Here is a 54555-nt window from a genome sequence, read left to right on the forward strand (position 1 = left end):
CCGGCCGCGCCAATCAGCAGCGGCACCATCACGCCGAAGCGGTCGGCCAGCCGGCCCATCAGCACGCCGCCTATCCCGAAGCCGATCATCGAGAGCGTGTAGGGCATGGAGGCGTCGGCGCGCGAGACGCCGAACTCGGCCTGCACCGCGGGCATCACCACGGCCACCACATACATGCCGCTGGCGCCCACGGTCATCAGCGCCAGCGTGACGAGCAGCCGCATCACGGCATAACGCGAGTCGGCGAGTGAAGAGGGATCCGGGGAGGCGGCAGGCGCCGTGGTGGAGGCGGGTGGGCTCATGGGCGCCAAGCGTACACCAGCGCCTTCTGCCTTGCCGATGCGGGCCGGGTTGAGGCCCGAAGGCCGGGAGAGAGCTTAAAGCGGCGAGGGCTGGGTCGACTCGTAGCCGACGGCCGGGCCGGCGTCGCCGCCTTTGCTGAGTTCCTGGTCGCGGATCCTGAACAGGCTTTCAAGGTCTTTCATCGCGTCGTTGTCGGGGGCCGCTGCAGCGCGGGGCGCGGCTGCGGCTTGCGCCGGCGCCTGCATTTGGCCCAGCGCCGCAATGATGGGCGCCGCTGCGGCGGCTGCCGTGGCGGCGCTCATGGGCGCGGGGGCCAGCGCTGCCTGGCGTGCGGTGAATGCTGCGGACGGGGCCATCGGCACAGGCGCAACCGGCGCGGCAGCCGGTGCGGCCATGGGCGACATCCGCGGCGCCACGGGCATAGTCCTGGCCGGGTCGGCCCAGAAGGTTTTCTCGGGCATGGTTTTGTAGGGGCAGGTGTCGGCCACTTCCAGCTGCCATGAAATGCCGTGCAGCCACAGGGAGGCCTGGGGCTCGAAGCGGGTGATTTCCACCATCAGCGCGGTCTGGAAGGCGTGGGCGTAATTCAGCAGCCGGTCGTCCCATTGGCGCACCACCAGCCGCACATACATGCCGGGGCCGCGGCTGCGGCTGGACACCACCATCATCTGGCAGTCGATCCAGCGCGGCGGAATGCCGTATTTGCGCAGCGCATCGCGCAGCAGCACCTGCACCAGCTGGCGGCGGGTGGCGTTGTCCGAGCCGTCTTCAATGGTCAGGGGGTTGTCCCGGCTCGAGACCGGAGGGCGTGTGGACACCGCCTGCCTGGCAGGCCCGCCGAACAGGCTGGCTATCAAATTTTTCATTTTGGGTGCGGGTTCTGACATTTCCTTTGGCCGCGCGCCTCTCAAACTGGGTTGTTTGACGAGGCTGAAGACCAAAAGCCAATGTGTTACTGAATGTTTTTTATCGTCGTTCAGGTCATCAGACAAGTCAAGGTCGTTTCTGCAAGTTCACCCGTTCGCGTCGCTCGCTTTCCACAATCAAAAGACTAAAGTGTGGATTTGTGCATAAAAAAGAGGCGTATGGCCCAAATCCCACCGACGTGCAGGCGGACGCCGCCAGACCCCTTCCGGACTGTGCTGGCAAGCCCCGGGGCGCCAGCGCAAAGCGCCGTGCTGTGATAACTTCCACGCCAATTCAAGACTCTGGGGGAATGACGATATGACCAAGTTGCAGGCGCCTGCGGGCCCGCTACAGGACCGCCTGAAAGCGCTCACCCCGGCCCGGCTCCAGGGCATGCGCCGCGGCATCGAGAAAGAAAGCCTGCGCGCCCAGCCCGGCGGCGGCCTGGCCCTCACGCCGCACCCGGCCGCCCTGGGTTCGGCCCTCACACACCCCAGCATCACCACCGACTTCAGCGAATCGCAGGTCGAGCTGGTGACCGGCGCGCACACCAGCCCCGAAGCCGCCCTGCAGGAGCTGACCGAGCTGCACCAGTTCACCTACAGCACCATGAAGGCGCTGGGCGACGAGATGCTCTGGGTCTCCAGCATGCCCTGCGGCCTGCCGACCGACGAAACCATTCCCATCGCCCGCTTCGGCTCGTCCAACGTCGGGCGCGCCAAGAGCGTCTACCGCATGGGCCTGTCGCACCGCTACGGCCGGCGCATGCAGACGATCTCGGGCATCCACTACAACTGGTCGCTGCCGGGCGTGACCAGCGAGCAGTACTTTGCGCTGATCCGCAATTTCCGCCGCCAGGCGTTTTTGCTGCTGTACCTCTTTGGCGCCTCGCCCGCCGTGTGTTCGTCCTTCGTCGCCGGCCGCCAGCACGAGCTGCAGACCCTGAACAGCGGCACCATGTATATGCCGCACGGCACCTCGCTGCGCATGGGGCGCCTGGGCTACCAGAGCGATGCGCAGGCCTCGCTCGCCGTGAGCTACAACAGCCTGGATGGCTACGGCGGCTCGCTGCAGGACGCGCTGACGCGCCCGTACCCGGCTTACGAGGCCGTCGGCATCCGCAACCCGGGGGGCGACTACAACCAGCTGGCCACCACCTTGCTGCAGATTGAAAACGAGTTCTACGGCACCATCCGCCCCAAACGCGTGATCTTCCCCGGCGAGCGCCCGCTGCATGCGCTGCGCGAGCGCGGTGTTGAATACATCGAAGTGCGCCTGATGGACCTGGACCCGTTCGAGACGGTCGGCATCAACGCGCAGACCATGCGTTTTCTCGATGTGTTTTTGCTGCACTGCCTGCTCAGCGACAGCCCCAGGGACACACCGCAGGAAATCGCCGAGCTCAAGCACAACCAGCACCAGACGGCCGCGCGCGGCCGCGAGCCGGGCCTGAAGCTCAAGCGCGGCGGGCAGGAAGTCACGCTGACCGGCTGGGGCGCCGAAGTCGTCGCCCAGTGCGCGCCCATCGCAGCCGCCCTGGACGCCGCGCACGGCGGCACGCTCTACAGCGACACCCTTACCGCGGCCAGCGCCGCGCTGCTGGATCCGTCGACCTTGCCCTCGGCCCGCGTGCTGGCGGCCATGGCCTCCGGGCACGACAACTCCTTCGTCGGCTTTGCCCGCGCGCAGTCCCTGAAAACGCAAGCCGTCCTGCAGGCCCAGCCGCTGGCGGCAGAGCAGCTTGCGCACTTTGCCACCCTGACGGAAACCTCCATCCAGGAGCAAAAAAAGATCGAAGCCTCGGACACCATGCCGTTTGAGGTCTACCGGCAACAGTACGTGTCGGCTGAGCGCCTGGGCATGCCCGGCCGCGAGGCTGTCGCGATCTGATTCACGACGGTGCGTCGGTTTTAAAAACGGCGCGCTGCTGGTGCGCAGGCGGGGCTAGCACCCACATCGTTGATGTTTGCCGTACACGTTTGGTGCACCGCCTGACGCCGGACTGACATCGGCCGCGCGCGCTGCGCCATGCAGCCAAAGATGAAACCCTGATGACAGAGTGCACACCCTAATTCCGGCGTGAGCGCACTGTTAGCCTTTCTTCAGAGCGCTCCTGCTCTGCACGTCAAAGGCATGTATGAAGCATCTTTCTTTCACCACGCTGGCCCTGTCATGTGCGCTGCCCCTTTTGTTTGCCTGCGCGCCCTTGCAGGCGGCAGAACCTGAACAGCCCGGCGTCGCGTGGCAGCCCACGCTGCAGGCCGGCGCGGCCACGCTGCAGCTCAACGGCGCGGGTGTCCGCACGCAGGGCGTGGGCGGGCTCTACGCCGCGGGCCTTTACCTCGACCAGAAACTCGCCACGCCCGACGCGGTGTGGCGCAATGGCGCTGCCAAACAGCTGCGTGTGGTCATGCTGCGTGATGCCGGCGCCGCCGAGATGGGCGACTTGCTGGCGCGCGGCATGGTAGCCAATGCCAGCGACGAAGAGCTTTCGCGGCTGGCGCCCATGCTGTTTCGCCTCGGCGAAATACTGGGCGGGCAACAACGGCTGGCCGCTGGCGACAGCTTCCAGATCGACTGGCAGCCCGGGCTGGGCACGGCCATCCGCATCAACGGCCAATTGCAGGGCGAGCCCTTTCGCGAACCCGAAGCTTTTGGTGTGATGCTGCGCCTGTGGCTGGGCCCGCAGCCGGCAGACGGCGTGCTGAAAAACGCCTTGCTTGGCCGAGCCGCCTGAGCGTCCATTCCGGTGTCGCGCCGGGCTTATGAATGAAATAGCCCGCCAGCAAAGTATCTGCCTGGGCTGGTAGCTATCAAATCAGGAGCAACCGCGATGCGGCCGGAGGCCTCAGGCAGGGTCTGGAGCCGCCTCGGCCTGCCTGGTCATCACGCCTCAGGTTCTTCCAGCGGTATCTTTGTTTCGAATTTGGAACAGTTCATGGCGAAGGTGCTCTTGAAATTGCGCACGTTGTTGCTGGAGGAAAACACCTCGCGCGTGAACGTGTGGTAGCGCTCCATCGACGCCGAGTTGACGATCAGCAGGAAGTCGAATTCTCCGGAGACTTCGTAGCAGGCCATCACATCGCCTTCGGCCGCCATCTTCTTTTCGAAGTTGCGCAGCAGCGCATCGTTCTGCTTGTCCAGCTCCACCGAGACGAATACCGTCAAAGGCCGGCCGACGCGAAGCCGGTCGACGATGGCCACCTCTTTGAGCAGCACCCCGCTGGCCTTGAGCTGGGCAATGCGCCGCTGGCAGGTGGCGGCTGAGGCGTGCACCTGTTCGGCCAGCGTGCGCAGCGGCACGGTCGCGTCCTGCTGCAGCAGGTTCAGGATCTGGGTGTCGAGCCGGTCCAGGGTCATGCGGGGCCTCACAAGCGAATGAAACAGGAAGGAAGTGGGAAATTATCCCGAAAGAGTTCTGGCGATGAGTCAAAGCATTCAAATGCTGCACCAAATCGATAAATTTTTTCAATCATGCTCCCTAAGATCAACCATTGGATCACCCCTCCACACCTACCGGAGCCCCTTCATGACTCTCTCTGATTTCGAGCCGCAACTGCTGCGCTGGCGCCACCACCTGCACCGCCATCCCGAAACCGGCTTCGAGGAAGTGCACACCGCCGACTACGTGGCCAGCGTGCTCAGTGCGTTGGGGCTGGAGGTGCACCGCGGCATCGGTGGCACCGGCTTGGTGGCCAACCTGACGGTGGGCGAGGGTAAAGGCGTGATCGGCCTGCGCGCCGAGATGGACGCCCTGGCCATTACCGAGGCGGCGGAAGGCCGGGCCTACGCATCGCAGACGCCGGGCCGCATGCACGCCTGCGGCCATGACGGCCACATGACCATGGTGCTGGGCGCGGCCCGGCTGTTGCGCGAACGGCGCAATTTCAATGGCACGGTGCGCTTTATCTTCCAGCCGGCCGAGGAGCACGGGCGGGGCGCCAAGGCCATGATGGACGACGGCCTGTTCGAACGCTTCCCGGTCGACGAAATCTATGGCGCGCACAACATGCCGGGCCTGCCCGCCGGCTGCTTTGCGACGCGCACCGGCGGCATCATGGCCAGCGAAGACAACTTCGTCATCCACGTGAAAGGGCGCGGCACCCACGCCGCCCGCCCGCACATGGGCGTAGACCCTATCGTGGTGGGCGCCGAGATCGTGCTGGCGCTGCAAACGATAGTTTCGCGCTCGGTGGACCCGAGTCTGCCGGCCGTCATTTCGTGCACCGAATTCATCACCGACGGCATCCGCAACGCCATACCGTCCAATGTGATCATCAAGGGCGACACGCGCAGTTACTCGCCCGATGTGCAGGCGCTGCTCGAAAAACGCATGCGCGAAGTCAGCATCGGCATCTGCAGCACCCACGGCGCCGAATGCGTGTTTGAGTACACCCATGAATTCGCGCCGACCGTCAACTGGGCCGAGTGTGTGCCCACCGCCCTGGCGGCGGCCACGGCCATTGCCGGGACCGACAAGGTGGACGGCAATGTGCAGCCCATGATGATTTCAGAAGATTTCGGCGCATTTCTTCGCGCTGTGCCGGGCGCTTTTGTATTCATCGGCAACGGCGAAACCTGCGCCCAGGGCGGCACGCCACTACACAACGCGCGCTATGACTTCAACGACAGCCTGCTGCCCATCGGCGCGCGCTACTTTGCCGAGATCGCGCGCATCCGCTTGCCGAATTGATTCCGCCACGAAAGGCCTTCTTATGCTGATCCACAATCGGTTTGCCCGGCGCAGCGCGTATGACGCGGCCCTGCAACAAGTCATGAACATAGCCCAGGCGCGCGAAAGCCGGCGCTGGCTTTCGCACTGGCCCGTCCTCAACCCAGGCGCCACACTCGTCTGGCAAATGCCGCACCTGGCGCAGCGCCTGCAGGTCGGGCGGGTTAGCGTCAAGGATGAATCAGCGCGGTCGCCGCTGGGCAGCTTCAAGGTGCTGGGTGCGCCGGTCGCCTTGCTGCGCCTCATCATGCGCCGCTGGCCCGGCAAGGACTTCAAACCAGAAGACCTGCTGGCCGGCCGCCATGCCCAGGACTTGAAGGATTTTGTGGTCATCAGCGCCACCGATGGCAACCATGGCCGCGCGCTGGCCGCCGCCGCCCAGAGCGTAGGCTGCCGCTGCGTGATCGTGCTGCACGCGCATGTCAGCCTTGAGCGCGAAGCGCCCATCACCGCCCTGGGCGCCGAGATCGTGCGTATCACTGGCAACTACGATGCGTCCGTGCAGGAAGCCGCCCGCCTGGCGGCGGCCAATGACTGGCAGGTGGTGTCCGACACCTCTTATGAAGGCTACGAAGAGATTCCGCGCGATGTGATGCAGGGGTATGCCGCCATGGTGGACGAACTGCTGGAGCCCGATCTTCCTTTAACTTTCACCCATGTGATCCTGCAAGGCGGCGTGGGCGGTCTGGCCGCAGGCGTGGTGAGCTACTTTTGGGAGCGTTACGGCGAGCAGCGGCCGGGCTTCATCGTGGTCGAACCGGAGCAGGCCGACTGCCTCTACCAGAGTGCGAAACTGGGCCGCCCGGCGACCGCCACCGGCTCGGTCGACTCGGTGATGGCTGGCCTGGCCTGCGGCGAAACCTCGCCGCTGGCGTGGCGCTTTCTTCAGCCAGCCGTGGATTTTTTCATCACCGTCTCTGACGAACAGGCGGTGGATGCCATGCGCACCCTGGCTTCGGGGGAGGGCGGCGACGTGCCGGTGCTCAGCGGTGAATCAGGCGCCGCAGGGCTGGCGGCCTTGAATACTCTGGCCGCTTCACCAGAGCTGCGCCGGCAAACCGGCTTGAACAGCGACTCACGCGTGCTGCTCATCAACACCGAGGGAGCCACGGCGCCTGCCGTGTATGCACAACTGGCGGGCCTTTCACCTCAGTCCGTGCTGGCGGCCCAAGCCGATTGGCTGGCGCGCCTTGAATACGCCCGCCCGACAGGTCAACGCTCCAGCTTCAGCAGCGCTTCCTCACGCCAGTAGTCGACTGCGCCCCACCAGCCTTCCCACACGCAGCCGTTGCAGCCTCGCCCGCAGCAGCTGTCGGGCTCGGCGGGCGGCGCGCGCAGGGTGATGCCGGCGGCAGCGGCGCGTTGCTGCAGGGCGCTGAACATCGCCAGCGCGGCGTCGCGGTCGGTGAGGCTTTCGGACATGGGCCTTGAGGAAAGCGGCGTTGCGCGTCAGGGCTTCGCGGCGACGGCCATGCGCCGGCGCACATAGAGGCCCACAAACGCCGCGCCCAGCACCACCGCAAACCAACCCACCAGCGCCGACCGCGCCACGATGGACTGCATGCCCGGCGAGGTGATGAAGTAGGGCGACACCAGCACGCCTGCGCCTATCAGCAGGCACAGCACGCCCTTGACGAGCAATTCGTTGTTGGCCTTCAGGGCCGAGGCGGCCAGCCGGCTGGCGGGGATATTGGGTCTTTGTTCGGGGGCAGGGGGTAGCGGCATAAGAGGCTCGTGTGGGGTGGTTTGCGGCGCGGTGGGCGGCTGGCGGTGTTCGCTGCCGAGTGCAGCGTAGCCGGTATGTGGCGCGCGAGGGACGCGGTGTTGTGATCCCCAATTGTCCTACATCGGGCTGCGGGCAGGCACGCCGCCTCTGTAAGGCTTCACGAACTGTAGGTGCCGGACGGCACGCTTAACGATTTCTTAATACCGCTAACAAGTCCTTAAATTCGCCCCGGCACCATTCGCTCCATTGCATGACAAAGCGGTTTTGTCATGCGTCTTTGCAGGCTGTTGAAAGGGCCGGAGATGCTGGATCGAAACATTGCGCAGGACTTGCCGGTGCCGCCGGCGCTGGTTGCCTGATGGCGGGGCTGCCCATGGTTGCCGCCCTGTCGCTGGTGCTCACGCTTGTGCTGGCCGGCAGCCTGGCGTTTTACTGGCTGCATGCGCCGGTGGGCGCGCCGCTCGATGCCGGGTTTGACACGGCAGCCTATACCTTGCCGGTAGGCGGGCAAGAGCGCTCCTACCTGGTCCACGCGCCCCAATACCTGCGGCCGGGCGCGCCGCTGGTGATCGTTCTGCACGGCTCGGGCCAGGACGCGCAGGCCATGCGCAAGGCCACCGGCTTTGCCTTTGAGCGCCTGGCCGGCCAGCGGCGCTTTGCCGTGGCCTACCCCAACGCTTTCGGCAAGCACTGGAACGACGGCCGCAAGGCGGCGCCCCACGCGGTGCGTGCACGCGGCATCGACGACAGCGCGTTCATGGCCGCCCTCATCGACAGCATGGTGGCCGGTTATGCGATAGACGCAGAGCGCGTGTTCGTCTTTGGTTACGCCGGCGGCGGCCACATGGCCTTTCGCCTGGCGCAAGAGGCGTCCGGGCGTGTTGCGGCTATCGCGGCAGTCGCCGCCAATATCCCTACACCTGAAGACGCCGTGGCCCTACCTCAGCGCCATGCGGTGCCCACCATGCTGGTGAATGGCACGGACGACCCCATCAACCCCTATGACGGCGGGCGCGTGACGCTGTTCGGTTTCGGCAACCGCGGCGAGGTGCAATCAGCCCGCGCCTCGGCCAACCACTTTGCCCGGCTCCATGGCGCCCACCTGGCCCAGACGCAGGAGCTGGGGCCCGGCGATTTCCCCGACCCCACACGCGTGGTCAAGCAGACCTGGACCGCGGGCCGCGAGCCCAAGGTCGTCCTGTACTCGGTGCTGGGCGGCGGCCACGTGATTCCGCACCCCCACGCCCGCGCGCCGCGCCTGCTGGGGCGCAAGACCACTGCACTGGACGCGCCCAAGGCGGCCTGCGAGTTTTTCGGGCTTTGATTTTTCCTTCACCCCTTCACCCCTTCATCCCTTCATCCCTTCATCCCTTCATCCCTTCATCCCTTCATCCCTTCATCCCTTCATCCCTTCAACCCTTTAACGCTCACCCTTTTTACTTTTTTAACCTGGAGAACCTGAATATGACCCCAAGCAAAGCACCGCGCCAAACCGTCAAATCCCGCTCACGCATCACCCCGCCGGCCGGCAAAGCCACCGGCAAGCCCGCGTCCACCGGCAAGCTTGCCCGCGCGCCGCTGCCGCTGTTCTCGCTGTTCCTGCTCGCGGCTTTTGCGCAGCAGCCGGCGCGCGCACAGGCTCCGTCGTCCACGGCCAGCGAGGAGTCCGCCTGGGGCCTGGGCCTGGCCGTGGGTGTCGAGAAGCAGCCCTACCGCGGCATCGACAACGAGACCAAGGCGCTCCCGCTGGTCACCTATGAAAACAAATGGGTCAGCATCTTCGGCCCCGGCATCGATGTGAAGCTGCCGTCCGCAGGCCCGGTGTCCTTCCGCTTGCGCGCCCGCTATTCGATGGACGGCTACGAAGCCGGCGACTCGCCCTTCCTGGCCGGCATGGACGAGCGCAAGGACGGCATCTGGCTGGGCGGCGCGGCCGTCTGGCGCAACGACATCGCCAACCTGTCGGCCGAGTTGCTGGGCGATGCCTCGGGCAACAGCAAGGGCACCAAATTCAGGGTGATGGTGGACCGCCGCTTCCAGGCCGGGTCGTTCGACATCACGCCCCGCCTGGCCGCCACCCGGCTGGACGACAAATATGTCTCGTACTACTACGGCGTGAATGCCGCCGAGGTGCGCGCAGGCCGGCCTTTCTACCAGGGCGGCGCCGCGGTGAATCTGGAAGCCGGCGTGCGCGTGGGCTATGCGATTGCGCCCAAGCAGACCATCTTCCTGGACCTGAGCACCACCCAGCTGGGCTCCAGCATCAAGGACAGCCCGCTGGTCGAGCGCTCCAGCCAGACCGGCGTGCGCGTGGGCTATCTCTACCGCTTTTAGTCACTTGTAAACATCTGTTTTTGAGGACGAAACAGGTGTGAATCTTGCGGGGCTGCTGCCGGATCGCAGCCCTGCACCGAAGTGGTGATCCGGCATCCTCAAGGAGTCATGAACCATGCAAACCGACCCGACTTACCTGGTGAAAAAATTCATCTGGCGCAGCTGGATACACGGCCTAAGCTGGCTACGCCGGCACCACCTCAGCCCCCATTGAGCTGGATGCCGGTGGCGGCAGCGGGAACAGGATACGCACGCTGAACCCCCGGCCATCGAGCCCCGGGCCCGTCTTGATGCTGGCCTCGTGCAACTGCGCGATGCCGGCCACCAGCGACAGGCCGATGCCGCTGCCGTGCCCGTTATTGCCGGCAACCCGGTGAAAGCGCCGGAAGATCGCCTCGTGCTCCGCCTCGGGAACGCCGGGGCCGTCGTCGGCCACTTCCAGGCACACGCGGTCTTTGCCATCGAGCTCCGTGTAGCCGCAGCTGATCTTCACGCGGCCGTCTTCGGGGGTGTAGCGCAGCGCGTTGTCCAGCAGGTTGCGCAAGAGGATGCCGATCTCGTCGACATCGCATTCGATGGGGCAGGGCGTGAGCGCCAGGATGATGCTGCGCCGCTGCTGCTGCGCCTGCATGTCGAACTCCTGGCTCACATGCATGACGAGCTCGCTCAGGTCGGCCAGGACTTTTTGCGGCGCGTTCACGCCCGCGTCCATGCGCGCCAGGTCCAGCAGCTGGTCTGACAGGCGGGTGCTGCGTTCGGCCACCGCCAGCAGCTTGACGAGTGCGGCGTCTTTTTCGGCCGGCGTGGTGGCGCGCAAGGCCACCTGCGCCTGCGCCTGCAGGGCCGACAGCGGCGTGCGCAACTCGTGCGCCGCGTCGCCGATAAAACGGCGTTCGCCTTGCATGGCCTGGTCCAGCTGGTCGAGCAGGTGGTTGAAAGACTCGACCAGCGGCCGGATTTCACTGGGCAGCTGCGTGACCGGCAGCGGCGTCAGGTCAAACTTGCGGCGGCTGCGCACCGCGGCCTCCAGCGCCGTCAGGGGGCGCAGCGACTTGCCCACCGCAAACCACATCAGCAAGCCCGCCACGGCCAGCAGCGTGGTCGTCAGGGCCAGGGCGCCAAAGGTCTTGCGCCGTATCTCTCCATCGATCACGTCATGCCGCATGGCCACCTGCACATTGACTTCGCCGGTGCTGTCGGCCACCGAGAACACCCGCCAGGGTATGCCGTCGATGGTGACACTGGAAAACCCGTCGGCAAATGTGGGCTGCAGCGCTGTCGGCGGCGAGTCAGGGGCGCCCACGATGAGGTTTTTGCGTTCCGTCCAGACCTGGAAGGTCAGGTTCGCATCACGCGGCACGGCTTCGTCGCGCAACTGCAGCCGCAGCCGCTGGCCGGAGGGCTGCAGGCTCTTGCCGCTGGGAATGGACATCAGGATCTTGGTGCCTATCGCCTGCAGCTTGCTGTCCCAGATGCTGTTCTGCCCGCGCAGGGTGTAGACCGTCAGCACGGTGAGCGCGCCGACCCAGCACAGCAGGATGGTGACGCCCAGCACGCACAGCACGCGCCCCTTGAGCGACCTGGCCGGAAAATTGAAGGGGAAGGGCTTCACGGTTTGGCCTCGCCGATCATGTAGCCCTGGCCGTGCACGGTGGTGATAAGGTGCTCGCCCAGCTTGCGGCGCAGCTGGTGGATAAAAACCGCAATCGTGTTGCTTTCAATCGCCGAGGTGGTGCCGTAGACCACATCTTCCAGGTGGTCGCGCGTAACGACATGGCCGGGCCGCTCCAGCAGGCACAGCAGCGTGCGGTACTCGTGTGCGCTCAGCGCCACACGCACGCCCGCGCGCGTCACGGCGCGTTTGCTGCGGTCCAGGCTGATGTCACCATAGGTGTGCACGGGCACCACCTTGCCCTGGCTGCGGCGTATCACGGCGCGCACCCGCGCCCACAATTCGTCGAGCTGGAAAGGTTTGACCAGGTAGTCGTCGGCCCCGGCGTCCAGCCCGGTGATGCGCTCACTCAACTGCCCGCGCGCGGTGAGGATCAGCACCGGCGTGACGTCATAACGGTTACGCAGCGTGCGCAGCACAGCCAGGCCCGAATCGCCGGGCAGGCCCAGGTCCAGCAGCACGGCCTCATAGACGTGATCGATCAGCGCCAGCTTGGCGGCCGCGGCGTCGCCGACGTGGTCCACCGTCCAGGCGATCTGGCGCGCCGCATCGCACACCGCTTCGGCCAGCATCGCGTCGTCTTCAACCAGGAGCAGGTGCACGGATTTGTCTCTTTCGGTCGCTTTGGGGTGGGCGGTGCCGTAGGTGGCCCAGCACTGATCGTGCCCGGGGCCGATTAATCACTTATTAATAAAAAAACGGGCTTGGGAAGCCGTGCATTTTGCGGCATGGAGGCGCCCGGAGCCGCAGCGGCGACAATTGGTGTATCGCAGGGGTCTTCGCCCCATGCCCCGAATACCCAACCCCAGAAAGAAAAGACCCAGATGGCCATCCAGTGGTTTCCCGGTCACATGCACCTGACCAAAAAAGCCATCAGCGAGCGCATCAAGGAAATTGATGTCGTCATTGAGCTGCTGGACGCGCGCCTGCCCGGCTCCAGCGCCAACCCCATGCTGGCCGAACTCACCAGCGGCAAGCCCGCGCTCAAGGTGCTCAACAAGCGCGACCTGGCCGATGCCACGCGCACGCCGCTCTGGCTTGAGTACTACAACAGCCTGCCCAACACCCGCGCCATCGAGCTCGACGCCAGCGAAACCACGCCCGCGCGCCGCCTCATCGACGCCTGCCACGCGCTGGCGCCGACGCGCGGCACCATGGTCAAGCCCATGCGCGTGCTGATCTGCGGCATCCCCAACGTCGGCAAGTCCACCCTCATCAACACCCTGACCGGCAAGCGTGCCACCAAAACCGGCGACGAAGCCGGCATCACCAAGGTCGAGCAGCGCCTGGTGCTGGCCGACGGCTTTTATTTGTGGGATACGCCCGGCATGCTGTGGCCGCGCATCATCGTCGCCAAAAGCGGCTACAACCTGGCCGCCAGCGGCGCGATTGGCCGCAATGCCTTCAACGAGGAAGAAGTCGCGCTGGAGCTGCTCGACTACCTCATCAAAAATTACCCCGGCCTGCTCGAGGCCCGCTACAAGGTCGAGGTCACGCCCGGTATCACCGACGAGCAGATGCTGGAAGAAATCGGCCGCAAGCGCGGCGCGGTGCTCACCAAAGGCCGCATCAACCTGCAAAAGGCCGCCGAGATCGTGATTTACGAATTCCGCTCCGCCACGCTGGGCCGCGTGACGCTGGAAACCCCGGCGGAGTACGCCGAATGGCTGGCCGCCGGCCGCCTGCTGGACGCCGAGCGGCAGGTCAAGAAAGACAAGATCGAGACCAACCGGCTGATCAAGTTCAAGAAGATTCCGCGCCCGCAGAAGGGCGCAGACCCTGAAGACGGCCAGTCCTGAAACCGCGCGGGGTGCGCGGCCTTAATGAGTCCCCGGCTCGCACGTCTTGATGCCGAGCAGCGTGTAAGCCGGGCACCAGCCCACCGCGCCCGTCACCAGCGGGACCAGCCCCAGCAATGTCCACCAGCGGTACGCCGGCTCCACGGAAAAATACAGGCTGAGGATGACAAGTCCCACCACAACACGCAACGCGCGGTCTGCGGCACCCACGTTCTTTTTCATGATGAACTCCTTCGTCAGACAGTTGAAGCTTCAGGTTGAAGCTTGAAATTGAAGTTTCAGCACATGCAGCGCTTCTAGTGCAGCACCAGCACCGGTTTCTGGGTGTGCGACAGCACCTTCTGGGTTTCGCTGCCCAGCAGAAAGCCGGCCATGCCCTTGCGGCCGTGCGAGGCCATCACGATCACGTCGCAACCCTTGCCTTGCGCCATTCTCACGATGGCTTCGTGCGGCAAGTCGCCGGTGACGCACACGGTGTCGCAGGGCACGCCTTCCTTGTCGGCCGCCTTTTTCAGCGCGGACAGGTAGGCATCCGCCTTGGTCTGGCAGTCCTTGATGAACTGGCCGCGCGTGTCTTCCAGTATCTCGATCTGGTAGGTCACCAGGTGGAACTCCGGCATCACGTGCAGGCCGGTTATCCGGGCCTGGGCGTCTTTGGCAAAGGCCACGGCCTGGGCGGTGGCGCGTTCGGAAGCGGGCGATCCGTCGGTCGGCAAAAGGATATGTTTGAACATGATGGTCTCCTGGTCATCTCCTGGTCGTCTCTGGGTGCGGTGGGAACGGCAAGCTCGTGGGAAAAGCGCCATACCACTCTAGGCTTGTGGCGGCCGGAGGGCTTTGATGTAAATCAAGTCATGGCCTGAAGACGGGGGCGGGCCGGCAGGCTCCCGGCGGCGGCGCCGATGAAAAATGTGCGGTGTTTGATCTTCGTCAAGTCCGCCGCGGCGCCTGCCTGCATTCTTGGTGTTCCCAAGCATCATTTGACGGAGGCTGCCATTCACAAACATGCCAGCGTGCGAATCATCCTCGACGAACACGCTTCCCTTTCCGCCATGCTGCGGTCCATGCAGATGATGGTTGCCCGCGGTCCGGGTGACCGCGCGCAGCGGTTTTTTGATGTCCTGCGGGCCATGCTGTTTTATATCGACGAGTTTCCCGAGCGCATGCACCACCCGAAAGAGTCGGACCTGCTGTTCCCGCGTGTGGTGCGGGCAGCGCCATCGGTCATGGCCACGGTGGAGCAACTTGAGCGGGACCACATGAACGGCGAGAAGGCTGTGAGGGAACTTCAGCACCTGCTGCTGGCCTGGGAACTTCTGGGTGAGCAGCGCAAGCCCGAATTTGAGGCTCAATGCCAGCGGTATATCCAGTTCTACCTGGAGCACATGCGGCTGGAGGAGACGGTCATCCTGCCGGAGGCAGCGAAAGTATTGACCGACGCCGACTGGAAGGTGCTGGACGCGGCCTTCCTGCAAAACCGTGACCCGCTCGCCGGCAGGCAAGCCGCCGACCCGGTGTATGACCGCCTGTTTACCCGCATCGTCCAGCAGGCGCCGGCACCCATTGGGCTGGGCGACGCCTGAGTGATTGCGGCGTGTGCGGGCTCGCGCCTCAGCCGTGGCCGCTGTCTTCCCTGGCCCGCATCTTGGCCGCGATGTATTCGCCGTGCGTCACATGCAGCAGCTCGGCCACCTTGCTGATGAGGTGGTTCTCATGCGCATCAAGGTGCGCGTCGGAATACGCCACCTGCCACATGTATTCGACGATGCGGATCTTTTGCGGCTGCGAGAAGTGCTCGTTCAGGACCGACGTGAAGCGGTGGTAGTCGTAGATCGCCCGGGCTTCCTGCTCGGCGAGGGTCACCAGTTGCTGCAGTTCGTCGTCGCCCAGGCTGAACTTCTCGCGCAGGGCGCCCAGCACCGCGCTTCGCTCCGGGGCATTCATGGCGGGGTCGGCGCGCATGACTTCCACCAGCAGCACGGCCGTGGCCAGTTGCAGCGTGTGTTCAAGTTGAGCCGGTGACGGCGCCCCGGCTGGCGCCGTAAAGCTGTCGAACAGGTCCTTGAGGGTTTTCAGCATGATCTTCCTGGCGGGTGGGGAGCCGGCAATCTATCACGCCCCGGTATTCCTTTAGTGCCAAAAGGGCTTCAAGCCCTTGAGGTACTTGCGCCGGTAGCTATCAAAAGCATAGCGCGATCGCTTGCCTGCGCCTGGGTGCGCTTGTGTGCGCTGACGCACACGCCAGGGCTGCCGGCGCGTACGCCGCTTGTAGTCGCGAGGTAAATACCGGGTAAATGTTCGATTCCCCTACAAGCCGCGGACAAACGCGGGCGAACAATGCAGTCACTGAATCACGCAACGCCCTTGAAAAGCAGCGGTTCAGCAAAGCAGCTCAATGAGCCGCTTGCCCACCCTGGGATGGCAACTCCGGCCACCGCAAGCAGCCCACCGGGCCGCTGGCCATTTCATTCCAAAAGCAGGAGAACCCCATGACATCGAAACTCTTTACCGCCTCATTGTTGGCAAGCGCCTTGCTGGCCGGCCTGGGCATCGCCCCGGCCATGGCACAAAACACCAACACCCCGGGCATCGACAACACGCAGCAGGCCATCAGCGCGCGCATCCAGCAAGGTGTGCAGGCCGGCCGCATCACGCCTCCCGAAGCGCAGGCGCTTTACACGCGTGAACGCGAAATTTCCGTCCGCGAGATGCGCATCAAGTCTGACGGCAGCGCCACCCAGCAGGAGCGCCAGCAACTGCGCACCGACCTGGCCGCGCTGAACGGCGACGTCGAACGCATGATCGCCAACAACGTCGTGGTGGCCCCTCCCGGCAGCCCCGGCGGTCCAGGCAACACGCGCGGCATCGACAACCAGGAATACAACATCGGCCAGCGCATCGACGAAGGCGTGCGCACCGGGCACATCAACCCTCGCCAAGCGCGCGACCTGCGCAGCCGCCAGCGCACCTATGAGCGCCACGAGGCGAGCTACAAGTCTGACGGTGTGGTGACGAAACAGGAGCGCCGCCAGCTGCGCGCCGAACTCACCACCTTGCGCGACCGGGTCGAACGCATGATGCGCAACAACCGCCGCGCACAGGGCTAAAGGCTAAGGGCCCGCAGCCCAGGCGATCCAGGTGCTTGCGCCGCAGTCGCCTGAAGCCCGGCACCCCGCTCCCGCAAGGGGGAGGGGCCGGGCTTTTTCACGGCTGTCAGGCGATGAACTTCGATTCGCGCAGCCAGGCGGCCAGGCGTTCGGCAAACACCTTGTAGCCCTCGGTGTTGGCGTGGATCTGGTCCGAGCGCAGCTCGCTGCGCGACAGCACATAAGACCAGCCGCCGGCAAACAGCGGCGTGCCGGTTTCCGCCGCTACATCGGCATACACCTCGTGGTCATTGAGCGAGCCAGTGGCCGCGGCCAGCAGCACGGGCTTGGGCTGTGCGATCAGCACCACCTGCGCGCTGGCGGCTGCCGTTTGCGCAATGCTTTTGAGCGCGGCGCGCGTGCGGTCCAGCGGCATGTTGCGTAAAAAGTCATTGCCGCCTATGGACACCAGCACCAGGCCGGGCGTGTTCTCCTGCAGCAGTGCGGGCAGCCGCGCAAATGCGCCGGCGGCCGTGTCGCCGTTGATGCCGGCGTTCTGCGTGACGTGGCCGGTGAGCTGCTCCAGCTGCTGCGGGTAGCTGCCGCCCGCCGCCGCACCGTAGCCATAGGTCAGCGAATCGCCCAGGCACAGCAGCGTGGCTTCTTTGGCCAGCGTAGTGCCTTTGGGCTTGGCCGATTTGAAGCAGCCCGTGGCCACCAGCATGGCGGAGGCAAGGCTGCCCAGTACGAGATGGCGGCGAAAGGTGTTGTCAGGTGCGTGCATGGCGGGTGGGTGTTGAAAGGGCAGGGGCCTGGCGGCGATTGACTTTAACGGCCCGGCAAAAGCCCGCGCCGGGATGGGTTTAATGCGGGTAAGCCTTCACGGAGGTGACCAACCGAGGCGCCAGGTTTCTTAAGAAAAAAGTGGCTGCAGCCCGCATGCACCATGAACCTTCTGCTCCTGAATCAATAGCAAACCAGTTTTACGCCTGCAGCGGCTGCCCGGCGGCTTTTTCCTCGGCGGCGTGCAATTGTTTGCGGACATAGTCCACATGCTGGCGCAGTGTGTACACCCGGTCAGAAAAATCCAGCGAGAACTTCATGTGGCTGACCTCGTACTCGATCTTGTCGAGCCGGGCCGTGGCCTCGGCCACTTCGGCAGGGCTCAGCGTGCGCGAAGTGATGTCACGCTCCATCTGCAGCAGCACGCCGTAGCGGCGGTACAGCCGGTTCTTTTCCTTGAACTCGAACAGCTTGGGCACGATGCGAAACACCGGGATCGCAATCGCGATGAGCGGCACCAGCACCAGCAACAGGCGCTGCAGCGCATTGGCCGCCCAGTAGGGCATGTATCGCTGCAGGAAAGGCCGGCCGTCCTTGTAATAGCGCGCCGCTTCTTCCGCCAGCGGGAACTCGGTCGCCCGCCCGTTCGGAAACTCGCCCGGGCGGTTCAGCAGTGTGGGGCCGCGGTGCACCTCGCGCGCGGCCTCCAGCAGCAGGTAGGCGAGCGCCGGGTGCAGGTCTTTGTGGATCACCAGGTTGGCGGTGGTGGCCAGCAGCGTGATGTCCTGGCGCGGGCGGTCTTGTGCCGGGTCGACAGAGCCGGCTTTCAGCGTCACCAGCGACAGATAAGGCAGCCGCCGCGTCAGGCCCTCGGCGTGCTCGATGGAGACCAGGTGCACCGCGTCCTGCTTGCCCAGCAGCGCCTGCACCACAGGCGTTTGCGGCGCGCCGATGACGATGAGCGCATCGAGCTTGCCCGCCAGCAGGGCATCGGCAGCAGCCTGCCCGCCTTCGGCCAGCAGCGTGGCGTTGGCGGCGGTTACGCCATAGGCCTGCAACAGCTCCAGCCCCACCTTGCGTGTGCCGCTGCCTTCCGCGCCGACGGCGACCTTCTTGCCCGCCAGCGGGCCCAGCCCTTTGCTCAATGTCCTGGCCAGCGCAGGCGAGGCAAACATCCAGACCGGCTCATAACCCACCACGCCGAGTGAGCGCAGCGGCGTGCTCGACTCGGGCTCCTGCGAATCCAGCTGCAGCAAACCCAGCCCGCCCTGCACAAAACCAATCGGCATGCCCGCGTTCAGCCGCTCCAGGTTTTGCACCGCGCCGGTCGAAGGCTTCAGGTCCAGCATCACGCCGTTGGCCTTGAGGTAGGCCTGGTACTTCAGTGCAAACTGGTGCGCTGCTCCCTCCGCGGCCCCGGTCGTCATCTCGACCCGCCCCGGCGGCGCCGGAAGAATCGAGCGCGAAAACATCGACAGCAAAAGCGCCAGGCCAGCAATGATGGCCACCGCAAGGAAGAAGGTCTGCTTGCGGCTCAGGGAGGGGATGATCAGCATGGGTGCAGTCTACCCACAGAGGGCGGGGCGCGAAAGCGGGGTGCGCGGATATGCTTGAAGGCTCGGAGAAAGAAAAGGGACAAGGCAAAACATGGACGCATCGACCGAAACGCGAATCGAAAGTCGAACAGAGACGTGGATCAAGTGGACCATCGTGGCGCTGCTCTGTGTGGTGCTGGTGTTGGGCGCCCTCAACTTCAACCGCATACCCACCTATCGCGCTTGGGTGACTGAAACGTCTCCCGAGGTGTCGATGCGCTACGCCCAGCTATCGGGGCAGATGGACGAGACCGCCCTGCGCAAACACTTTGAAGGCCTTGCGCTGCAGTGCTACAACGAGCCCGACCAGCCGGGCAGGGTGGCAGAGAGGATTTGCTGGGCAGGCATCGACAAGGCCGATGGCGGCGCTGCGCTGACGTTGGCCGCCTTTCTCAACAAGGGCCGGCTGACTTCTGTGGTGGTGCATGTGCCGTGGTGGGTGCACGGCACATGGCGTGGCCGCCTGGTGGCGCAATACGGCAAGGCCAACCGGGCGGGTTTTGTTTCAGTGTTGGGTGGGCCGGTATTGCGTTGGACTTTGCCCAACGGCACGCTGGAGTACAACCGCGACCAAAGCTGGAACCCGCTGGAGTGGAGTGCTGTTTTCTGGACGGCGCGCGCTGGCGACGCCAAAGCCGGTACGCCCTAGAGCCCTCAGGCGCGCGGACTCATCGCAAATTCGCCTGCACCCATCGCACGATATCGGCCGCCCCCATCGCGCCGGCCTGGCGCGCGACTTCGCGGCCGTTCTTGAACAGGGCCAGGGTCGGGATGCTGCGGATGTTGAAACGCGCGCCCAGGTTGGGTACGGCTTCGGTATCGACCTTGGCCACGCGCACATGCGGCTCAAGTTGTGCGGCGGCTTGCTCGTAGGCCGGGGCCATCTGGCGGCAGGGGCCGCACCATGGGGCCCAAAAGTCGACCAGCACCGGGATCTGGTTGCGGGTGATGTGTTTGTCGAATGCGGCTTCATCGAGTGCGGTGGAATGGGCGACGAAAAGCGCTTTCTTGCAGCTGCCGCAGGTCGGGTCGCTGCCGAGCTGGTCGGTGCGGACGCGGTTGGTGGTGTGGCAATGCGGGCAGACGATGTGGAGCGGGTCGGACATAAAAGGTATTTTGAGGGCGGAGGCGGGGTTTTCAAGCATTGGCGCTTTGGTAAAGGCCCTGCAAAGCCGGCGTAAAAGAAGCAGAACGGGTGCTTTGCCTACGTGTGTGGGCCTTTCGCGGGGGAACAATCGAGGCTCTCCACAACGAAAGGACCCCATGAAAACAAAAACATTGATGATGACCGCCCTGGCCGCGGTGTCGCTCGCCTTCGGCGGGCTGGCGATGGCCAAGGATCACGGTGATGACCACGGACATGGGCATAAACATAAAAAAGCCAAACACCACCGTCACGGCCCGCCGCCCCACGCGCAGGCCGGCGGCCGCGGTGCGGGCCCTGACCACAATTTTTACCGCGGCGGCAAGTTGCCTGTTCAGTACCGCGACAAGGGGTATTGGGTCAACGACTGGCGCGGCCACCGCCTGAGCGCGCCGCCCCCCGGCTACCACTGGGTGCAGACCGGCGGTGACTATGTGCTGGTGGCCGACAGCACCAACATCATCTTCCAGATCAACCTGGGCCAGTAAACTGGCCGGCAGGTTTGCACCGGCCACTCGAAAAGCCGCCCGACCGGGCGGCTTTTTTGTGGGCCACAGCCAGGCACCCTGCGACCGCTTACAAATCAAACGCGAAGAAACAGCGGCAGCCGCGCCGTTTGGCCGAAACTGTCAAAAGACAGATCCCGCCCGTTTCAGATATGCAAAGGAGTACCGAGTTTTGACATCGCCATCGACACACCACCGAGGCGCCCGCCGCGCAGGCCTGTTGGTCGTTTTAGGAATGGCCGGTTTGCTTGCGGCCTGCGGCAGCGGCGTGAAAACGTTTCCGCTGCAGGAAAAGTTCGGCTCCACCGCCACCTATTCACGCCTGTTTGACGCCACCGCAGAACAAACCTGCGAAGCCTCACGCCGTGCCTTGCTGAGCCAGGGCTACATCATCAACACGGCCCGCAAAGACCTGGTCGAAGGCCAGAAGAGTTTCCAGCCTGAGGCCGAGTCGCACCTGCAAATGGTGATCCGCGTGGTGTGCGCGCCCGAAAGCGCCGACGGCAAGGTCAGCCTGGGTTTTGTCACGGCGCTGCAAGACAGCTACCAGCTCAAAAAGAGCAACAACTCCGCCAGCCTGGGCGTGGGCGCCATCGGTTCGGTGTCTTTGCCCTTCACCTCCAGCAACGAGTCGATGGTGAAAGTGGGCAGCGTCACGATTTCGTCGGACGAGTTCTATGACGGCTTCTTTGAGCTGGTGGGCCGATACCTGGCAACGGTTGACGACTTGCCGCCGGAGGCGAAGTAGGCGCTGTCTGACCGCGGCAAACACATCCTGATACCCCGGTATGCCGCGAGGTAAACAAGGGGTAAAGCAAGGGTTGAAGCGCGCCGGCGTTACACCTTTATTGCTTCGCCATTACGCGTTCAATACGCCGTCTTTACGTTGGCGGCTCACGATGAAATCACTGAAGCACAAGCCATCCCGGCGGGTGTTTCGGAATGAGCAAAGGAGCCACCATGAAATCGAAATTCCTGACCGCATCGATGATCGCCGCCGCCCTGGCAGCCGGTTTTGCCGCCGCACCCGCGATGGCGCAGCCCGGCCCCTACACGATCTATGCGCCCGGCGCACCACGCCAGGTGCAAACGCCCGGCATCGACAACGCCCAGCAAGCTGTCAGCAACCGCATCCAGGAGGGCTTGCAGTCCGGCCGCATCACGCCCTCTGAAGCGCGCGATCTGTACCGCCGCGACCGCGACATCCAGAACCGCGAGGCTGCCTACAAATCAGACGGCCGCGTCACGCCGCAAGAGCGCCAGCAACTGCGCGCCGACATGGCCAACCTGAGCGCCGAAGTCGAACGCGCCATTGCCAACAACCGCAATGTGCCCGTTGCGCAGCAAGGCGGCAGGCTGGGCGCCATTGACAGCCAGGAATTCGCCATCAGCCAGCGCATTGACGAAGGCGTGCGCACCCACCGCCTGAGCCTGCAGGAGGCAGGGCGCTTGCAGCAGCGCGAGCAGGCCATTGAGCGCCGCGAGGCCGCCTACCGCGCCGACGGCATCGTGACGCAGCAGGAGCGCCGCCAGCTGCGTGCGGAACTCACTGACTTGCGTAATGAAGTTGAGCGCCTGATCAATCCGCGCGGCTAAATCTTCAGCCCGGTTGAAGGCCTCACAGCCTTCATGAAAAAACCCCGGTCAGCGCATGGCGCTGGCCGGGGTTTTTGTTTTCAGCGCGGGGCTTGATCGAATCGATCAGGCGGCCTTGCGGCGCTGGCTGAAAGCCGTGCTGCGCTTGGTGGCGGGCTTGTCGCTACCGGCAATCTTGCTGGCCAACTGGGCCGTCTTTTCTTCGATCTGCGCGGCCAGCTTGCTCAGTGCCAATGCGCCGGGGGCGGTGGCCTGGGCAATGGTGTTCAGCGTGGTCACGCCGGTTTTTTCTTCAAACAGGCTGGCATTGGCGGCTGCGCGTTCCACGCCGGCTTCTGCCACCTTCACGAGCTGGCTCACCACTTGCTGTGCGCCGTTGGTCGTGAGGATCAGGCCCTTGGTGTAGTAGGCGCTGAAGGCGGCTTGTGCGGCCGATGCGTTCTTCGCGGTTTCAGCCGTCAGCTCGGTGCGCGACTGCTTCAGGGCCTTGTTCCAGCGCTGCTCCAGCAAGGTCACCACGCGCTCGCCGCCGGCGCGGTAGGCGTCGATGACGTGTTGGGCGGTCTTGCCGTAAGACTCGATCAGGTCGCTGGCAACGGTAGAGAGGTTCTTGGCGGTCATGGTGATTCCTTCAATGTTGGTTGAACAATGATTCATCTTCCCGCTTTTTGCTAGTGAGTGCGACCTAGTGGAGTAGAGAGGGGTGCCCAGACTGGACCCCGTTCGCTATTGTTTTGATAGCTGTGGGCCAAGGCGGTGCCTTGGCTTCAGGCACTTTTTGCTTGAATTTCCGGGATTCTGGCTCAGGCGTCCAGAAACAGCGCCGGGTCCACCATGGTGCGGTTCAGCATCACGCCCCAATGCAGGTGCGGCCCCGTCACACGCCCGGTGGCACCCACGGCGCCCAGGCGTTCGCCGGTTTTCAGCACGTCGCCGTGCTTCACGTCGATGGCGCTCAGGTGGCACATCATGCCCAGCAGCCCGCCGCCGTGGTCCAGCCAGACGGTGTTGCCGTTGAAGAAATAGTCGCCGGTGTCGATCACCCGCGCAGGCAGCGGCGCCACCACCGGCGTGCCGGTGCCGGCCGCGATGTCCATGCCGCTGTGCGGGTTGCGCGGCTGGCCGTTAAAGATGCGCCGCAGCCCGAACGAGCTGGAGCGGCGCCCCGGCGTCGGGGCCAGCATACGCAAGGAGGCGGCGCGCGGCGGCTCCGTCAGGGTCGCCATCACCAGCGCCTGGTGGGCGCGCTCGCGCTCATAGCGCGCCTGGTTTTCGGGGGAAAGGTCAACGGTGCGCGGCTCTACCTTCAGCCGCTGCTCGCTGTAGCGTTTGGCGGCGATGGTGTAGGGCACGGTGCGCCGGCCGCCGGCGGTTTCTACCGCGATGCTGGCTTCGCCCGGCTCGGCCGCGAGCGCAATGCCAACGATAGCTGTCCACCCGCTTGCATCGCCCACCACCAGCACAGGCACATCACCGGCATACGCGGCAGGCCGCTCGGCAGCTGGGCCCAAAGACAGGCGCGCCACGCCGCCGGGCACCTGCAGCGCCCTGGGCCAGACATTCAGCGGTGCTGCGCTGGTTGCCGCGGCAAGGTGCGATACGGGAAGAGCCAACAATCCCAAGCCGCCTAACAGCGCAGAGCGGCGGGTGAACTGCGAAGAGGGCGAAGAAGGGCTTGAAGCGGGCGAGAGGGAAGGGTGCAAATCAAAAGCAAACATGGCGCCCATTATTGCGGCGTCAGCGTGATCTTTCCGTCTTTCACATAGTCGTCAAACTGGATGCGCGGAATCGCCGTCACTGAGGCCACGCCGTCGCCGGCATCCCAGCTCAGCGTGGCGCTGTCGGGCTCCAGCGCAACTTCGACCCGCGTATCGCGGGGGATTTCAATCGGGGCACCGTCACCCGGTGTGTAAGTCACGTCACCGGTAATTTTGGCGAACTGGGGCATGGCTGTCTCCTGCTGGGTTGGACGAGGTGGGCTGTAAACCCGTACATCTTTATTTGACACGCTGCACGGGGAAATCCGTGTAGGCGAACTTCACTTTGAGGGGTGTTTTGGCCCGGCGCCGGTGATGGGCTTGCGCTCTGCAGGGGAATTTGGCCTGCTTGCAATGGCTGGCCGCTTGCTTCAAATCGTTTCAAATTCGTGCAACCAAATTGTTGCATTATCAGGTTGGCCTGTGCATAATTCATGCAACCAGGAGATTGCATATGACTTCATCCACTGACCGTATTGAGCGCAGCATCTTGATCAACGCCCCCGTGTCGCGGGTCTGGCGCGCATTGACCAATGCCGAAGAATTCGGCGGCTGGTTTGGTGTGGCGCTCAAAGGCAAACACTTCGTCGCCGGCCAGCAGGTGCAGGGCCAGATCACCATTGAGGGCTACCAGCACGTGACGTTTGAGGCGCTGGTCGAACGCATTGAGCCGGAAAAACTGTTTTCCTACCGCTGGCACCCCTACGCGGTTGACCCGGCCATCGACTATTCAAAAGAGCCGACCACACTGGTCGAGTTCACGCTGAAAGACACCGGCAAAGGCACACTGCTCACCGTGGTCGAATCGGGCTTTGACAAGATCCCCGTGGCCCGCCGCGCCGAAGCCATCCGCATGAACACCGGCGGCTGGGAAGGCCAGATGGACAATATCCAGGCATATGTCAGCACGCACTAAACCTTCTGAAGCCTTGAAGCCCCAGCCCGGCCCCGCGGGCGTCTTCGCCGCGCTTGGCGACGAAACCCGCCTGCGCCTGGTGGCCGTGCTCTGCGTGGGCGGGGCCGTGTCCATCGCCCAGCTCACCTCCACCACCGACATCACCCGCCAGGCCGTCACCAAACATTTGCATGTGCTGGCCGACGCCGGGCTGGTGCATCACGTCAAGGTAGGGCGAGAGCGCCTGTGGCAGTTTGACCCGCAGCAGCTCGACGAAGCCCGCCGCTCACTGGACTTGATTGCCCAGCAGTGGGACCAGGCCCTGGGCCGGTTGAAAGCCTCGCTCGAGGCAGAGGCGTAGTCGCTGCAGGAGAAGTCACATGGCCCAGCACAAGATTTTCACGATGCCGTTTGCCAGGGTCTACCCGATGCTGGTGCAAAAAGCCGAACGCAAAGGCCGCAGCAAAGAAGAAGTCGACCAGATCATTCGCTGGCTGACGGGCTACACCCAAAAGGCGCTGGACAGTCAAATCGAAAAGCAAAACGATTTCGAAACGTTCTTTGCCCAGGCCCCGGCCATGCACCCCAATACGTCGCTGATCAAAGGCGTGGTGTGCGGCATCCGCGTAGAAGAAGTCGAAGACCCGCTGATGCAAAAAATCCGCTGGTTGGACAAGCTGATCGACGAGCTTGCCAAAGGAAAGGCGATGGAGAAGATTCTGCGGCAGTAGGCCAACTGATGTGCCCCAATCCATCCACCTCAACCCGTTTGCCCCCGAATCCTTGCGCTGCGATCCATTTGCCCCCAATCCGTTCGCCCTGAGCTTGTCGAAGGGTTTGCCTCCGTTCGCCCCAGTCCGTTCGCCCTGAGGTATCGAAGGGCCTGCACGCGCACAGGTACAGGCAAACGCCTCAACGGGTTTCGGCCTGCTCTTCCACCTCACGCCACACGCCCTGCGCCAGGCCGTGCAGCGCATAGGGCCCGATGGACGAACGAATCAGCCGCAAGGTCGGGTAGCCCACGGCGGCAGTCATGCGCCGCACCTGCCGGTTGCGACCTTCACGAATGCCCAGTTGCAGCCACGTTGTAGGAATGGCCTTGCGCACGCGAACAGGCGGCTCGCGCTCCCACAGGCCCGGCGGCGCGTCGATCAGCCCGGCGCTGGCCGGGCGTGTCATGCCATCGTTGAGTTCAACGCCCTGTCGCAATGCGGCCAACGCCGCCTCGTCCGGTACACCTTCCACCTGCACCCAGTAGGTCTTCTCCATCTTGAAGCGCGGGTCGCTGATGCGCGCCTGCAGCGCGCCGTCGCTCGTCAGCAGCAACAAGCCCTCGCTGTCCGCATCCAGCCGGCCGGCAACATACACATCTGGCAAGGCAATAAAGTCCTTGAGCCCACGCCAGCGGCCCTCAGCCGTGAACTGGCTCAGCACGCCATACGGCTTGTTAAAACAGATCAGGCGCGGCGGCATGCCGGCAAGCGGCAGTGGGGAGTCGGCAAAGGGCATGGGCTGATGGTACGCCCACGAGTGACGCAGTTACTGGCGTGACTGCTGCGGTGACCTGCCCCAGACCAGCAGCAGGTTGTTGGCCGGCATGGCGTGCCGGGCAAGCAACTGCAAGCCGGCGCGCTCCGCTTCCTGCGCCACATCTTCCTTGCGCCGGATGCCCCACGACGGATCTTGCATGCGCAGACTTTGGTCGAAGGAGAGATTGCCTTCCGACGTAGGTACGCCGTCTTCCAGATAAGGCCCATAAGTCACCAGCACGCCACCCGGCGCCAGGTGCCGAGCGGCGCCCTGCATCAACGCAGCGCAAGTCGCCCAGGGCGAGATGTGCAGCATGTTGGCGCAGTAGATCAGGTCGAACTGTTCAGTTGCCGGTAGCCACTCGGGCGCCATCACGTCGAACACCAGGGGAGGGCGCACATTGCTCAAACCCTGATCGGCTACGTGGGCAGAGATGGACTCCATGGAGGCAGACATCGCATCCGTAGGCTGCCATGTCCATTGCGGAAGTGCTGCGGCGAACCACGCGACGTGCTGGCCTGTGCCTGAGGCGATCTCCAGCGCGATGCCGCGTTCAGGCAAGACTTCGCGCAGGACATCGAGGATGGGCCGCTTATTGCGGTCTGCTGCGGGGCTGAATGGTGTAAACATTTGATCAAACTACGTTCTGGTGAAGGCAGTTAAAGCAATTTGATTTAGTTGACGGTCTAGCGATGAAAACTGAAGTAAGGGTTCTAGATACCAAGCTCAGGCGGTCTGGCGCCTTAACCTGTCCGAAAGATCGTTCATCAGAATGGTGACCTGTTGGAGCGTTTGAGTGCTCAATGTGGGCGCGCTTTTATCCCGTACCTTTTGTAGGAACTGACGAGCGGGGAGGACTTTATCGCGTCGAGTATCTTTCATGAATACAGAGTTTTTTTGACTTATTTCCGCTGGATCTACGCCAACTATTGAGGCGAATTCATCTTTGGAAAAGACATCTTCAATTGAGCCCTCAACATTTACCGTAAGCAGCCAGTCTTTTGATATGGCCGCCCAGTCTTTTTTGACTGACTTCTTTCCATCCTTGAACGCTTGATCATTGTCGTAAAGATAAATTACTCGACACCCCCACCCCTGAAGAATGGTTCCAATTTTTGGCATGTTCCCCGCGCAACCGCCAGATATGAAGTTGGCACTCAAAGCGCCTGTAAGCTCTTTCAATGCCGTTAGATAGAAATAGTCGGATGGTCCTTCTACAACTATGTTGTCGACTTGATTAGCACCCACAATGCCCTGATTTAACTCTAGTCCAATCGCCGTGAGTATGGGTGTTAGCGTTTCTTTGTCCGAGACGGCGTGAATTTTGTTCTCGACAAAGGTTCCGCGGTCGTCGCTCTTCTGGACAAGACGTATGCGATCTAGCTTCTCCGGTTCAATAAGGTAGGGCGAATGAGTTGAAAGCAATACCTGGCGCAATTGACTTGAGTCTTCAAGGTGCGTCAACACATCTCGTTGTGCTGTGGCGTGCAAGTACAACCCTGGCTCATCAATGAGGATGATATTTGGCACATCGCTGCGAGCTCTCGCTGAAACTCGAATGTAAAAAGCTAAATGCCACCGCCGACCTTGGCTACGCAGCTCGGGCGGGTAGAACTGCCCCTTCTCTTCAATCCAAAAGTCCAGAGTGTTGTTGTCCCAGTCAACCGAAAGTTTGGATAGATCTTGCGTCCAAAACTGACTAAAGTCCTTGTTTAGTGCGATGTTTAAAAGATGCTTGTGCTGTTTCTTTGCGCTGCGATTCTCGCCTGTGATCATTTCCACATCGATATCACTCATCGCAGATAAATCAGCAATCCACTTGTTCGTCTTGAGCTCGGTAAGCGGTATTTCGTTGGGAAAAATATCGTCGAAAGCACTAAACAAAACGAAGTTCGGGATTTTCTTCAGAAGTTGAACCGAAAACTCATTGAGCGCTGTGGTTGTGAGCTCTGCATGGTGGATGGTGTGAACTTTCAAAGCGTTCAATTTTCCGAGGAACTGTTCTTTCTCATCGGGCGGCAGCTCAGCAAGCCAAGGAAGAACCGCGGCCTTGTATTTATCAATTTCGGCAATCGAATCCTCAGCATTTTTGTTTTTTACATCAAGCTTGGGAAGTGAATGTTTGGCGATTGCTTGATGAGTAGCTAAAGAATTAACTACTGTTAAAAATGAGGAAAGCAACGTGAGAAGCTCGGGTGGCTTTTCATTTGGAATTTTTGATAGGAACTCACTGAAAATCTCGTACTCATCGGGATAAGTTTTAGTTATATCTATTTGCTCAACTTCGCTAAGTTGTTCAATAAATTTCTCTTGAGCTAGCTTGTCAAGCTTAAGTGTTCCAACTATCGCAACTATGAATGCTTTGGGTACGTCAAACGCGAGTTCAATTGATGGTTTCGCGGTCGGATCGGTAATTGGAATAGCTTTTAAACGAATTTTCGATCCGTAGTTGAAGTCTTCCAACGCTTCCAAGATAGAGCTTTTACCAGCTTCATTTTTTCCGGCAAAAATCGTCACGGTTCCGGTGGGGTAGCAGTCGCCCGTATCAACAATTGATTTGTAGTTTCGGATGCGAAATCTTGCTAGTTTCATTTGTCCCTCCATGATGTTTTTGATGCCAACTTAACTTTCCATCGGAAATGCGAAAGCAGTTTCTGGTTTAGTGAGTCATTAAATTCAGTGTTACTGGATTGGACGCTGTTTTTGCAAAACTGTCGCGGTGAAAAAGCCCAACGGCGCGTTTTGATGGCTGGGCCGCAAAGCCGACCTTCCAGTATTTAACGCCTGCCGTGGCGTCTTTAGAGAGGGTTGGCGGCAGCGCATTGAGCCTGCGCGGCCTGGACGCCGTGCTTGATGGCTGATTAAAAAAAGTCATCGGCGGCGCCGAGCTCGGCGCGCACGAATGGCGGCCGGTGCAAATAGAGGATTTGCCACGCCCCACAAGCACCGCCACCAGAGCTCTACTGAATCCCTTTGGGGTCAGAGACCTGGTGCACATATGGGTATTTGGGTTGTTACTTACTGAACGAGTCTTTCATACCAGTCACCCGATTGAACACGGCTTTACCCGCAGAGTGATCAACCAGGTCAGTCACAAAGTACCCATGCCGCTCAAACTGAAAGCGCGTACCGGCAGGCACATTCGTCAGTGATGGCTCGACATAAGCGGTCACGGTCTTCAGGCTGTCTGCATTCAGCTCATCCAGAAAGTCTTTGTCACCGGTGCCGGGGTGCTCAACGCTGAACAGGCGGTCATAGAGTCGCACTTCGGCTTGCACTGCGTCGTTCACACCCACCCAGGTGATCACACCCTTGACCTTGATCGCGTCTGAGCCGGGGGTGCCGCTCTTGGTGTCGGGGATCAGCGTGGCGTGTACTTCGGTGACTTTGCCGCTGGCGTCTTTCACTGCGCCTGTGCATTCGATGACGTGGCCGTATTTGAGGCGCACCTTGCTGCCGGCGATGGCTTGTTTGCTGGCGTTGGTGTGGGGCGGGAAGAGGCGGAAGAAGCCTTTGGGTGGCACTTCTTCGTAGTCGGTGCGTTCAATCCAGACTTCCTTGCCGATCTTGAACTGGCGTTTGCCCATTTCTTCGTGGTGCGGGTGTACAGGCGCCGAGCAATCATCGAGCTTGCCTGCGCCCATGACTTCGTCCCAATTGGTCAGCACCAGCTTGACGGGGTCGAGCACGGCCATGGCGCGCGGGGCGATAGGGTCCAGCGTGTCGCGCAGCGAGCCTTCGAGCGTGCTGTAGTCGATCCAGCTGTCGCTCTTGGTGACGCCAATGCGTTCGGCAAAGAGTTGAATCGCTTCGGGCGTGTAGCCGCGGCGGCGCAGGCCGACGATGGTGGGCATGCGGGGGTCGTCCCAGCCGCTGACGCGCTTTTCGTTCACCAGCTGGGCCAGCTTGCGTTTGCTGGTGAGCACGTAGGTGAGGTTCAGGCGCGCAAATTCGTACTGGCGCGGGTGCGGCGTGGCGATCAGCTTGCCTTCGGCCAGGCGGTCGAGCAGCCAGTCGTAAAACGGGCGCTGGTCTTCAAACTCCAGCGTGCAGATGCTGTGGGTGATTTGCTCCAGCGCGTCTTCCACCGGGTGGGCAAAGGTGTACATCGGGTAGATGCACCATTTGTCGCCGGTGTTGTGGTGGTGGGCGCGGCGTATGCGGTAGATGGCCGGGTCGCGCATGTTGATGTTGGGCGAGCCCATGTCGATTTTGGCGCGCAGCACGGCGGCGCCGTCGGCGAGTTTGCCGTCGCGCATTTCGCGAAAGCGCGCCAGGTTTTCAGCGACGGTGCGGCCGCGGAAGGGGCTGTTGGTGCCGGGGTGGCCGAAGTCGCCGCGGTTGTGGCGCATTTCTTCGGCGCTTTGCTCGTCAACGTAGGCGTTGCCGCTTTCGATCAGGTACTCGGCTGCGCGGTACATGAAGTCGAAGTAGTCGCTGGCCTGGTAGAGGTTGTTTTCTTCGCCGGTGGCGCCCTTGTTGTGCCAGTCAAAGCCCAGCCACTGCACGGCGTCTTTGATGGAGTCGACGTATTCGGTGTCTTCTTTTTCAGGGTTGGTGTCGTCAAAGCGCAGGTGGCACACACCGTCATAGTCGCGCGCCAGGCCGAAGTTCAGGCAAATGCTCTTGGCATGGCCCACATGCAGGTAACCGTTGGGTTCGGGCGGAAAGCGCAGGCGCACCTTGGCGGGGTCGGGCTGGCCGCCAGCGTGGTGGGCGGCGTCCCCGGGGCTGCCGCCCCAGCGGCGGCTGGCATAAGTACCTTCAGCCAGGTCTTTTTCGATGATCTGGCGCAGGAAGTTGCTGGGTTTGTGGGTTTCTTTGTCGGCGGGGGCGGCTTTGGAGGGGACAGGGGTGGTCATCAGGGGATTTTAGGGGGTTACGTTTGGCTACGCTCTTCACTGTGCATCCGGTACGCCGTTACCGGAGTGCTGCGTTTAATAAGCATATGGGCTTTTCCTGCCCTTCCTACCTTTCTTAAGGAGAACCATCATGAAGACAGCAATCAAGGCAAACCGCTCCGTCGCCGTGTTTGGCGCCGCAGCCGCGCTGGCCCTGGCCGCCTTTGGCTTTGCCGGTGCTGCCCAGGCCCGCGACAACGTGACCTTTTCCGTGGGCGTCGGCGTTCCTGGTGTGCAGGTCGGGGTGACCAATGCCTACCCGGTGTACCAGCAACCCGTGTATGTGCAGCCCGCCCCCGTGTATTACCAGCCTGCGCCTGTGTACTACCCGCGTCCTGTGTATGTGAGGCCCGCGCCCGTGTACTATGCGCCGCCCCCTGTGTACTACGGCCCGCGCGGCTATTACGGGCCGCGCCCCGTGTATTACCAGCGGCCGGGCTGGCGCCATGGCCACGGTCACGGCCATCGTTAAGGCCTGCTGACCGGCAGCTTGCCTCCCATCAAAAAAGCCCGCTTCGTGCGGGCTTTTTTTGTGGGTGAAAGCAAACCGCCCAGACGCGGTCACTGACCATCAGGCGGCCGGGCGCCAGAACAGGTAGTCGGCCTCGTACGTCACCCATCTGCGCATTCCCAAGCCTGCGGCGGTGCAGGCCGGGTCGGCGACGACGCCGCCCACCGTTCTGCGGCCCTGGATGTAACTGATGTTGGCCAAGGCGCCCGAGGTGTCTGAAGGCTTGACCATGGCCCGCTGAAGCGGCAGGTTTTGCTGGTTGCCGGGCACTTCAACCAGCTCTTGCGCGGTGACTTTGGAGCCGTCGCTGTGTTCCCAGCGCGCGCGCGTGCCGGGGTAGTACATGACGGTGTTGCCGCTGCTGTCTTGCAATTTCAGGCCCGGCGTCTGCAGCAGCCAGGCGTATTCATAGGGTGAGCGTTTGACGGCCTGGCATTCATACAGCAGGTCGCCACGGCCTTGCGCTTCAAGCACGACGGTGTGGCCTGCCGGCACACGTATGGACTCCGGCAATTCCTGCTGGGCCTGGAGATTCGGCTGGCGCACGCCGCAGGCACTGAGCGCCGCGACAGCCCCGGCGAGCAGGAGCGCCCGTTGAACTGCGCCGAGGGGGAAACGAGGGGCTTTGATGTTCACGGTGGGTTCCAGGTAGCGAGGCGGTGGTGTCAGGCTCAGTAAAACAGCGCAGCCAACCGCAGTCTGTAGGAGGCCGAGGGGAAAGCGTGCGGGGAAACATCGGCATCGGGGACATGCCTGCCGCATGGAGGCAGAAAAGAGAAAAGCCCGCGGCGTGAGCCTGCGGGCTTTGGGTTCCATTGCCACTTGGCAGCAATGGACGGGCGCGCTTTTGAGGGCGCGCCTGGAATGGCCGCCTTAAGAGGCCTTCCAGAAAATGTAGTCAGCCTGGTACGACGTCGTCAGCTTGTCACCCAGGTCGGCTTGCGTGCAGGCCTTGCTCAGGTCCTGGCCGCCTTTGGTCTTGATGCGCTGGATGTAGGTGACGTTTTGCAGCGCGCCGGGTGTAGAGGCTGATGCGCCGGTCGACAATTGCTGCGGCAGGTTGGTGGCGCCCACGCGGGGTGCCAGTGCGACCTGGGTGCCTACGACGCTGGAGCCGTCCATGTGCGTCCAGGTGGCGGGCGGGCCCGAATATTTGACGACGGTTTTGCCGGTGCGGTCCACCAGTTCAGCCTCGGGGCGAACCAGAACCCAGCCAATGGTGCCGGCGGTGGTGGCGTTGGCCTTGCACTCGTAGTGCAGCAGGCCGCTGGCCGTGGTTTCAAGCGCCACAACATGGCCGGGCGGCACGACGATTGACGCGTCGAGCTGGTCCTGGGTGTATTCCTTGGGGAGCGGTGCAACGCCGGAGCAGGCGGTCATCAGCGCGGCGGTGCCGGTAATCATCGCGACCGTGACGGCGGCGCTTTTCGTAACGGCCCAAAGAGTGTTGTGTGTGCTTTTCATGGTGTTCCTCGGTAGTTTCTGTTTTCTGTGTTTTCTGTTGTTGTCAGCAAAGCGTTTCTTCCTGGCTTGCTGTTCCGGGCTGTTTTTCAGCCTCCTGTGCAGTAAATCCCGACGCCGTGAAAACATCTGTAGGACGCCGCGCAGCCCGGCTGCCAGCGCCTTGCCGGACTCGATGCGGGCAAAACCGGCGGGCCGGGATGGCCGCCAGTGCCAAGGCAAACAAAGACGCAAAAAAGCCCACAGAACCGTCCTTGCGGAAAGTCTGTGGGCTTGAAAGCCGGCCCCGCCTAACTTCAGAGCCGGCTGCTCACCCTAGAGGAGAACGGGTGGGGCTTCCCGGTATGCGGCGTATCCGGGAGGGCAGTTGTAGAGAGAATTACATCGCCTTGTAGAAGATGTAGTCGGCCTGGTATTGCACGATCTGCTTGGCGCCCACATTGCCGGCGGCGCAGGCCATGGCGGGTGCAACGCCGCCTTTGGTGTCTACGCGCTGGATGTAGGTCACGCCGCTCATGGCGCCGCTGCCCATGGCAGGGTTGGCCTTGACGAGTTGCGAGGGGATGTTGCCCGTGCCGTTGGGGGCCACGGCGATTTGTGTGGCGGTCAGCTTGGAGCCGTCCATGCTTTCCCAGGTGGCGGGCGGGCCGTAATACTTGCCGACCTGCTTGCCGCTGCGGTCGTTGAGCTTGGCGTCAGGACCGACAAACACCCATTCAAACTGGCCGGCCATGTCTTTTTTGGCGCTGCACTGGTAGGTGATCTCGCCCACGCCGACGGTTTCCATCGCGACCTTGTTGCCGGCGGGCACTTGCACGGCGGCGGGCAGGTTGGCCTGCGAATACATCGGTTTCATGGGGGCCATGCTGCCGCAGGCGGCGAGCAGGGATACGAACAGCACTGAAGCTGAGGCGGTAGCAGTACGTAACATCATTTTTTAACTCCTGGTTTTTTATGAACCGGCCAGGGTTGGCCGGCGTTGGGCTAGGGCGGCCGGCCGTTGTTGTTGACGGTGTGGCGCGGAGCGTCCTGTTGCTAGTACGCGGCGGGCTTTGCGCTGGATTCAAAAAGCGGATGAGGCCCACGATCGCCCACTGCCTGCATCTGGGGCGTTGCTATCAAATTGGTAGCTGTTAGCCAATGCCCTGCTTGGGCTAGAGGCCGATTTGATGCATAAGTTCGGAAGCCTGTTCCACGGCCCATGCTGACAGTGGAACTGCCCCATTCCGTTCGCCCTGAGGTATCGAAGGGCCGGTGCGCGACGGGGGCAGGCTTCGATACGCCGTCAGGCGTACCCTGTCCTGAGCCTGTCGAAGGGTCAGCCCGAACGGAGAAGGTTGAGCCGAAGGGAGGAGAGGTGAGCCCGGACGGGGGGAACCTTATTGCCCAAACCGAGGGCCTTTAAGGAGAAAGTCTTTCTCCTCAGCCGTATCGATCCGCCCCAGCGCCGCATTGCGGTACGGAAAGCGCCCAAACCGCGCAATGATGTCCCGGTGCTGGTGGGCGAAGTCGATGTTGCTTTGAAAGCGCTGCTTGAGCGAGTCCGGCGCATCGGCCTGCAGCCGGGTAAAACGCGCCACGCATTCATCCTGCAGCGCCATGCTTTCGGCGTGCATCAGCGGCATGTACATGAACACGCGCCCGGCCCAGGGCAGCGCCAGGTCGGCGCCATCGGCCAGTGCCTGCAGCACCAGCTGCTGGGCGCGCGCGTCGCCGGCAAAGGCCTTGCCCTGGCCGCGAAAAACATTGCGGGTGAACTGGTCGAGCAGGATGACCAGCGCCAGGCGGTTGAGCGCAGGCTGCTCCCAGTCTTGCAGGCCGCCGGCGACGGCGGCCTCGACATCGCTGCCGAAGCGTTGGGTGATGTCGGCGTCAAGCTGCGCGCCGCCGCCAAACCAGCGCTTGTTGAGGTCTTCGGTGGGCCACTCCTTGTGCACCCCGTCGCCCAGCCAGAAGTCCAGGACTTCTGCGGGCGCGGCGTGGTGGCGGGAAGGCGGTGTGTGGGGGGAAGGGATGGGCTCGGTCATGACGACCGGGAGCTTAGCCTACCAGCGGTCGGAGCGAAGTTGCAGGTCCCAAACACCCTTGCGCACGGCGTAAACACCCACCACACCGTAACGCTGCTCGCCCACCGAATCCCACTTCATGGAACCGGTAATCGGCGCGTAGCCGTCAAAGGTGCGCAGGGTTTCAGTGATCTTTTCAGGCTTGACCGAGTTGGCGCGCCGCATCGCGCCGGCCAGGATGTACATCGCGTCGTAGGTGTAGTGGCCGCCGTAGGCCGGCTCACGCTTGAAGGTGTCCTGGTACTTGGTCAGGAAGTTTTTGCCGTTGACGAACTCCTTGGCGTCCAGGATGGGCGAGGTGGCGTACAGCCCCTTGACCGTGTCGCTGCCCTTGAGCATGTCGGTCGTCTTGATGGTGTCGCCGCCCAGGATGCTGATCTGCTGGTTGTAGTCGAGCTTCTTGAGGGCTTCAATCAGCGCCAGGATCTGGAAGTCGCCTTGCGTGGACACGACCACCTCGACACCGCCGTCCTTGATCTTGCCGGCCAGCTCGTCAAACTTGGTGGTCTTGTCGTCGGACGAATAGGTGACGACGACTTGTTTGTTGGCTTTTTTCAGCTCGGCGGCGGCACCGGTGGCCAGGCCCTTGCCGTAGGTGGTGCCGTCGTCGACCACAGCGAACTTGGTGGCGTTGAGCTGGTTGGCGGCGAAGGAGCCGATCGCGCGCGCCTGCAGGTTGTCATTGGCAACGAGGCGGAAGGTGGTGGCCAGGCCCAGCTCGGTGAACTTGGGATTGGTCGAGATGGCCAGCTGCGCAATGTTCTTGGCGGCATAGACCGGCGCGGCCGGGATGCTGACGCCCGAATTGAGGTTGCCGATCACGGCGACCACGCCGGCGTCGACGAGTTGCTGCGCGACTTCCACACCGGTTTTCGGGTCGGACCGGTCGTCCATGGCCACGATCTCGATCTTGACCGTCTTGCCCTTGATCTGGAAGCCCTCTTTGTTGATCTCGTCCACGGCCATCTTCACGCCGTTGTGCAAATCCTGGCCCAGCGCGGCGAGGTTGCCCGACAGGGGCTGGGCGACACCGATCTTGATGGTGTCAGGCGGGTTGTCGCAGCCCGAAAGCAGGCTGGCGCCTGCAACAACAGCGACGGTCATGGCGGCCAGGGTATGGCGGCGGGTGGTGGTTTTGGTCATCGTGGAACCTAGGTTGAGTGGTGTAACGGAATGTATGTTTCGCCGCTGTGTCGCGGTAGTGGGTTTCACCTATTTCTGAATGGATGTGCGAGTAGATTAGTTTTACTAATGATTCGCTTTGGTTCGTATTTGCTGCGAATTTTGTTCGTTTGAGTAAAGAAATGCACCAAAACCGTTCACTCCAATCAAAAATGGGCGTGTGCTATCTACTGAGCAAGCACCGCGCCAGCATTTACGATTTGAAACAGGTTTGGAGGGGCAGGCCTCGCTTGGGCCGGCAAATGCGGAGTGCCGCCACGAGGGGCGCCTGAAGTTTCTAAAGGCTTGCCGAGGCCGATGCCGGGATCACATCAAGCCAAGCTGCGTCCACAGCAGCTTGCCCAGGTAACGCTGGGGCAGCAGCGTGAAGACACCCGCAATAAGGCACGCCCCGATGTACAGCCCCTGCATCGCACGCCGGTGGCCGGCGATGTTGCCGCGGCTCAAATGCCAGAACGCGCCGAACAGGCTGAACAGCGTAAAAGGCACGAGGAGGTGGATGGGGGTGTAGCCCGCGATATTGGGAAAGGTGTAGTCGCGGATAAAAAGCGCCGTCACGGCGGTGGCCAGCATCATCGTCACAAACGCATAGCCAAAAGCCCGGTGCAGCCTGGGCCGCTGGGTGCGCCCCTTGCGAGCCCACAGCGCGACAGGCCCGATGACGATGGCGCAGATCGCAGCGGACAAATGGATGGCGATGATCGGAGTGAGTTGCATATTGGCGATGGCTGAATGCAGGTAGCGAATTTTGATGGCTGAGCCCACCCGTGTCCAGAAGCCTGTTTCTGTAGCGCACCGGCCCTTCGATACCTCAGGGCGAACGGGATGGGGAGTTTGAATACCAGCATGAGCCGCGGGGCTGGCTTTGCCAGGTTCGCTTAAGGCTCTCTTCAGGAGCCCGAGGCGATAATCACCGGATCATTTCTGGAGCCATCTTGGACATTGCACTGTTGATCAAAGCCGCCGTCATGGGCATCGTTGAAGGCCTGACTGAATTTCTTCCCATCTCCTCGACAGGCCACCTGATTCTGGCCGGCGCGCTGCTCGGTTTTGACGACGAAAAAGCGAAGGTTTTTGACATTGCGATTCAGACCGGCGCCATCTTTGCCGTGATCCTGGTCTATTGGCAGAAGATCCAGGCCACCGTGGTGGCCCTGCCGAGCGAGAAAAAGGCGCAACAGTTTGTGCTGAATGTGCTCGTCGCCTTTGTGCCGGCGGTGCTGCTGGGCCTGCTCTTCGGCAAGGCCATTAAAGAAAATCTTTTCACCCCGGTGGTGGTCGCCAGCACCTTCATCATCGGCGGCTTCATCATCCTGTGGGCTGAAAAGCGCCAGCAAAACAACCCGGCCGCAGCGCGCATCCAGGAGGTCGACGACATGAGCGTGATGGACGCGGTCAAGGTCGGCCTGGTGCAATGCCTGGCGATGATCCCCGGCACCAGCCGCAGCGGCGCGACCATCATCGGCGGCATGCTGCTGGGGCTGTCGCGCAAGGCCGCGACGGATTTCTCTTTCTTTCTGGCGATGCCCACGCTGATAGGCGCCGGCGTGTACAGCCTCTACAAAGAGCGCGCCCTGCTGTCGATGGCCGATGTGCCCATGTTTGCCGTCGGGCTGGTGTTTTCTTTCCTCAGTGCGTGGCTGTGCGTGCGCTGGCTGCTGCGCTACATCTCGACCAACAGCTTTGTGCCCTTTGCCTGGTACCGCATCGCCTTCGGCATCGTGGTGCTGGCCACGGCGTGGAGCGGCCTGGTGACCTGGGCGGGCTGAGCCTTCATGATGCCGGGCTTGCCTGCTGGCGTGGTGCCTGCCGGGCGCGGTGCAAGCGGTGGAGGTGCAGCCGCTTGAGATCGCCTCGCAAGACGGCAAGCTCCGCATCCCCGCATACTGGTTTGAGAGCGCAGGCAAACAGCCGCGCCCCGTCGTCATCCGCCTGCATGGCTGCGGCGGCGCCCTCGGCAGCAGAGGCAAACTGGCCGACCGGATGGCGCGTCACGCCGATTTGTTTTGCTCAGTGCAATCCCGGCAGCGCTATCTCTACAGGACTTCCGCCCCCAGGTTTCGCGGATAGAACAAGCATGTCGTCACCCGGCCAGCTCAGTTCGCCTAGGACAGCGTTGAGGACCAACTCATCGGGTGCACCCTCCACCAGCAGCACCTTCTCAAAAACGACGACCTGCGATTTCCGGATCTCGAATTTCAACTGAAAGGCCCGCAGTTCGTGGTGAACCCAGACACGGACACGGTGCTTTCCATCTGGACTGATCTTGCGTCCGCGCTTCCACTCCCAGACGTTCTTCAAGTCCTGACGGAGGACTTCGCCTGCGACGTCGAGAAACGGGTCCGCTTCGCATCCGCCGTGTTCGGCAACTTCCTTTACGAGGCCCACAATCAGTCCAAGGAAATAACGCTTCTTGTCGGCGGAGCCAAGAGAAGCGTATTCGCGGATATCAATGTTCGGCAGCGTCCGATGAAGGCCTGCCACTAACTCATATCGCATCGGTTGTGGCGGCCGTAGGTACTCCCCGAGAATGCCCCAGCCGGAGGAAAGTGTCAGTCCGGCCTCACGTACCAGGCGCGCAAAGTGTGCGCACACGCAGCGGGATTCCAGGTCAAACCAGACGTTCTGATCACGCTCGTCGAACCAATTGGTTGTTAGTTGAACTTTGTTGAATTTAGCCATTCCCTGCTCTCAACGGCCAGTTGTCCCAGCTCATATTTTTCTGACTTGGGAGATCTTTTTCTCATTCGACACCACTGCTATTGCAGCCGTGGTGCCGCTATCTTATTCACCGGTCTTGAGTTTTTCCACCAGCTCGGCGTAGCCCGTCATAGCCGCCTCGCGCGCCAGGCCTTTGCGGGCAGCCCAGGCGTCGAATTTGGCGCGGCCGGTCACGTCCATCATGCCGGGGCGCTCGCCGGTGGCGTCGCCCACCGTCGCTTGCTTGTAGAAGGCATACAGCGCCAGCAATTCGTCGTTGCCCGGCGGCTTGGCCAGCGTTTTCACCGCAATGCCTGCGGCTTCAAAAGCGCGCTCGGCCTCACTGGGGCCCGCAGGCGCCACCGGCTCGCCGAAGTGCGCGTCTTCCAGCGCTACGTCGTCGGGGAACCAGCGCGCATCCAGCAAGCGGCCCGAGCGCACCGCAAAGGCGAGCACGCCTTGCGACATCAGCCCACCGGCCGTGAGCGTGGCGGGCACCACGGCCACACCGGCGTTGAACACCGGCTGGCCAAAGGCGGTAAAACGCACCGCGCCGGCCCAGGGCAGCATGGCCTGCAGGCCCTTGTTGCCGCGGTAGACGCCGCTGGCGCGGTTGGCGCCGGGCTGGAACCACGCCATGTCGGACGAGCCTTTGGCAAAGATGCCGGTGAAGTCGCCGGCTTCGAGTGAACTGCGCAGCGCTTGCGCAAACGCGCTGAGTGCGTCGGCGCTCATCTTCGGGTCGTCCACCGCCATGCCCAGCGATGCCGCGCTGCTGGCGCCGAAAAATTCGAGCACATTGCGCGCGACCTGTTCGCGATCGTTGTCCACGCAAATCATGTGATAGCTGTTTTCCAGCACCACCATGCGCGCCTTGGCGCCGCCGATCTGCTCGACCAGGTAGTTGGCCGAGTTCAGGCTGGTGAGCTCGTCTTCGCGCGCGTGGATCACCAGCGTTTCGCTGGCCATGTCTTTGAGGCCCGTCATCACCCAGCCGCGCAGGCGGTCTACCTGGCGCACGCAGGCCAGCGGCACCCAGCGGTAATGAAAGTTTTCACCACGCGCGAACTTGGCTTTGACGATGGCGCGCAGCTGCTCGTTCTTGATGCCGAAGGGGTCTTCTTCCTCGACCTTCATGCGTGCCTGCACGCCCGGCACGTAATAGATCAGGTGGCGCAGCGGCGTGTACCAGGCGGTGGCCCAGCCGTCGATATAGATGGGCGGCGCCAGCGCGATCAGCTTGCCGCGTGTGTGCTTTTGCCGCTTGGCCAGCTCGGTGGCCAGCAGCGCGCCCATGCACATGCCCATGATGTGGAAGTTGTCGTGCAGGGCAGCCACCTCGTGGTACTTGGCGGTCACGGCTTCCATCCATTGCTCGGCGGTCACATTGACCAGGTCTTCCGGCGTGGTGCCGTGGCCGGGCAGGGTGAGCGAATGCGTCACGAAGCCGGCGTTTTTCAGCCGCTTGTGCATGGAGCCCAGGTCGTACTGCGTGCCGCCCAGGCCGTGGATGAGGAAAACAGCCGGCGTGCTTTTGTCAGCCGCCGGGACGGGGCCCGCTGCATGCGCCGGGGGCGCCGCGGCGGCTGGAGTGCTGGTTGTTGCCTCTGCCACGTCAGGCCTCGACTTCCAGCAATGCGGCGACCTGTTCGACCTGGCCGTCGGCGCCGCGCACGCTTGAAAGGCGTGCGCTCACGCTGGCGACGCGTCCGTCGGCCCAGCGCAAGGTGTTTTTCCACAGCACATGGTCGCGCTGGCCCTGCGTCAGGTCGCGCCAGTCGGCTTGCAGTGCGGGCTGCTCCTGCGGGTCTGTGTGGGCGATGAAATCCTGCACGGTCAGCAAGACCTTGGCGTTGGTGCGCAGCAGCTCGCTCGCGCCTTCGCCCCACGCGGCTGCGCCGGTTTTTGCGTCAAAGTTGGCGACCACCGTGCGGGTGGAGTCCAGCACCTGGCGGTAGCGCGTGCGCCAGTCTTGCGCCTGGGCCAGGGCCTGCGCGGCGGCGGCGCCCAAGGCGTTGACCACACCGACCAGCAGCGCCATCACGGCGACATAACCCTGGATCTCAATCACGGCCTCGCCGGGAAAGCCTTCCACCTCGGCAAACGGGCCGCCGCCGGCGTTGGTCCAGCCGATCAGGGCGAGTGCGCCTATGAGCGTGGCCACCGTGGCGCCGCGCTCCTTCCAGAGGATGGCCGTCACCACCATGAAGGGCAGCGGCAAATAGGTGAGGGTGGGGCCCAGCGACGCGCTGAAGCGGTCTGACACATCGGCCGAGAAGATCAGCGCCGCCACCACAAAGAACAGCAGGAAAGTGCCGGCGCCCGCCAGGAACTGGCTGGTGGCCATGCCGCCCGAGCGCTTGACCTTGAAGCCGGCCAGCGAGGTAACCAGCGGCGCGATCAGCAAGATGCCGACAAAAGTGGTGGTGGCCCACACGCGCCATTCCACCGCGATCGCGATGGGCTGGGGCAAGGCCCAGGTCCAGAGCATCACGCCGATGCTGGCGCCCAGCGCGGAGGTCAGCAGCGCGCCCAGCAAGACGCCCGCATAGGCCTTGCCCGGCTCCATGCTGCCGTCCGGCCCGGTGCTGCGAAGCAGGCGCGCCACCCATGCGCCCAGGCTGGCGGCCACGGCCTCGTTGATGCCAAACGCCAGCGCCGGCAGCACGGCCAGGCCGTCGAGCAAACCCAGCACCGTGGCTGCCAGCCCGGCGCCGGCCAGCACGGCAGGGCGCTTGGGCGGCTTGACGGCCAGCAGCGCGCCGAAGGTGACGCCTGTGGCCAGCCAGACAGACGAACTCAGCGTCATCGCATCGCCCATGCTTTGCGACAGCACGGCCGCGACGGCCCAGGCAAGAAAGGTGACGCCGGCGGTGACGGCAAAAGACAAGGCCATGGGAATCCTCCTCGAAGAGTGGCGGGCCGTTAAGAGTCGGGCGCCGGTGGTTTTGGCTTAGTTTAGCCAAGGCGGCAGTTTCGTGGCCCTACTGTTAGTTCGCAAAGAATTCTTAACCCAGCATGAGCCGTGGAACCGGCTTTGCCGGGCCACAGGCGGGCGGCCCCCCGGGGGCAGGAAGCTACACGACGTGAGCGACCGTGGGGCGTACATCCCTCCGTGGAACCGGCTTTGCCGGGCCACAGGCGGGCGGCCCCCCGGGGGCAGGAAGCTACACGACGTGAGCGACCGTGGGGGCTTATTAATATCTATAATATGGACACGTATCCACAATATGGACAAATCAAGATGCCAGTCGACTCCCCCGACCAGACACCGCTGATGCCCTACCAATACCCGAACCCGCCCGACGCGCGGCCGGAGATCGTGGTGCAGCACGCCATCCCGACGGACGAGCGGCTGTGGGTGCCGCAAGCGGAAAACGTCTGGTTCCGCCCGCTGTGCCTGAACGCCAGCCAGGGTTACTGGATGAACCTGCTGCGTGTGCGCAAGTCCGGCGTGCTCAGCCGCCACCGCCACCCGCAGGCGGTGCACGGTTTTGTGCTCAAGGGCCGCTGGCGTTACCTGGAGCACGACTGGGAGGCGACCGAAGGCAGCTACGTGTATGAGCCACCCGGTGAAACCCACACGCTCTACGTGCCCGAAGACGTCGAGGAAATGATCACCTACTTCCAGGTCAATGGCGTCATGTACTACACCGACCCGTACGGCAAGGGCATGGGCTACGAAGACGTGTTCACCAAGATCGAGATGTGCAACAAGCACTTCGAAGCTGTCGGTTTGGGCGCGGACTACACGAAGCAGTTCATCCGCTGACTTTGCATCTGGCCAGAAGCCAAAGCAAAAATTTAAGCAAAAAGTGGCTGTAGCCCAATAACTGTATTGGCTGGCAGCTATTTTTTTGATAGCAACTTGTTTGAGCACGAGACGGCTCAAACCTCACCGGAGTTTTTTCATGACCTACCAGACTGACCTCTTCAAAGGCCAACGCGCGCTGGTCGCCGGCGCCACCCAAGGCATAGGCGCCGTCATCGCCAACCACCTCGCCGCGCTGGGCGCCGAGGTCACGGCCCTCGGCCTGGGCAATGGCGACGGTACGCTCGACGCCGCCGTCGATGTGCGCCAGGCCGACGTGACCTCCGCGCCCAGCCTGGATGCCGCGCTCGCCGGCATCAACGAACTCGACATCGTGTTCAACTGCGCCGGCATCATCCAGCGCGGCGCCGAGCACGACATCGAGGTCTTCCAGAAAGTGCTGGCCGTCAACCTCACCGGCACCATGCGCGTGTGCACCGCCACGCGTGAACGCTTGAAGGCGCGCCGCGGCTGCATCGTCAACACGGCATCCATGCTCAGCTTCTTCGGCGGCGGCCTGGTGCCCGGCTACGCCGCCAGCAAGGGCGGCGTGGCCCAGCTCACCAAATCCTTGGCGATTGCCTACGCGCCCGACGGCATCCGCGTCAACGCGATTGCCCCCGGCTGGATCGCCACACCGCTCACACAAGCCCTGCAGGACGACCCGGCGCGCGCCGGCCCCATCCTGGCGCGCACCCCCATGGGCCGTTGGGGCACCCCCAAAGACGTGGCCGGGGCCGCGATGTTTCTCTGCACGCCGGCGGCCAGCTTCATGACGGGCGTGATCCTGCCGGTGGACGGCGGCTACATGGTGTCTTGAGCGGAGGTGTTCGCTTTGCCCAAATCAACCACCGCTAAAACGCACGCTGTTAAACCACCGGCATCACAGGTCGCCGGCACCGCGGCGTTCTCCAAATTCATGCACGTGCTGCAACTGGTGGCCGATTCGGCCGAGCCACTCAACATCGGCGCACTCGTCAAGGCCAGCGGCTACCCGCGTCCCACGGTGCACCGCATCGTCGCCGCGCTGGTGGCCGAGCGCCTGCTGGTTGAAAACGAACGCGGCGCGCTGCTGGCCCTGGGCCCACGCCTCATCCAGCTCGCCAGCCGCAGTTGGGGCCGCTCAGACTTGCGCCTGGCCGCGGTCGACGAACTCAAGCGCCTGCGCGACATCACCGGCGAAACCGTGCACCTGGCCGTACCCAATGGCAACACCATGGTCTACATCGAAAAGCTCGAAAGTCCGAGCGCCGTCCGCATGGCCTCACGTATCGGCACCAGCGTGGCGCTGCATGCGACTGCGGTCGGCAAGGCCTACATGGCGGCGCTGGAGCCTTCAGTGCTGGAGCCCTTGCTACTGGGCTTGCCCCTGCCGCGTTACACCGACAACACCCTGGTGAAGCTGCCTGGGTTACGCAAGCAGTTGCAGGTCACGCGGGAGCGGGGCTGGTCCGTCGATGCCGAGGAGCACGAAGCCGGCATCTTTTGTTATGGCGCCGTGATACGCGGTAGCCGCGGTGTGCCGGTTGCGGCCATCAGTGTCAGCACCTTGATGTTCCGGCAGAAGGCCGACCCGGAGCAAGCTTATGTGGCGCCGCTGCTGGAGGCTTGCCGGGTGATCTCCGAGCGGATCGGGGAGACGCCTTCTTTGTCTGCTGCGGATATTTTGTAGGGCTGGTTCCTAACCCCCCGTTCGGGCTGAGCTTGTCGAAGGGTCAGCCCGAGCGGTAGGCGGGAACCAGCCCGGCTAGTTCAGAAAATTCCGCAAAGCCGCCTCAATCGCCGCCGCCGTCGCCAAAGGCTTTTCCATCGGAAACAGATGGCTGCCGTCCAGCATCATGATGCGGCCTTTGGTGACTTTCTCCGTCATCGCCATTCCGACCTGCTTCATCTCCACCGACTGCCGTCCGCCGATAAACGTCACGGGGCATTTGAGCGGGTGGCGTTTGAGCAGGGCCTCCAGGTTGTCGGGCAGCGTGTTGTAGATCGCGGTTTCCACGTCGCGGTCAAAGCTCAGCAGCTGCTTGCCTTCGTCGTCGCCGGTGCCTTCGTAGGTGCCATGCTCGATGTAGTCGCGCAGTACCTGCTCGTCCCAGGCGGCAAAGGCTTTTTTGCTGCGAAAGTGTTCAAACACTTCGTCTTTGCCCAGCCACTGGTTTTTGCGTTTGCGGCTGATGGCGCCGGGCGAGATGGCGCCGACCAACTGCGCACGCTTGGCCACGCTGAGGGCGCGGGCGCGCCAGCCGCCGAGGATGGGGGAATCGACCAGTACCACGCCTTTGACGGGTTGGCCGCCGAGCGCCGGGTTGCGTGCGGCGCACATCAGGCTTAAAAAGCCGCCCAGCGAATGGCCAACGAGGAAAGCCGGCTGGCCGCACTTTTCAACTTCACGCGCGGTGAAGTCGGCGAGCTGCTGGACGAGGTGGGGCCAGTTGCTGGTGACGGGGTAGCGCGGGTCGTGGCCGAATTTTTCAACCGCCTTGACCTGGAAGCCGCGTGCTTTCAGGCTCTGGAAGACTGCGCTGTAGGTGCTGGCGGGGAAGCTGTTGCCGTGCGAGAAGATGACCAGCGGTTTTGTCGAGGAAGGCACGGCTTAAATTAACTTCTCGTCAGGTGTGCTGATCTTCTTCAGCGGCTCGTGGCGCGTGGCCGGCATCTTCAGCGGGATGTCGGTGTGTGCGTCGTCCCACACCGGGTCTTCGATGCTGTCGAACACTTCGCGCAGCTTCTGGCCCCAGCTGCTGTGCATCATGCGGTAGTAGGGGTTGTCGTTGTCGATGCAGACGATCTTGTCGCTCTTGTAGGTGTCGGCTTCATAGACCACCAGGTCCAGCGGGAGGCCGACGGAGAGATTCGACTTCATGGTCGAGTCCATGGAGACCAATACGCATTTGGCGGCTTCGGCCAGCGGGGTGGCGGGGGTGAGCACGCGGTCGAGTACCGGTTTGCCGTATTTGGATTCGCCGACCTGGAAGTAAGGCGTCTCGTCGGTGGCTTCGATGAAGTTGCCGGCCGAATACATCTGGAAGAGGCGCATGTTCTCGCCGCGAATCTGCCCGCCGAAGACCAGCGAGACATTGAAGTCGACATCGGCATTTTTCAGCGCTTCGGCATCGCGGTCGTACACGCGGCGGATCGCCGAGCCCAGTACGCGGGCGGCGTCGAACATGCTTTTGGCGTTCCAGATCGTGATGGGTTCGCCGCCTTCGTGGTCCTTGAGTTGCTCGACCTGCAGGATTTCGCGGATGGACTGCGAGATCGACAGATTGCCGGCGGACAGCAGCACCATGAAGCGGTCACCCGGCTTCTCGTAAACGATCATCTTGCGGAAGGTGCTGATGTGGTCCAGGCCCGCATTGGTGCGGGAGTCGGACAGAAACACCAGCCCGGCGTTGAGTTTGGCGGCGACGCAATAAGTCATGAGGTGCTCGGGAAGTGTGGGGGAGGTCGGGGAGATCGGGGAAATCGGGGGAATAGGGTTGCGCTGGTTCACGGGGCGATGGAGATTTTTTTCAGGCGGTACAGGGCGTCCAGCGCCTCGCGCGGGCTCAGGGCATCGGGGTCTATGGTACCCAATGCCTTTTCGACGGCGCTCTGGTCGGGCGCAGCGGCTTCGGGAGGTGCGGCAAACAGGTCGACCTGCGCGCGGGCTTCGGTCTGGTGGGCCTCCAGCGCATTGAGCGCGTGGCGGGCGTGGTTGACGACGGCGGCGGGCACACCGGCCAGCTTGGCCACGGCAATCCCGTAGCTCTTGCTGGCGGGGCCGGGCTCGATGTGGTGCATGAACACGATGTCGGCGCCGGACTCGACCGCGCTCACGTGCACGTTGATCGCGCCGTGGTGCTGCGCCGGGAATTCGGTGAGCTCAAAGTAATGCGTCGCAAACAGCGTGAAGGCCTGCGTCTTGTTGTGCAGGTAGGCCGCGATGCCGCCGGCCAGCGCCAGGCCGTCAAAGGTTGAGGTGCCGCGGCCGATCTCGTCCATCAGCACCAGCGAATGCGGCGTGGCGGCGTGCAGGATTTGCGCGGCCTCGGTCATCTCGAGCATGAAGGTCGACTGCGCGTTGGCCACGTCGTCGGCCGCACCGATGCGGGTGTGGATGGCATCGATGGGGCCGATGCGGCAGGCAGACGCCGGCACATAGGAGCCGACGCTGGCCAGCAAAACGATGAGTGCGACCTGGCGCATGTAAGTCGATTTACCGCCCATGTTGGGGCCGGTGATGACCTGCATGCGGTGTTTGCCGCTCATGCTGCTGTCATTGGCGATGAAGGAACCGCCGCCGGTTTCGGCCAGGCGCGCCTCCACCACCGGGTGGCGGCCTTGCGTGATGTCGATGCAGGGCTCGCGCACAAACACCGGCGCGGCCCAGTTGAGCGTCAACGAGCGCTCGGCCAGCGCGCACAGCGCGTCGAGCGAGGCCAGCGCGCGCGCCAGGCGGCTGAGCGCGGGGATGAAGTCCTGCAGTTGGTCGAGCAGCTGCTCGTACAGCCACTTCTCGCGCGCCAGGGCCCGCTCCTGCGCCGACAGCGCCTTGTCTTCAAAGGCTTTGAGTTCGGGCGTGATGTAGCGCTCGGCGTTCTTCAGCGTCTGGCGGCGGCGGTAGTCGTCGGGCACCTTGTCGAGCTGGCCCTGCGTGACTTCAATATAGAAGCCGTGCACTTTGTTGAACTGCACGCGCAGGTTGGCGATGCCGGTGCGGGCTTTTTCGCGGCCTTCCAGGTCGAGCAGGAAATCGTCGCAATTGGTCTGGATGGCACGCAGCTCGTCCAGGTCGGCGTCGCAGCCGTGGTTGATGACGCCGCCGTCGCGGATCAGGGCTGCAGGCTCGTCCAGCACATAGCGGCCCAGCAGCGCGCTGCAGCCTTCGGGCGGCTGCAGGTCTTCAAAAATTTTAGTCAAAAGTGCCGGAAGCCCAGTATCTGCCTGGACTGTATGCTCCGTTTTTTGTAGCGTGTCTTTCAGCGCGACCAGCTCGCGCGGGCGCACCTGGCGCAGCGCGATGCGGGCGGTGATGCGTTCGACGTCGCTGCAGCCCTTGAGTTTGGCGCGCAGGGTTTGCTGCGAGCCGCCGCGCAAATGCGTGATGGCTTCGAGGCGCGCGGCGGCCTGCGCGCGGTCGCGGCGCGGGGTGAGCAGCCAGCTTTTGAGCGCCCGGCTGCCCATGCCGGTGGTGCAGGTGTCCAGCAGCGAGAACAGCGTGGGCGAATCCTCGCCGCGCAAGGTCTGCGTTAGCTCAAGGTTGCGGCGCGTGGTTTGCGGCAGCTCGATCAGCTCACCCGAACGCACCACCTGCAGGCCCTGCACATGCGAGAGTGCGCGGCCCTGCGTGTGCTCGGCATAACCCAGCAGGGCGGATGCGGCGGCGTGGGCGTCGTTCAGCGCTTCGGCGTTCCACGACGCGAGCGAAGCGACCTTGAGCTGGTCCAGCAGGCGGCGCGCGCCAAGCGCGGCATCAAACTGCCAGGCCGGGCGCGCGGTCGAGGCGCAGCGCTGGCTTTTCAGGCGCTGCTCAAAGGCCGGCGTGACATCGATGTTGTAGAGCAGTTCGCTGGGCGCCACGCGCGCCAGCCAGGCTTCGAGCTCGTCATTGGCGCAATGGGCGAGGTGGATTTCGCCCTGCGTCACGCTGAGCCAGGCCAGGCCGCAGGTGTTGCGCGGGCCCTGGTGCACGGCCAGCAAAATCGATTCGTTCTTGTCGTTCAGCAGTTCGGCGTCGGTCAGCGTGCCGGGTGTGACGACGCGCACGACTTTGCGTTCGACCGGGCCCTTGCTGGTGGCCACATCGCCGACCTGCTCGCATATCGCCACCGATTCACCGAGCTTGATGAGTTTGGCGAGGTAGCCCTCCAGCGCATGAAAGGGCACGCCGGCCATCACCACCGGCTCGCCGGCCGACTGGCCGCGCCGCGTCAGCGTGATGTCGAGCAGGCGCGCGGCCTTTTCGGCGTCGGCAAAAAAGACTTCGTAAAAGTCCCCCATGCGGTAGAAGACCAGCGTGTCGGGGTACTCCGCCTTGATGCCCAGGTACTGCTGCATCATCGGCGTGTGGGCCCCCAGCGGCGGCGTGCCGGCGCCGGCGGGCGTGGTGAAGTCATTCGGCTTGGCCGCCATTGATTCCTCTTGCGTTGCGTGTGCTGGGCGATGCGCCCTGGCCGCGGCCTGGGCCGGCGCGCGGTCAAAGACCTGCATTATCCAATGCCCCGGCCGGCAAGCCGTTCCAGGAGCGCTTTGAGTTGCGCTTTCAGGGGCGCTTCAATACAGCACGTCGATGGCGATGTTGTCGCCGTAGGTACCAGGCGTCACGTACTGCCCGGCCGGAATGTTGCCGTAGACCGGGAATACCGTGACCAGGTTGCCGAGCAGGCCGGCTTGCCCGCCGGTGGGCGCGCAGGTGGGGCTCACGCCGTTGCCCCAGACCTGGTTGAAGCCGGCGTCGCAGAAGACGTTGTAGTTCAGGAAGGCGCTGCCGTTGTTCATGCGGCGCTGCGTGCCCTGCGCCTGGGGGCTCATGCCCAGCTTGACGGTGTAGGACACATCCTGCCCCAAAATGCCCAGCACGACGCAGGTGACGGTGACAGAGCCGTTGGCGGGGGCACCGATGCTCGTGCTGTAGGTTCCGAACAGCGGGGCGACGCCCACAACGGTGCAGAGCTGGGCGCTGGCGGGCGGGCTCAAGAGCGTGAGCCACAGGCCCAACGCCGCCAACAGGCCGCGCCACGCGGGGGAAAAGAAGCGTACGGGAGTGTGTGTCATGGGATGTCCTCGCATTGCCGTGCCTGAACCGTCATGTCGGCGTCGCCGCCGCCGGGGTTGGGCATGTCGTATTCGCAGCGCTTGCCGGCATGGGTAATGCTGAAGCTGCGGGCCGGCAGCAGCTCGGCCAGCCACATCCTTCCTTGCCGGTCGATCACGGTTTCGGTGGGCCCGCCTTCGGCAGCGGCGCGCACCACGGTGCCCGGGGGAAAGTGCCTGCCGTCCGGCGCCAGCGGCGTGACCATGCTGTGCGCCGGCCAGACCTGGGCGTTGATGCGAAAGGACACCAGCACGCCGCCGCCCCGGGGCGGCACCACCCGCTGCTCCACCTCGCCGGCCAGCCAGTGGATGGGCCAGCCGGACGGGTCCAGACTCAAGCGGTTGGACTCCAGCGCCCGCAGGTCGGGCACCAGCAGCATGCCGCGCTCGTCGGTCCGGCCGACGGGCCGGTTCTCGAAGAACACGTCCACGCCCTGCTCACCGGTAGAGACCATGGCGAAGGCGCCGCGTATCGGCCGGGTCAGGTAGTCCGAACCGCCGGTCCAGAGCACGCCGCTGCGCACGGTGAACTGGCCGCTGTTGTCGTTCGGACTGGCCCGGCCGCTGAAGCTCAGGTCGGCCTTGTCGATGCTGCGGGTCCAGAAACCGTCTATCGCCGACAGGCCGGGCCGGGAGTCGCGCGTGGCGCCCAGGCTCCAGCTGCCGTCCTCGGGCGTCAGGCCGCTGTCGTTGTATTGCGCGCGGTTCAGCTGTGCGCCTTCGGTGCTGTTGTGGCTGGCGTAGACGGCGCGGTTGCGGTTGTTGCGGTCCGGCGCCAGCGGCATGAAGAAAGACAGCATCAGGTTGTTCTGGCTGACGCCGGCAAAGCGTGTGCGCGTCAGGCTCAGTGCCACGGTGGCCCCGCTTTGCGCAACACTGGTGGACGCCGAGAGCGTGGCGAGTTCTTCGCGCGCGGCGAGTTCGCGCTCGGTCTGCACGACCGTGAGGCCAAGGTTCCAGCCGGTGATGCCGTTCCACTGGGCCCGCACCAGCCGCTGCATGCGCAGGGCCGCGCGTGTGCCCAGGCCGGGCAGCGGCCGGGGCGCGCGGGTCCAGTCGGCCACCAGGCGCCACCAGCGGCTGCCGCCGTCGAGGCGGGCCTGCAGGCCGTAGCCCTGCTGCTGCGTGTTGCGGGCGCCGACAAGGCCGAGGTGGCCGCTCCACAAATCGCCCAGGCGCTGGTCGTAGCCGGCGGACAGCGTTGAGGCGGCCCGGCTCACGAGGCCTTGCGCGCTGAGGGTGACATCGTGGGTGATTCCGCGCGCGTAGCTGCCCGACACAAAGCCCGGGCCGTAGTGGGCATTGGCGTTGAAGAAGTCTTCACGCTGCAGGCCGGCGTCGATCCGCCATGCCGAAATGCCGGGCGGCAGCAGCGACACCGGCAGGTAGATCTCGCGCTGCACCGTCACCGGGTTGCCCTGCGCGTCCAGTGTCCTCACGCTGTAGCTGTTAAAGCCCTGCTGGGCCGGCAGGTTGCGCAGGTCGTAGACGCCGCTTTGCAGGTTCTGCTGGAACTGCAGGTTGTCGTTGACGAACACTTCCAGCGGCCCGGCCAGCGCATTGCCGTTGCGCAGCGTGGGCAGCACCGGCGCGAAGTCGCCGGGGCGCAGGTTGCGGTCGGTGCCCCAGGAAACGCCGGCGAACTGCAGCGACTCGCCCAGCGCCGTCGGGTTGCTGACCGAATCGCCCAGGCGCAGGAAGGTGCCGCTGTCCAGCCATTCGCGCAGCGCATAGGTTTCATAGCGGGCCACGCGGCCGTAGTTGTTCCACGCCAGGCTGTTGCTGAGGTACCAGCCCCGCGTGTAGGCATAAAAGTCGGCGTAGGCGCTGGGGTTGAGCCGCCGCTGCGGGTTGTTGTCGGTGTAGTTCAGGGCCAGCTGATAGTTGACGCCGGCGCTTTCCAGGGCGGGGTTCTGCGGCGGGGGCGGTTTGCGGGCGTCGATCACGCCGGTCGCCTCGCCGATGTCGACGATGGTCAGTATGTCGGTGTCGCGGTCGTGGCGCAGCACCGGGTCGTTGGCTGGGAAGCTGCGATAGGTGTTGCCTTCGAACGTGCAGTGTGTGTCGGCGCCCGTGCCTTGACCTCCGCCTGCGCCTGGGACCGGCACCGGTACGAACCAGCCGCCACGCTCGCGGTCGCGAAAGACCAGCGCTGCCCGCTCGCCCTGCCCCGCTTCGCGCAGCTGCACCACCATGCGGGAGCCTGGCGCCAGGTCCACGCAGTGGCCGCCTGCCCACGCTGCGGCGGGCAGCAGCAACCCGGCCATGGCGGCCCACGCAGGCGCACCCGCGTTGCGGCGGTTTGTTAGAGGCCCTGGAAGTACATCCATCCGGTGGCGGGGCGCAGCAAGGGCGCCGTTACGGTGTTGCCAGTGGAATCAGGCCGCGGTCGGTTTGCGCGGCGGTTGCGCACAGGGGGCTGTCGGCCCTGAGCACGAACTTTTGCCCCGGCGCCAGGCGCGACGCCACTTTCTGCGGGCCTGAGGGGCAGCCCTTGCCCTCCAGGTGCGCCACGCTCAATGTCACATTGCCGGTGTTGTGGAGTTCTGCCCCCGCGCCGCCGCTGGTGCCTGCCAGCGACAGGCCGGGGCGGGACTGGTGCGGCGCGACAAAGATGGGAATGCCGAGGTTGAAGACCATGTTCACCTGCCCCGCGGTGCTGGTCTCAGGCAACTGGCGCACAAACAGCCGGTAAAACCGCTCCGTGTTTTCGCGCGGCCCCGAATAGCGAAAACGCACCATGCGGTCTTTGCCGGCCTGCAGGCGAAACGCGGGCGGCGACACTACAAAGTCGGAAGTCGGTTCGTACTGCTCCTGGCCGGCCACCCAGCGCACGAGCAGGATTTCAGCCTGGACGCCGGTGGCCTCCTCGCCGCGGTTGCTGACATTGACGCCGGCATATTCGGAGGCGATTTCGAGCTTGACGGAGACCGGGCTTACGGCCATGGGAATGCCGGCGGCCAGGCAGGCTGCGCCGGGCGGCAGCAGGCAGCCGAGCGCCAGCAGCCATTGCAAATGGCGTGTCATGAGCGGGCCGCCGCTCAGTAGACGACGTTGATCTGGACGGTGTCCAGGTAGGTGCCGATGGCGCCGGTCTGGCCGGCCGGCATCTGGCCGTACACCGTAAAGAGCTTGACCAGCGTGCCGGTGCCGGCGCTGGACGGCTGGGTGTCCACGCCGGCGGCATTGCCCCAGTTCTGGGTACGGCCGGTGTCGCGGTAAAGGCCGTAATTGAGCGTGTTGGTCAGGAAGGTGACCTTGCGCGTGGAAGTGGTGCTGCCGGCTCCCAGTCCCTCGTTCAGTCCGACGGTGTAGTTCAGCACGTCGGGTGTGCAGGTGACGGTGATGGTGGCGGTGCTGTCCAGGATGGCCAGCGCGTAGTTGGTAAAGACCAGTGGGGTGGCCACCACGGCGCATGTGGAGACCACAATGGCGCTGACGGCAAGCAAACCGGTGGCGTTTGCCGCGTGGCTGGAAGGAGCGGCCGCCAGGCCCGCGAGGGCGAGGGTGACAGCGGCCAGTTTTTTGGATGGAACGAATCGCATGGAGCCTCCGAAAGTCAAGGGTTGAACCGTTTCGGGGAGATGCGCCCATGCCTTGCGGATTCGCCTTCTCGTCTGTCAAAAGGAAAAGGCGGGCCAGACCTGATACCAATGCTCCCCTGCACTTACACCACAGTTTTTTTGCTGCACTGGCTACAGCAAAGTGACTGACTTGTTTTTTTCTGCCAACTGCTTTTCACGCAGTGAAACCATTTAAACGGCATGTTTTGAATTAATCAACACAAAATCCGGTCACGGTCATTTTTTCGCAACTGCCGAGACTACAAATGAGAACTTTCTGCCCAAGGAAATTTGCAAAATGTGGTCTTTTGACTTGCATGCAGGCTGCCGAAAAAAGAAAAGCCCGCATGCGCGGGCTTTGTCTTCGAGGCTATGGCTTGCCGGGTCAGAACGGGGCGTCCGGCGCCTTGGCGGCTGCGTTGTCGCCGGCCTTGATGCGCTTGGCCTTGAGCGTGGGCTTTTCGGGGGCGGCAGGGGCGGCAGCAGGCTCGGCGCCGTCTTGCGCTTCAGTCGGCTCGGCGGGCGTGTCCTTGAGGGCCTGGCGCACCACGGCCTTGTCGCCGGCGCCGGCGAATTTGCTGTACTTGCCCAGGGTGGCCACCATCTGGCCGTAAATGCGCGGGTTGCCGGCCACACATTCGCCGTGGTCCATGAAGTCGGCTTCACCGGTGAAGTTGCCGATCAGGCCGCCGGCTTCCGTCACCAGCAGTGAGCCGGCCGCCACGTCCCAGGGTTTGAGGTTGGCTTCAAAAAAGCCGTCGCTGAAGCCTGCGGCCACATAGGCCAGGTCGAGTGCGGCCGCGCCCGGGCGGCGCACGCCGGCGCACTGGCTCATCACTTCGCCCAGCATGTTGAGGTAGGTCTTGAGTTTGTCGCCGGGGCGGTAGGGAAAGCCGGTGGAGATCAGGCATTCCTGCAGGCGGGTGCGCTTTGCCACGCGGATGCGGCGGTCGTTCAGGTAGGCGCCGCGGCCCTTGGTGGCGCAGAAGATGTCGTTGCGGGTGGGGTCGTAGACCACGGCCTGCTCGACCTTGCCTTTGACGGCCAGCGCGATGCTGACGCAATAGACCGGGAAGCCGTGAATGAAGTTGGTGGTGCCGTCCAGTGGGTCTATGATCCAGACGAAGTCGGAGTCTTTGGCGCCATGCTCGCTGCCCGATTCTTCGGCCAGGATGCCGTGCCCGGGGTAGGCGGTCAACAG

Annotated in this window: 58 protein-coding genes (2 of these 58 cut by a window edge); 21 read left to right on the top strand and 37 right to left on the bottom strand. The window is 63.5% G+C overall.

The features are described from left to right. Positions 1-302: the 5' portion of an MFS transporter gene (locus tag DT070_RS13325; protein ID WP_122955836.1), read on the bottom strand. 982 nt of this gene lie to the left of the window's left edge; only the first 302 of its 1284 coding nucleotides appear in the window; it begins with the start codon at positions 300-302; its stop codon lies off the left edge, out of view. Positions 303-377: 75 nt separating this feature from the next. Continuing rightward, positions 378-1169 (bottom strand): hypothetical protein, encoded by a 792-nt coding sequence (locus tag DT070_RS21510; protein ID WP_194965919.1) that lies wholly within the window; start codon positions 1167-1169, stop codon positions 378-380. Positions 1170-1527: 358 nt separating this feature from the next. On the opposite strand from DT070_RS21510, the gene gshA reads away from it, so the two are divergent. Then, positions 1528-3099, top strand: a complete 1572-nt coding sequence (gshA, locus tag DT070_RS13335; protein ID WP_122955837.1) for a glutamate--cysteine ligase — start codon at positions 1528-1530, stop codon at positions 3097-3099. 247 nt (positions 3100-3346) lie between these two features. Then, a complete protein-coding gene (locus DT070_RS13340; protein WP_122955838.1) occupies positions 3347-3946 on the top strand; it encodes a chalcone isomerase family protein in 600 nt (199 codons plus the stop codon). A 149-nt stretch (positions 3947-4095) separates the two neighbouring features. Here DT070_RS13340 and DT070_RS13345 read toward each other — a convergent pair whose 3' ends face one another. Then, positions 4096-4569 carry an Lrp/AsnC family transcriptional regulator gene (locus DT070_RS13345; RefSeq protein ID WP_122955839.1) on the bottom strand — a complete coding sequence of 158 codons (474 nt, stop codon included), beginning with the start codon at positions 4567-4569 and terminating at the stop codon, positions 4096-4098. A 169-nt stretch (positions 4570-4738) separates the two neighbouring features. Here DT070_RS13345 and DT070_RS13350 point away from each other — a divergent pair, with 169 nt between their 5' ends. Together DT070_RS13350 and DT070_RS13355 are read left to right on the top strand one after the other, a co-directional pair. Then, a complete protein-coding gene (locus DT070_RS13350; protein ID WP_122955840.1) occupies positions 4739-5902 on the top strand; it encodes a M20 aminoacylase family protein in 1164 nt (387 codons plus the stop codon). 22 nt (positions 5903-5924) lie between these two features. Beyond that, a complete protein-coding gene (locus DT070_RS13355) occupies positions 5925-7193 on the top strand; it encodes a diaminopropionate ammonia-lyase (protein ID WP_122955841.1) in 1269 nt (422 codons plus the stop codon). On the opposite strand, the gene DT070_RS13360 is transcribed toward DT070_RS13355, so the two are convergent. After that, positions 7154-7363 carry an oxidoreductase-like domain-containing protein gene (locus DT070_RS13360; RefSeq protein ID WP_122955842.1) on the bottom strand — a complete coding sequence of 70 codons (210 nt, stop codon included), beginning with the start codon at positions 7361-7363 and terminating at the stop codon, positions 7154-7156. The genes DT070_RS13355 and DT070_RS13360 overlap by 40 nt on opposite strands. A gap of 27 nt (positions 7364-7390) precedes the next feature. Then, a complete protein-coding gene (locus tag DT070_RS13365) occupies positions 7391-7666 on the bottom strand; it encodes a hypothetical protein (RefSeq protein ID WP_122955843.1) in 276 nt (91 codons plus the stop codon). Between the two features lie 374 nt (positions 7667-8040). On the opposite strand from DT070_RS13365, the gene DT070_RS13370 reads away from it, so the two are divergent. Next, positions 8041-8991, top strand: a complete 951-nt coding sequence (locus tag DT070_RS13370; protein WP_164483757.1) for a PHB depolymerase family esterase — start codon at positions 8041-8043, stop codon at positions 8989-8991. A 140-nt stretch (positions 8992-9131) separates the two neighbouring features. After that, entirely contained in the window at positions 9132-10001 is an 870-nt protein-coding gene (locus DT070_RS13375) for a MipA/OmpV family protein (RefSeq protein ID WP_122955845.1), read from the top strand. 184 nt (positions 10002-10185) lie between these two features. On the opposite strand, the gene DT070_RS13380 is transcribed toward DT070_RS13375, so the two are convergent. Together DT070_RS13380 and DT070_RS13385 are read right to left on the bottom strand one after the other, a co-directional pair. Continuing rightward, positions 10186-11613, bottom strand: a complete 1428-nt coding sequence (locus tag DT070_RS13380) for an ATP-binding protein (protein WP_122955846.1) — start codon at positions 11611-11613, stop codon at positions 10186-10188. Then, on the bottom strand, positions 11610-12275 hold the full coding sequence (locus DT070_RS13385) for a response regulator transcription factor (RefSeq protein WP_122955847.1): 666 nt from the start codon (positions 12273-12275) through the stop codon (positions 11610-11612). The genes DT070_RS13380 and DT070_RS13385 overlap by 4 nt, the downstream gene beginning before the upstream one ends. A 222-nt stretch (positions 12276-12497) precedes the next feature. Here DT070_RS13385 and ylqF point away from each other — a divergent pair, with 222 nt between their 5' ends. Then, positions 12498-13472: a ribosome biogenesis GTPase YlqF gene (gene ylqF, locus DT070_RS13390; protein ID WP_122955848.1), complete on the top strand. Its 975-nt coding sequence runs from the start codon at positions 12498-12500 to the stop codon at positions 13470-13472. A 21-nt stretch (positions 13473-13493) separates the two neighbouring features. On the opposite strand, the gene DT070_RS13395 is transcribed toward ylqF, so the two are convergent. Together DT070_RS13395 and DT070_RS13400 are read right to left on the bottom strand one after the other, a co-directional pair. Then, a complete protein-coding gene (locus tag DT070_RS13395; RefSeq protein WP_122955849.1) occupies positions 13494-13694 on the bottom strand; it encodes a DUF2892 domain-containing protein in 201 nt (66 codons plus the stop codon). Positions 13695-13768: 74 nt separating this feature from the next. Next, positions 13769-14206 carry a universal stress protein gene (locus DT070_RS13400; RefSeq protein WP_122955850.1) on the bottom strand — a complete coding sequence of 146 codons (438 nt, stop codon included), beginning with the start codon at positions 14204-14206 and terminating at the stop codon, positions 13769-13771. Between the two features lie 279 nt (positions 14207-14485). Here DT070_RS13400 and DT070_RS13405 point away from each other — a divergent pair, with 279 nt between their 5' ends. Further along, complete coding sequence (locus DT070_RS13405) at positions 14486-15055, top strand: hemerythrin domain-containing protein (protein ID WP_255416829.1); 570 nt, start codon at positions 14486-14488, stop codon at positions 15053-15055. A gap of 28 nt (positions 15056-15083) precedes the next feature. Here DT070_RS13405 and DT070_RS13410 read toward each other — a convergent pair whose 3' ends face one another. Then, positions 15084-15551 (bottom strand): TerB family tellurite resistance protein, encoded by a 468-nt coding sequence (locus tag DT070_RS13410; RefSeq protein WP_122955852.1) that lies wholly within the window; start codon positions 15549-15551, stop codon positions 15084-15086. Positions 15552-15961: 410 nt separating this feature from the next. Here DT070_RS13410 and DT070_RS13415 point away from each other — a divergent pair, with 410 nt between their 5' ends. Then, positions 15962-16579 carry a hypothetical protein gene (locus DT070_RS13415; protein WP_122955853.1) on the top strand — a complete coding sequence of 206 codons (618 nt, stop codon included), beginning with the start codon at positions 15962-15964 and terminating at the stop codon, positions 16577-16579. Between the two features lie 106 nt (positions 16580-16685). On the opposite strand, the gene DT070_RS13420 is transcribed toward DT070_RS13415, so the two are convergent. Both DT070_RS13420 and DT070_RS13425 read right to left on the bottom strand, forming a co-directional pair. Beyond that, on the bottom strand, positions 16686-17342 hold the full coding sequence (locus DT070_RS13420; RefSeq protein ID WP_122955854.1) for a GDSL-type esterase/lipase family protein: 657 nt from the start codon (positions 17340-17342) through the stop codon (positions 16686-16688). Positions 17343-17541: 199 nt separating this feature from the next. Then, positions 17542-18897: a TAXI family TRAP transporter solute-binding subunit gene (locus DT070_RS13425; protein ID WP_122955855.1), complete on the bottom strand. Its 1356-nt coding sequence runs from the start codon at positions 18895-18897 to the stop codon at positions 17542-17544. A gap of 91 nt (positions 18898-18988) precedes the next feature. On the opposite strand from DT070_RS13425, the gene DT070_RS13430 reads away from it, so the two are divergent. After that, complete coding sequence (locus DT070_RS13430; protein ID WP_122955856.1) at positions 18989-19585, top strand: hypothetical protein; 597 nt, start codon at positions 18989-18991, stop codon at positions 19583-19585. 19 nt (positions 19586-19604) lie between these two features. Here the strand turns inward: DT070_RS13430 and trxC are convergent, their stop codons facing one another. After that, entirely contained in the window at positions 19605-20042 is a 438-nt protein-coding gene (trxC, locus tag DT070_RS13435) for a thioredoxin TrxC (protein WP_122957399.1), read from the bottom strand. Positions 20043-20199: 157 nt separating this feature from the next. Between trxC and DT070_RS13440 the strand changes: the two genes are divergently transcribed. From DT070_RS13440 to DT070_RS13450, 3 genes are all read left to right on the top strand, one after another. Continuing rightward, entirely contained in the window at positions 20200-20568 is a 369-nt protein-coding gene (locus DT070_RS13440) for an RcnB family protein (RefSeq protein WP_122955857.1), read from the top strand. A gap of 253 nt (positions 20569-20821) precedes the next feature. Next, positions 20822-21334, top strand: coding sequence for a DUF2242 domain-containing protein (locus DT070_RS13445; RefSeq protein WP_122955858.1), 513 nt, complete (start codon positions 20822-20824; stop codon positions 21332-21334). A 212-nt stretch (positions 21335-21546) separates the two neighbouring features. Continuing rightward, positions 21547-22182: a hypothetical protein gene (locus DT070_RS13450; RefSeq protein ID WP_122955859.1), complete on the top strand. Its 636-nt coding sequence runs from the start codon at positions 21547-21549 to the stop codon at positions 22180-22182. A gap of 105 nt (positions 22183-22287) precedes the next feature. Here the strand turns inward: DT070_RS13450 and DT070_RS13455 are convergent, their stop codons facing one another. The 3 genes from DT070_RS13455 to DT070_RS13465 all read right to left on the bottom strand — a co-directional run bounded on the left by DT070_RS13455 (position 22288) and on the right by DT070_RS13465 (position 24130). Continuing rightward, on the bottom strand, positions 22288-22803 hold the full coding sequence (locus tag DT070_RS13455; RefSeq protein ID WP_122955860.1) for a hypothetical protein: 516 nt from the start codon (positions 22801-22803) through the stop codon (positions 22288-22290). Positions 22804-22985: 182 nt separating this feature from the next. Then, complete coding sequence (locus tag DT070_RS13460) at positions 22986-23900, bottom strand: M23 family metallopeptidase (RefSeq protein ID WP_122957400.1); 915 nt, start codon at positions 23898-23900, stop codon at positions 22986-22988. An 8-nt stretch (positions 23901-23908) separates the two neighbouring features. Further along, complete coding sequence (locus tag DT070_RS13465) at positions 23909-24130, bottom strand: hypothetical protein (protein WP_122955861.1); 222 nt, start codon at positions 24128-24130, stop codon at positions 23909-23911. Positions 24131-24393: 263 nt separating this feature from the next. Between DT070_RS13465 and DT070_RS13470 the strand changes: the two genes are divergently transcribed. The 3 genes from DT070_RS13470 to DT070_RS13480 are packed head-to-tail and all read left to right on the top strand — an operon-like array spanning position 24394 to position 25565. Further along, the gene (locus DT070_RS13470) at positions 24394-24855 is read left to right on the top strand and encodes an SRPBCC family protein (RefSeq protein WP_122955862.1); all 462 of its coding nucleotides are present in this window, start codon (positions 24394-24396) and stop codon (positions 24853-24855) included. After that, on the top strand, positions 24839-25195 hold the full coding sequence (locus DT070_RS13475; protein WP_122955863.1) for a helix-turn-helix transcriptional regulator: 357 nt from the start codon (positions 24839-24841) through the stop codon (positions 25193-25195). The genes DT070_RS13470 and DT070_RS13475 overlap by 17 nt, the downstream gene beginning before the upstream one ends. A gap of 19 nt (positions 25196-25214) precedes the next feature. Then, a complete protein-coding gene (locus tag DT070_RS13480; RefSeq protein WP_122955864.1) occupies positions 25215-25565 on the top strand; it encodes a DUF2200 domain-containing protein in 351 nt (116 codons plus the stop codon). 181 nt (positions 25566-25746) lie between these two features. On the opposite strand, the gene DT070_RS13485 is transcribed toward DT070_RS13480, so the two are convergent. The 4 genes from DT070_RS13485 to DT070_RS13500 form a co-directional block, all read right to left on the bottom strand. Then, positions 25747-26343 carry a pseudouridine synthase gene (locus tag DT070_RS13485; protein ID WP_122955865.1) on the bottom strand — a complete coding sequence of 199 codons (597 nt, stop codon included), beginning with the start codon at positions 26341-26343 and terminating at the stop codon, positions 25747-25749. A gap of 30 nt (positions 26344-26373) precedes the next feature. After that, the gene (locus tag DT070_RS13490) at positions 26374-26994 is read right to left on the bottom strand and encodes a DUF938 domain-containing protein (protein ID WP_122955866.1); all 621 of its coding nucleotides are present in this window, start codon (positions 26992-26994) and stop codon (positions 26374-26376) included. A 96-nt stretch (positions 26995-27090) separates the two neighbouring features. Beyond that, positions 27091-28956, bottom strand: coding sequence for an AAA family ATPase (locus DT070_RS13495; protein WP_164483758.1), 1866 nt, complete (start codon positions 28954-28956; stop codon positions 27091-27093). A gap of 422 nt (positions 28957-29378) precedes the next feature. Next, complete coding sequence (locus tag DT070_RS13500) at positions 29379-31226, bottom strand: glutamine--tRNA ligase/YqeY domain fusion protein (RefSeq protein ID WP_122955868.1); 1848 nt, start codon at positions 31224-31226, stop codon at positions 29379-29381. A gap of 130 nt (positions 31227-31356) precedes the next feature. Between DT070_RS13500 and DT070_RS13505 the strand changes: the two genes are divergently transcribed. Next, positions 31357-31737 carry a hypothetical protein gene (locus DT070_RS13505; RefSeq protein WP_122955869.1) on the top strand — a complete coding sequence of 127 codons (381 nt, stop codon included), beginning with the start codon at positions 31357-31359 and terminating at the stop codon, positions 31735-31737. A gap of 99 nt (positions 31738-31836) precedes the next feature. Here the strand turns inward: DT070_RS13505 and DT070_RS13510 are convergent, their stop codons facing one another. The 6 genes from DT070_RS13510 to DT070_RS13535 form a co-directional block, all read right to left on the bottom strand. Then, entirely contained in the window at positions 31837-32412 is a 576-nt protein-coding gene (locus tag DT070_RS13510; RefSeq protein WP_164483759.1) for a DUF3455 domain-containing protein, read from the bottom strand. A 237-nt stretch (positions 32413-32649) separates the two neighbouring features. Further along, the gene (locus tag DT070_RS13515) at positions 32650-33240 is read right to left on the bottom strand and encodes a DUF3455 domain-containing protein (protein ID WP_122955871.1); all 591 of its coding nucleotides are present in this window, start codon (positions 33238-33240) and stop codon (positions 32650-32652) included. A gap of 376 nt (positions 33241-33616) precedes the next feature. Next, a complete protein-coding gene (locus DT070_RS13520) occupies positions 33617-34171 on the bottom strand; it encodes a DUF3455 domain-containing protein (protein ID WP_122955872.1) in 555 nt (184 codons plus the stop codon). A 445-nt stretch (positions 34172-34616) separates the two neighbouring features. Continuing rightward, a complete protein-coding gene (locus DT070_RS13525; protein ID WP_122955873.1) occupies positions 34617-35264 on the bottom strand; it encodes a DUF924 family protein in 648 nt (215 codons plus the stop codon). 18 nt (positions 35265-35282) lie between these two features. Further along, positions 35283-36446 (bottom strand): branched-chain amino acid ABC transporter substrate-binding protein, encoded by a 1164-nt coding sequence (locus DT070_RS13530; protein ID WP_122955874.1) that lies wholly within the window; start codon positions 36444-36446, stop codon positions 35283-35285. A 345-nt stretch (positions 36447-36791) separates the two neighbouring features. Beyond that, complete coding sequence (locus DT070_RS13535; protein ID WP_122957401.1) at positions 36792-37202, bottom strand: DUF2306 domain-containing protein; 411 nt, start codon at positions 37200-37202, stop codon at positions 36792-36794. 218 nt (positions 37203-37420) lie between these two features. Here DT070_RS13535 and DT070_RS13540 point away from each other — a divergent pair, with 218 nt between their 5' ends. After that, positions 37421-38254, top strand: a complete 834-nt coding sequence (locus DT070_RS13540; RefSeq protein WP_122955875.1) for an undecaprenyl-diphosphate phosphatase — start codon at positions 37421-37423, stop codon at positions 38252-38254. Positions 38255-38495: 241 nt separating this feature from the next. Here the strand turns inward: DT070_RS13540 and DT070_RS13545 are convergent, their stop codons facing one another. The 3 genes from DT070_RS13545 to DT070_RS13555 all read right to left on the bottom strand — a co-directional run bounded on the left by DT070_RS13545 (position 38496) and on the right by DT070_RS13555 (position 42081). Beyond that, entirely contained in the window at positions 38496-39167 is a 672-nt protein-coding gene (locus DT070_RS13545) for a hypothetical protein (protein ID WP_122955876.1), read from the bottom strand. A gap of 102 nt (positions 39168-39269) precedes the next feature. Then, on the bottom strand, positions 39270-40799 hold the full coding sequence (locus DT070_RS13550; RefSeq protein ID WP_122955877.1) for an acyl-CoA-binding protein: 1530 nt from the start codon (positions 40797-40799) through the stop codon (positions 39270-39272). A gap of 1 nt (position 40800) precedes the next feature. Beyond that, the gene (locus DT070_RS13555; RefSeq protein WP_122955878.1) at positions 40801-42081 is read right to left on the bottom strand and encodes an MASE1 domain-containing protein; all 1281 of its coding nucleotides are present in this window, start codon (positions 42079-42081) and stop codon (positions 40801-40803) included. Between the two features lie 348 nt (positions 42082-42429). On the opposite strand from DT070_RS13555, the gene DT070_RS13560 reads away from it, so the two are divergent. The 3 genes from DT070_RS13560 to DT070_RS13570 all read left to right on the top strand — a co-directional run bounded on the left by DT070_RS13560 (position 42430) and on the right by DT070_RS13570 (position 44668). Next, positions 42430-42957 carry a 2,4'-dihydroxyacetophenone dioxygenase family protein gene (locus tag DT070_RS13560; RefSeq protein WP_122955879.1) on the top strand — a complete coding sequence of 176 codons (528 nt, stop codon included), beginning with the start codon at positions 42430-42432 and terminating at the stop codon, positions 42955-42957. Positions 42958-43096: 139 nt separating this feature from the next. Beyond that, complete coding sequence (locus tag DT070_RS13565) at positions 43097-43816, top strand: SDR family NAD(P)-dependent oxidoreductase (RefSeq protein ID WP_122955880.1); 720 nt, start codon at positions 43097-43099, stop codon at positions 43814-43816. A gap of 15 nt (positions 43817-43831) precedes the next feature. Continuing rightward, positions 43832-44668, top strand: a complete 837-nt coding sequence (locus DT070_RS13570; protein ID WP_240642550.1) for an IclR family transcriptional regulator — start codon at positions 43832-43834, stop codon at positions 44666-44668. A gap of 75 nt (positions 44669-44743) precedes the next feature. Here DT070_RS13570 and DT070_RS13575 read toward each other — a convergent pair whose 3' ends face one another. The 8 genes from DT070_RS13575 to DT070_RS13610 all read right to left on the bottom strand — a co-directional run. Next, positions 44744-45586: an alpha/beta hydrolase gene (locus DT070_RS13575; RefSeq protein ID WP_122955881.1), complete on the bottom strand. Its 843-nt coding sequence runs from the start codon at positions 45584-45586 to the stop codon at positions 44744-44746. A gap of 3 nt (positions 45587-45589) precedes the next feature. Continuing rightward, positions 45590-46417 carry a proteasome-type protease gene (locus DT070_RS13580; RefSeq protein ID WP_122955882.1) on the bottom strand — a complete coding sequence of 276 codons (828 nt, stop codon included), beginning with the start codon at positions 46415-46417 and terminating at the stop codon, positions 45590-45592. Between the two features lie 68 nt (positions 46418-46485). Then, a complete protein-coding gene (gene mutS, locus DT070_RS13585; protein WP_369973872.1) occupies positions 46486-49110 on the bottom strand; it encodes a DNA mismatch repair protein MutS in 2625 nt (874 codons plus the stop codon). 141 nt (positions 49111-49251) lie between these two features. Further along, positions 49252-49752: a spore coat U domain-containing protein gene (locus tag DT070_RS13590; protein ID WP_164483760.1), complete on the bottom strand. Its 501-nt coding sequence runs from the start codon at positions 49750-49752 to the stop codon at positions 49252-49254. Next, the gene (locus DT070_RS13595) at positions 49749-52121 is read right to left on the bottom strand and encodes a fimbria/pilus outer membrane usher protein (RefSeq protein WP_122955884.1); all 2373 of its coding nucleotides are present in this window, start codon (positions 52119-52121) and stop codon (positions 49749-49751) included. The genes DT070_RS13590 and DT070_RS13595 overlap by 4 nt, the downstream gene beginning before the upstream one ends. A 28-nt stretch (positions 52122-52149) precedes the next feature. After that, positions 52150-52818, bottom strand: coding sequence for a molecular chaperone (locus tag DT070_RS13600; protein WP_122955885.1), 669 nt, complete (start codon positions 52816-52818; stop codon positions 52150-52152). Positions 52819-52832: 14 nt separating this feature from the next. Then, on the bottom strand, positions 52833-53336 hold the full coding sequence (locus DT070_RS13605; protein WP_122955886.1) for a spore coat U domain-containing protein: 504 nt from the start codon (positions 53334-53336) through the stop codon (positions 52833-52835). 403 nt (positions 53337-53739) lie between these two features. Further along, positions 53740-54555: the 3' portion of an inositol monophosphatase family protein gene (locus DT070_RS13610; protein ID WP_122955887.1), read on the bottom strand. Its footprint extends 174 nt past the window's final position; only the last 816 of its 990 coding nucleotides appear in the window; the start codon falls outside the window, past its right edge; its stop codon occupies positions 53740-53742.

The organism is Polaromonas sp. SP1, assembly GCF_003711205.1.
Classification (GTDB): domain Bacteria; phylum Pseudomonadota; class Gammaproteobacteria; order Burkholderiales; family Burkholderiaceae_C; genus Polaromonas.

Excerpts from the sequence above, each read along its gene's own strand:
- DT070_RS13400 (WP_122955850.1), bottom strand. The coding sequence starts at position 14,206 with ATGTTCAAACATATCCTTTTGCCGACCGACGGATCGCCCGCTTCCGAA.
- DT070_RS13535 (WP_122957401.1), bottom strand. The coding sequence starts at position 37,202 with ATGCAACTCACTCCGATCATCGCCATCCATTTGTCCGCTGCGATCTGC.
- DT070_RS13395 (WP_122955849.1), bottom strand. The coding sequence starts at position 13,694 with ATGAAAAAGAACGTGGGTGCCGCAGACCGCGCGTTGCGTGTTGTGGTG.
- gshA (WP_122955837.1), top strand. The coding sequence starts at position 1,528 with ATGACCAAGTTGCAGGCGCCTGCGGGCCCGCTACAGGACCGCCTGAAA.
- DT070_RS13605 (WP_122955886.1), bottom strand. The coding sequence starts at position 53,336 with ATGCGATTCGTTCCATCCAAAAAACTGGCCGCTGTCACCCTCGCCCTC.
- DT070_RS13410 (WP_122955852.1), bottom strand. The coding sequence starts at position 15,551 with ATGCTGAAAACCCTCAAGGACCTGTTCGACAGCTTTACGGCGCCAGCC.
- DT070_RS13415 (WP_122955853.1), top strand. The coding sequence starts at position 15,962 with ATGACATCGAAACTCTTTACCGCCTCATTGTTGGCAAGCGCCTTGCTG.
- DT070_RS21510 (WP_194965919.1), bottom strand. The coding sequence starts at position 1,169 with ATGAAAAATTTGATAGCCAGCCTGTTCGGCGGGCCTGCCAGGCAGGCG.
- DT070_RS13555 (WP_122955878.1), bottom strand. The coding sequence starts at position 42,081 with ATGGCCTTGTCTTTTGCCGTCACCGCCGGCGTCACCTTTCTTGCCTGG.
- trxC (WP_122957399.1), bottom strand. The coding sequence starts at position 20,042 with ATGTCCGACCCGCTCCACATCGTCTGCCCGCATTGCCACACCACCAAC.
- DT070_RS13480 (WP_122955864.1), top strand. The coding sequence starts at position 25,215 with ATGGCCCAGCACAAGATTTTCACGATGCCGTTTGCCAGGGTCTACCCG.
- DT070_RS13600 (WP_122955885.1), bottom strand. The coding sequence starts at position 52,818 with ATGACACGCCATTTGCAATGGCTGCTGGCGCTCGGCTGCCTGCTGCCG.
- DT070_RS13450 (WP_122955859.1), top strand. The coding sequence starts at position 21,547 with ATGAAATCGAAATTCCTGACCGCATCGATGATCGCCGCCGCCCTGGCA.
- DT070_RS13490 (WP_122955866.1), bottom strand. The coding sequence starts at position 26,994 with ATGTTTACACCATTCAGCCCCGCAGCAGACCGCAATAAGCGGCCCATC.
- DT070_RS13445 (WP_122955858.1), top strand. The coding sequence starts at position 20,822 with ATGGCCGGTTTGCTTGCGGCCTGCGGCAGCGGCGTGAAAACGTTTCCG.
- DT070_RS13350 (WP_122955840.1), top strand. The coding sequence starts at position 4,739 with ATGACTCTCTCTGATTTCGAGCCGCAACTGCTGCGCTGGCGCCACCAC.
- DT070_RS13525 (WP_122955873.1), bottom strand. The coding sequence starts at position 35,264 with ATGACCGAGCCCATCCCTTCCCCCCACACACCGCCTTCCCGCCACCAC.
- DT070_RS13440 (WP_122955857.1), top strand. The coding sequence starts at position 20,200 with ATGAAAACAAAAACATTGATGATGACCGCCCTGGCCGCGGTGTCGCTC.
- DT070_RS13560 (WP_122955879.1), top strand. The coding sequence starts at position 42,430 with ATGCCAGTCGACTCCCCCGACCAGACACCGCTGATGCCCTACCAATAC.
- DT070_RS13425 (WP_122955855.1), bottom strand. The coding sequence starts at position 18,897 with ATGCTGATCATCCCCTCCCTGAGCCGCAAGCAGACCTTCTTCCTTGCG.
- DT070_RS13590 (WP_164483760.1), bottom strand. The coding sequence starts at position 49,752 with ATGACACACACTCCCGTACGCTTCTTTTCCCCCGCGTGGCGCGGCCTG.
- DT070_RS13340 (WP_122955838.1), top strand. The coding sequence starts at position 3,347 with ATGAAGCATCTTTCTTTCACCACGCTGGCCCTGTCATGTGCGCTGCCC.
- DT070_RS13580 (WP_122955882.1), bottom strand. The coding sequence starts at position 46,417 with ATGACTTATTGCGTCGCCGCCAAACTCAACGCCGGGCTGGTGTTTCTG.
- DT070_RS13475 (WP_122955863.1), top strand. The coding sequence starts at position 24,839 with ATGTCAGCACGCACTAAACCTTCTGAAGCCTTGAAGCCCCAGCCCGGC.
- DT070_RS13355 (WP_122955841.1), top strand. The coding sequence starts at position 5,925 with ATGCTGATCCACAATCGGTTTGCCCGGCGCAGCGCGTATGACGCGGCC.
- DT070_RS13470 (WP_122955862.1), top strand. The coding sequence starts at position 24,394 with ATGACTTCATCCACTGACCGTATTGAGCGCAGCATCTTGATCAACGCC.
- DT070_RS13505 (WP_122955869.1), top strand. The coding sequence starts at position 31,357 with ATGAAGACAGCAATCAAGGCAAACCGCTCCGTCGCCGTGTTTGGCGCC.
- DT070_RS13495 (WP_164483758.1), bottom strand. The coding sequence starts at position 28,956 with ATGAAACTAGCAAGATTTCGCATCCGAAACTACAAATCAATTGTTGAT.
- DT070_RS13460 (WP_122957400.1), bottom strand. The coding sequence starts at position 23,900 with ATGTTTGCTTTTGATTTGCACCCTTCCCTCTCGCCCGCTTCAAGCCCT.
- DT070_RS13485 (WP_122955865.1), bottom strand. The coding sequence starts at position 26,343 with ATGCCCTTTGCCGACTCCCCACTGCCGCTTGCCGGCATGCCGCCGCGC.
- DT070_RS13370 (WP_164483757.1), top strand. The coding sequence starts at position 8,041 with ATGGTTGCCGCCCTGTCGCTGGTGCTCACGCTTGTGCTGGCCGGCAGC.
- ylqF (WP_122955848.1), top strand. The coding sequence starts at position 12,498 with ATGGCCATCCAGTGGTTTCCCGGTCACATGCACCTGACCAAAAAAGCC.
- DT070_RS13515 (WP_122955871.1), bottom strand. The coding sequence starts at position 33,240 with ATGAAAAGCACACACAACACTCTTTGGGCCGTTACGAAAAGCGCCGCC.
- DT070_RS13430 (WP_122955856.1), top strand. The coding sequence starts at position 18,989 with ATGGACGCATCGACCGAAACGCGAATCGAAAGTCGAACAGAGACGTGG.
- DT070_RS13465 (WP_122955861.1), bottom strand. The coding sequence starts at position 24,130 with ATGCCCCAGTTCGCCAAAATTACCGGTGACGTGACTTACACACCGGGT.
- DT070_RS13420 (WP_122955854.1), bottom strand. The coding sequence starts at position 17,342 with ATGCACGCACCTGACAACACCTTTCGCCGCCATCTCGTACTGGGCAGC.
- DT070_RS13365 (WP_122955843.1), bottom strand. The coding sequence starts at position 7,666 with ATGCCGCTACCCCCTGCCCCCGAACAAAGACCCAATATCCCCGCCAGC.
- DT070_RS13345 (WP_122955839.1), bottom strand. The coding sequence starts at position 4,569 with ATGACCCTGGACCGGCTCGACACCCAGATCCTGAACCTGCTGCAGCAG.
- DT070_RS13530 (WP_122955874.1), bottom strand. The coding sequence starts at position 36,446 with ATGACCAAAACCACCACCCGCCGCCATACCCTGGCCGCCATGACCGTC.
- DT070_RS13500 (WP_122955868.1), bottom strand. The coding sequence starts at position 31,226 with ATGACCACCCCTGTCCCCTCCAAAGCCGCCCCCGCCGACAAAGAAACC.
- DT070_RS13375 (WP_122955845.1), top strand. The coding sequence starts at position 9,132 with ATGACCCCAAGCAAAGCACCGCGCCAAACCGTCAAATCCCGCTCACGC.
- DT070_RS13520 (WP_122955872.1), bottom strand. The coding sequence starts at position 34,171 with ATGATGTTACGTACTGCTACCGCCTCAGCTTCAGTGCTGTTCGTATCC.
- DT070_RS13545 (WP_122955876.1), bottom strand. The coding sequence starts at position 39,167 with ATGGCTAAATTCAACAAAGTTCAACTAACAACCAATTGGTTCGACGAG.
- DT070_RS13360 (WP_122955842.1), bottom strand. The coding sequence starts at position 7,363 with ATGTCCGAAAGCCTCACCGACCGCGACGCCGCGCTGGCGATGTTCAGC.
- mutS (WP_369973872.1), bottom strand. The coding sequence starts at position 49,110 with ATGGCGGCCAAGCCGAATGACTTCACCACGCCCGCCGGCGCCGGCACG.
- DT070_RS13565 (WP_122955880.1), top strand. The coding sequence starts at position 43,097 with ATGACCTACCAGACTGACCTCTTCAAAGGCCAACGCGCGCTGGTCGCC.
- DT070_RS13455 (WP_122955860.1), bottom strand. The coding sequence starts at position 22,803 with ATGACCGCCAAGAACCTCTCTACCGTTGCCAGCGACCTGATCGAGTCT.
- DT070_RS13595 (WP_122955884.1), bottom strand. The coding sequence starts at position 52,121 with ATGGATGTACTTCCAGGGCCTCTAACAAACCGCCGCAACGCGGGTGCG.